Origin of the sequence: Liquorilactobacillus vini DSM 20605, from assembly GCF_000255495.1 — a bacterium.
Classification (GTDB): Bacteria; Bacillota; Bacilli; order Lactobacillales; family Lactobacillaceae; genus Liquorilactobacillus; species Liquorilactobacillus vini.
This window is the reverse complement of the sequence record NZ_AHYZ01000061.1, coordinates 1-41,934: the sequence shown is the minus strand read 5'-3', so window position 1 is coordinate 41,934 and position 41,934 is coordinate 1. Positions and strand designations below refer to the sequence as shown.

The 41,934-nt window shown below is 37.7% G+C and carries 46 protein-coding genes and 1 pseudogene; 40 read left to right on the top strand and 7 right to left on the bottom strand.

The genetic code is table 11. The features are described from left to right. The first annotated feature begins 36 nt into the window (after positions 1–36). From rimM to rplS, 3 genes are all read left to right on the top strand, one after another. A complete protein-coding gene (gene rimM / locus ON15_RS03855) occupies positions 37–549 on the top strand; it encodes a ribosome maturation factor RimM (RefSeq protein ID WP_010580172.1) in 513 nt (170 codons plus the stop codon). Next, complete coding sequence (gene trmD, locus ON15_RS03850; RefSeq protein ID WP_010580171.1) at positions 546–1,280, top strand: tRNA (guanosine(37)-N1)-methyltransferase TrmD; 735 nt, start codon at positions 546–548, stop codon at positions 1,278–1,280. The genes rimM and trmD overlap by 4 nt, the downstream gene beginning before the upstream one ends. A gap of 99 nt (positions 1,281–1,379) precedes the next feature. Beyond that, the gene (gene rplS, locus ON15_RS03845) at positions 1,380–1,730 is read left to right on the top strand and encodes a 50S ribosomal protein L19 (RefSeq protein ID WP_010580170.1); all 351 of its coding nucleotides are present in this window, start codon (positions 1,380–1,382) and stop codon (positions 1,728–1,730) included. Positions 1,731–1,780: 50 nt separating this feature from the next. Here rplS and ON15_RS03840 read toward each other — a convergent pair whose 3' ends face one another. Both ON15_RS03840 and ON15_RS03835 read right to left on the bottom strand, forming a co-directional pair. After that, on the bottom strand, positions 1,781–2,194 hold the full coding sequence (locus ON15_RS03840; protein WP_010580169.1) for a M78 family metallopeptidase domain-containing protein: 414 nt from the start codon (positions 2,192–2,194) through the stop codon (positions 1,781–1,783). Between the two features lie 22 nt (positions 2,195–2,216). Next, positions 2,217–2,525, bottom strand: a complete 309-nt coding sequence (locus ON15_RS03835; RefSeq protein ID WP_010580168.1) for a helix-turn-helix domain-containing protein — start codon at positions 2,523–2,525, stop codon at positions 2,217–2,219. A 208-nt stretch (positions 2,526–2,733) separates the two neighbouring features. On the opposite strand from ON15_RS03835, the gene ON15_RS03830 reads away from it, so the two are divergent. Continuing rightward, a complete protein-coding gene (locus tag ON15_RS03830) occupies positions 2,734–2,943 on the top strand; it encodes a helix-turn-helix domain-containing protein (RefSeq protein ID WP_010580167.1) in 210 nt (69 codons plus the stop codon). A 52-nt stretch (positions 2,944–2,995) separates the two neighbouring features. On the opposite strand, the gene ON15_RS11435 is transcribed toward ON15_RS03830, so the two are convergent. Further along, on the bottom strand, positions 2,996–3,115 hold the full coding sequence (locus tag ON15_RS11435; RefSeq protein ID WP_010580166.1) for a DUF4044 domain-containing protein: 120 nt from the start codon (positions 3,113–3,115) through the stop codon (positions 2,996–2,998). 212 nt (positions 3,116–3,327) lie between these two features. Between ON15_RS11435 and dapG the strand changes: the two genes are divergently transcribed. The 29 genes and pseudogenes from dapG to recD2 all read left to right on the top strand — a co-directional run bounded on the left by dapG (position 3,328) and on the right by recD2 (position 32,215). Continuing rightward, on the top strand, positions 3,328–4,533 hold the full coding sequence (gene dapG, locus ON15_RS03825; RefSeq protein ID WP_010580165.1) for an aspartate kinase: 1,206 nt from the start codon (positions 3,328–3,330) through the stop codon (positions 4,531–4,533). Beyond that, positions 4,527–4,895: a DUF3397 family protein gene (locus tag ON15_RS03820; protein ID WP_010580164.1), complete on the top strand. Its 369-nt coding sequence runs from the start codon at positions 4,527–4,529 to the stop codon at positions 4,893–4,895. Before dapG ends, ON15_RS03820 begins: the two co-directional genes overlap by 7 nt. Before the next feature lie 133 nt (positions 4,896–5,028). Next, entirely contained in the window at positions 5,029–5,460 is a 432-nt protein-coding gene (gene mraZ, locus ON15_RS03815) for a division/cell wall cluster transcriptional repressor MraZ (RefSeq protein ID WP_010580163.1), read from the top strand. Between the two features lie 12 nt (positions 5,461–5,472). Next, complete coding sequence (gene rsmH / locus ON15_RS03810; protein WP_010580162.1) at positions 5,473–6,420, top strand: 16S rRNA (cytosine(1402)-N(4))-methyltransferase RsmH; 948 nt, start codon at positions 5,473–5,475, stop codon at positions 6,418–6,420. Between the two features lie 21 nt (positions 6,421–6,441). After that, positions 6,442–6,813, top strand: coding sequence for a cell division protein FtsL (ftsL, locus tag ON15_RS03805; RefSeq protein ID WP_010580161.1), 372 nt, complete (start codon positions 6,442–6,444; stop codon positions 6,811–6,813). Further along, the gene (locus ON15_RS03800) at positions 6,810–8,951 is read left to right on the top strand and encodes a penicillin-binding transpeptidase domain-containing protein (protein ID WP_010580160.1); all 2,142 of its coding nucleotides are present in this window, start codon (positions 6,810–6,812) and stop codon (positions 8,949–8,951) included. The genes ftsL and ON15_RS03800 overlap by 4 nt, the downstream gene beginning before the upstream one ends. 14 nt (positions 8,952–8,965) lie before the next feature. Beyond that, positions 8,966–10,456 carry a UDP-N-acetylmuramoyl-L-alanyl-D-glutamate--2,6-diaminopimelate ligase gene (locus ON15_RS03795; protein WP_010580159.1) on the top strand — a complete coding sequence of 497 codons (1,491 nt, stop codon included), beginning with the start codon at positions 8,966–8,968 and terminating at the stop codon, positions 10,454–10,456. Next, positions 10,453–11,415: a phospho-N-acetylmuramoyl-pentapeptide-transferase gene (mraY, locus tag ON15_RS03790; protein WP_010580158.1), complete on the top strand. Its 963-nt coding sequence runs from the start codon at positions 10,453–10,455 to the stop codon at positions 11,413–11,415. The genes ON15_RS03795 and mraY overlap by 4 nt, the downstream gene beginning before the upstream one ends. Positions 11,416–11,432: 17 nt before the next feature. After that, positions 11,433–12,815, top strand: coding sequence for a UDP-N-acetylmuramoyl-L-alanine--D-glutamate ligase (gene murD, locus ON15_RS03785; protein WP_412768432.1), 1,383 nt, complete (start codon positions 11,433–11,435; stop codon positions 12,813–12,815). A gap of 1 nt (position 12,816) precedes the next feature. Next, positions 12,817–13,905: an undecaprenyldiphospho-muramoylpentapeptide beta-N-acetylglucosaminyltransferase gene (murG, locus tag ON15_RS03780; RefSeq protein WP_010580156.1), complete on the top strand. Its 1,089-nt coding sequence runs from the start codon at positions 12,817–12,819 to the stop codon at positions 13,903–13,905. A gap of 19 nt (positions 13,906–13,924) precedes the next feature. Continuing rightward, positions 13,925–14,767 (top strand): cell division protein FtsQ/DivIB, encoded by an 843-nt coding sequence (locus tag ON15_RS03775; protein WP_010580155.1) that lies wholly within the window; start codon positions 13,925–13,927, stop codon positions 14,765–14,767. 136 nt (positions 14,768–14,903) lie between these two features. Next, entirely contained in the window at positions 14,904–16,232 is a 1,329-nt protein-coding gene (ftsA, locus tag ON15_RS03770; protein WP_010580154.1) for a cell division protein FtsA, read from the top strand. Between the two features lie 24 nt (positions 16,233–16,256). After that, the gene (gene ftsZ, locus ON15_RS03765) at positions 16,257–17,513 is read left to right on the top strand and encodes a cell division protein FtsZ (protein WP_010580153.1); all 1,257 of its coding nucleotides are present in this window, start codon (positions 16,257–16,259) and stop codon (positions 17,511–17,513) included. A gap of 34 nt (positions 17,514–17,547) precedes the next feature. Continuing rightward, positions 17,548–17,952, top strand: a complete 405-nt coding sequence (locus ON15_RS03760; RefSeq protein ID WP_010580152.1) for a cell division protein SepF — start codon at positions 17,548–17,550, stop codon at positions 17,950–17,952. A gap of 14 nt (positions 17,953–17,966) precedes the next feature. Further along, positions 17,967–18,236 (top strand): YggT family protein, encoded by a 270-nt coding sequence (locus ON15_RS03755; RefSeq protein WP_010580151.1) that lies wholly within the window; start codon positions 17,967–17,969, stop codon positions 18,234–18,236. Between the two features lie 27 nt (positions 18,237–18,263). After that, positions 18,264–19,046 carry a YlmH family RNA-binding protein gene (locus ON15_RS03750; RefSeq protein ID WP_010580150.1) on the top strand — a complete coding sequence of 261 codons (783 nt, stop codon included), beginning with the start codon at positions 18,264–18,266 and terminating at the stop codon, positions 19,044–19,046. Between the two features lie 15 nt (positions 19,047–19,061). Further along, positions 19,062–19,760, top strand: coding sequence for a DivIVA domain-containing protein (locus ON15_RS03745; protein WP_010580149.1), 699 nt, complete (start codon positions 19,062–19,064; stop codon positions 19,758–19,760). 276 nt (positions 19,761–20,036) lie between these two features. After that, positions 20,037–22,832, top strand: a complete 2,796-nt coding sequence (gene ileS / locus ON15_RS03740; protein WP_010580148.1) for an isoleucine--tRNA ligase — start codon at positions 20,037–20,039, stop codon at positions 22,830–22,832. Between the two features lie 175 nt (positions 22,833–23,007). Further along, the gene (gene dapF / locus ON15_RS03735; RefSeq protein ID WP_010580147.1) at positions 23,008–24,000 is read left to right on the top strand and encodes a diaminopimelate epimerase; all 993 of its coding nucleotides are present in this window, start codon (positions 23,008–23,010) and stop codon (positions 23,998–24,000) included. Beyond that, on the top strand, positions 23,990–24,355 hold the full coding sequence (locus ON15_RS03730) for an NUDIX hydrolase (RefSeq protein WP_328285370.1): 366 nt from the start codon (positions 23,990–23,992) through the stop codon (positions 24,353–24,355). Before dapF ends, ON15_RS03730 begins: the two co-directional genes overlap by 11 nt. Next, positions 24,352–24,540 (top strand): NUDIX hydrolase, encoded by a 189-nt coding sequence (locus ON15_RS12185; RefSeq protein ID WP_328285369.1) that lies wholly within the window; start codon positions 24,352–24,354, stop codon positions 24,538–24,540. The genes ON15_RS03730 and ON15_RS12185 overlap by 4 nt, the downstream gene beginning before the upstream one ends. 4 nt (positions 24,541–24,544) lie before the next feature. Beyond that, positions 24,545–24,805, top strand: coding sequence for a hypothetical protein (locus tag ON15_RS03725; protein WP_010580146.1), 261 nt, complete (start codon positions 24,545–24,547; stop codon positions 24,803–24,805). Positions 24,806–24,815: 10 nt separating this feature from the next. Then, a complete protein-coding gene (locus tag ON15_RS03720; protein ID WP_026049469.1) occupies positions 24,816–25,502 on the top strand; it encodes a 5'-methylthioadenosine/adenosylhomocysteine nucleosidase in 687 nt (228 codons plus the stop codon). A gap of 12 nt (positions 25,503–25,514) precedes the next feature. Further along, entirely contained in the window at positions 25,515–26,669 is a 1,155-nt protein-coding gene (locus tag ON15_RS03715; protein WP_010580144.1) for a cysteine desulfurase family protein, read from the top strand. A 4-nt stretch (positions 26,670–26,673) separates the two neighbouring features. Continuing rightward, on the top strand, positions 26,674–27,012 hold the full coding sequence (locus ON15_RS03710) for a cysteine desulfurase (protein WP_010580143.1): 339 nt from the start codon (positions 26,674–26,676) through the stop codon (positions 27,010–27,012). A gap of 156 nt (positions 27,013–27,168) precedes the next feature. Next, positions 27,169–28,296 carry a tRNA 2-thiouridine(34) synthase MnmA gene (gene mnmA / locus ON15_RS03705; RefSeq protein ID WP_010580142.1) on the top strand — a complete coding sequence of 376 codons (1,128 nt, stop codon included), beginning with the start codon at positions 27,169–27,171 and terminating at the stop codon, positions 28,294–28,296. A gap of 123 nt (positions 28,297–28,419) precedes the next feature. Then, positions 28,420–29,067, top strand: a pseudogene (locus ON15_RS03700) (histidine phosphatase family protein); the annotation flags it as partial. A 15-nt stretch (positions 29,068–29,082) separates the two neighbouring features. Next, complete coding sequence (locus ON15_RS03695; protein WP_010580140.1) at positions 29,083–29,787, top strand: tetratricopeptide repeat protein; 705 nt, start codon at positions 29,083–29,085, stop codon at positions 29,785–29,787. Further along, the gene (recD2, locus tag ON15_RS03690) at positions 29,762–32,215 is read left to right on the top strand and encodes an SF1B family DNA helicase RecD2 (protein WP_010580139.1); all 2,454 of its coding nucleotides are present in this window, start codon (positions 29,762–29,764) and stop codon (positions 32,213–32,215) included. The genes ON15_RS03695 and recD2 overlap by 26 nt, the downstream gene beginning before the upstream one ends. 92 nt (positions 32,216–32,307) lie before the next feature. Here the strand turns inward: recD2 and ON15_RS03685 are convergent, their stop codons facing one another. From ON15_RS03685 to ON15_RS03675, 3 genes are all read right to left on the bottom strand, one after another. After that, a complete protein-coding gene (locus ON15_RS03685; RefSeq protein ID WP_010580138.1) occupies positions 32,308–33,231 on the bottom strand; it encodes a hypothetical protein in 924 nt (307 codons plus the stop codon). A 180-nt stretch (positions 33,232–33,411) separates the two neighbouring features. Continuing rightward, positions 33,412–35,088, bottom strand: coding sequence for a ribonuclease J1 (rnjA, locus tag ON15_RS03680; protein ID WP_010580137.1), 1,677 nt, complete (start codon positions 35,086–35,088; stop codon positions 33,412–33,414). Then, the gene (locus ON15_RS03675; RefSeq protein ID WP_010580136.1) at positions 35,085–35,303 is read right to left on the bottom strand and encodes a DNA-directed RNA polymerase subunit epsilon; all 219 of its coding nucleotides are present in this window, start codon (positions 35,301–35,303) and stop codon (positions 35,085–35,087) included. The genes rnjA and ON15_RS03675 overlap by 4 nt, the downstream gene beginning before the upstream one ends. Positions 35,304–35,512: 209 nt before the next feature. Here ON15_RS03675 and ON15_RS03670 point away from each other — a divergent pair, with 209 nt between their 5' ends. Beyond that, on the top strand, positions 35,513–35,986 hold the full coding sequence (locus ON15_RS03670; protein ID WP_010580135.1) for a hypothetical protein: 474 nt from the start codon (positions 35,513–35,515) through the stop codon (positions 35,984–35,986). Here ON15_RS03670 and def read toward each other — a convergent pair. Beyond that, entirely contained in the window at positions 35,983–36,537 is a 555-nt protein-coding gene (gene def / locus ON15_RS03665) for a peptide deformylase (protein ID WP_010580134.1), read from the bottom strand. The genes ON15_RS03670 and def overlap by 4 nt on opposite strands. A gap of 146 nt (positions 36,538–36,683) precedes the next feature. On the opposite strand from def, the gene ON15_RS03660 reads away from it, so the two are divergent. The 6 genes from ON15_RS03660 to ON15_RS03635 form a co-directional block, all read left to right on the top strand. After that, entirely contained in the window at positions 36,684–36,971 is a 288-nt protein-coding gene (locus ON15_RS03660) for a UPF0223 family protein (RefSeq protein WP_010580133.1), read from the top strand. Positions 36,972–36,976: 5 nt separating this feature from the next. Next, positions 36,977–37,762 (top strand): inositol monophosphatase family protein, encoded by a 786-nt coding sequence (locus ON15_RS03655; protein ID WP_010580132.1) that lies wholly within the window; start codon positions 36,977–36,979, stop codon positions 37,760–37,762. Between the two features lie 141 nt (positions 37,763–37,903). Further along, entirely contained in the window at positions 37,904–39,757 is a 1,854-nt protein-coding gene (typA, locus tag ON15_RS03650; protein ID WP_010580131.1) for a translational GTPase TypA, read from the top strand. 369 nt (positions 39,758–40,126) lie between these two features. Next, positions 40,127–40,402, top strand: coding sequence for a DUF1507 family protein (locus ON15_RS03645; protein WP_010580130.1), 276 nt, complete (start codon positions 40,127–40,129; stop codon positions 40,400–40,402). Positions 40,403–40,411: 9 nt separating this feature from the next. Then, the gene (locus ON15_RS03640; RefSeq protein WP_010580129.1) at positions 40,412–41,593 is read left to right on the top strand and encodes an FtsW/RodA/SpoVE family cell cycle protein; all 1,182 of its coding nucleotides are present in this window, start codon (positions 40,412–40,414) and stop codon (positions 41,591–41,593) included. Positions 41,594–41,612: 19 nt separating this feature from the next. Further along, positions 41,613–41,934, top strand: a 322-nt coding sequence (locus ON15_RS03635) for a biotin carboxylase N-terminal domain-containing protein (RefSeq protein ID WP_010580128.1), incomplete at its 3' end; no start/stop codon positions are given.

Genomic DNA, 41,934 nt, shown 5'->3' with positions numbered 1-41,934 from the left:
TGTTTTATTAGAGAGCTTTTTTAAGGGAGAATTAATATGAAATATTTTGCTGTTGGAAAAATCATCAATACCCATGGAATTCAAGGAGAAGTTAAAATCTTAGCAGTAACTGATTTTGCTATGCAAAGGTTTCAACCCAATAATACTTTGTATGTCAAACAAAATAATCAGTTACAGCCACTTAAAATTAGAACAGTAAGGAGATTTAAACAGTTTTATTTGTTGAGCTTTTTTGAATATGCTGATCTGACATCAGTCGAAAAATTAAAAAATTGTCAACTGTTGGTTGATGAAGCTCAGCAAACGGCTTTATCTCAAGGAAACTTTTATTATCATCAAATTATTGGTTTAACAGTGGTCGATCAGCAGGGAAAACAAATTGGTAAAATAAAAGAGATTTTAAGCCCAGGTGCGAATGACGTTTGGGTTGTCGAGCGGACCAATAACAAAGAATTGCTGTTACCAGCCATTAAACAGGTAATTAAAAAAATTGATTTAGATCAGCAACAAGTTGAAGTTGAATTGATGGATGGGTTAGATGAAGAATGAAAATTAATATTTTAAGCTTATTCCCAGAAATGTTTACTGGTCCATTGCATGAATCGATTATTGGCAAAGCGGTTGCAAAACAATTAGTCAGTTTTGAAATTGTTAATTATCGAGATTATACTCAGAGTCGGCAAAAACATGTTGATGATTACCCATATGGTGGGGGTGCTGGAATGCTATTGCAAGCGCAACCGATTTTTTCAGCACTTGATGCCTTGGTTGAGAAGCAAAAAAACTTAGGCCGGATTATTTTGCTTGATCCGGCAGGAAAACGATTTGATCAAAAGGTTGCTCAAGATCTTGCTGATGAAAGCAATTTGACTTTTATTTGTGGGCATTATGAAGGTTATGATGAACGAATCCGGACACGTGTAACCGATGAGTTATCATTAGGGGACTTTGTTTTAACCGGTGGTGAACTGGCGGCAATGACAATGATCGATGCTACTTTACGGTTGATACCGGGAGTTTTGGGTAACACTGCTTCAGCCCCCGATGATTCATTTACAACGGGGTTGCTTGAATATCCACAATATACGCGTCCAGCAGAGTACCAAGGATTGAAAGTTCCAGAGGTTTTGTTGAGTGGCAACCATCAAAGAATTACTGAGTGGCGGCAAAAAGCAGCCTTGAAACGGACCTTTGAGCGGCGTCCAGATCTTTTAGCCGGGCTGGACTTAAATGAACAGCAAAACAAATGGCTGCGCGAATTTTCGACACAAAAAGATTGAATAATTGGTTTTAGTATGTTAACATGATAATCGGCTTATGCCAGATTAACAGCATTCCGCTGCGACTGGACATGAATGCTGGTGAAAGGAAGAAAAAAGATGAATCCATTGATTCAAAAGATTACAGCATCACAATTGAGAAGTGACATCCCAGACTTCCGAGCTGGAGATACAGTTCGAGTTTATGCTCGAATTGTTGAGGGCAGTCGCGAAAGGGTCCAGTTATTTGAAGGCGTTGTGATTAAGCGTCGGGGACAAGGAATTAGCGAAACATATACAGTACGTAAAATCAGTAGTGGTGTAGGCGTAGAAAGAACTTTTCCGCTTCATTCACCACGAGTAGATAAGATTGAAGTTGTTCGTCATGGACGTGTTCGTCGGGCTAAACTTTATTACTTAAGAAGTTTACACGGTAAAGCAGCACGGATTCCAGAAAAACGCCGCAACTAAGATAAAGAAAGTTCCAAAAGCTAGTCAAGCTTTTGGAACTTTTTTTAGAATCATTTTTGTAAATCATGTAAGGTTTCTCGTACTAGGTTAAGATAATGGCTTGGAATGCCAAATTGTTTAATGAAATCCCAGGCGTTCACTTTAGTTTGAATGAGCCCGTCGAGATAAAAGGGCAATAGTAATTTAATAGCACATTTATTAGTTTGCGCTTCAATTTGCAATAAATTGGTTTTGCCAGTACGATATAATTCACTATAATAAGGTTCATTATTTAAAAAATGCGCTAATTCGTGAGCTAGTTGGAAAGTTAATTCTGCTTTTTGCGGCCAGTTCAAATTCATGATGATAACTCTTTGTTTGATTAGTGCCAAGGGCGGTGTATCACTGGCCAGTTGATCTGACCAAATGACGGTGATTTGCTGCTGGCGGGCAATCTTAAGCAAGGAAAGCTGAACTTGATTCAATCTTTATCTCCAAAATAGGTTTTTATTTATTATTTCGCAAAATAGACTTAATCAACGCTAGCTGCTGCTCAGAAATTTTTTTACCTTCATAAGTAAAAACAACATCCTGATTTTCTGTTAGATCAACATTCGGCTTAAGATCATCCGTTCTTCCTAAAAGATAGTCAACGGAAACATCAAAAAAGTCAGCCACTTTTTGAACTCTAAGAATTGAGGGCTGGCGATGATTCCACTGATAAATCGTGTTGTGACCAAGAGATAGTTGATCTTCAACCTGATAAACAGACAAATGTCGCTGTTTAGCTAATTCTTTGATGCGTTCAACGATCATAGATAACTCCTATCTTCTCAATTTAACTAATAAGTTAGAAAATATCTTGATTTCTAACTTATTAGTTAGTATAATTAAGATGTAAAATTTAGTAAACTTATAGAGATAAAGTAATTGCAACTTTTAAAACACACTTTATAATATAATATTACTTTTATTTTCGTCAAATTTATTAGTTAACATATTAGACGATGAGGAGTGAAGCTGAATGTCGTTTGAATTTGCTGATGCAGTAGTTCTTTGCTTGAAAAGAAATAAAAGATTAGGGATTAAGCCATCTTCACAAACTGAGATAGCTGAACATTTTGGACTGTCTAAACCTTATATCAATCAGTTAATCAATGGAAACGTGGCTAATACTGATAATACACGTCATTGGATCAAAGAAATTAAAAAATACGTCGGAGTTGATGAATAAAAAAAGCGAAACGCATTTAAATGCGTTTCGTTTTTTTTAATAACTTACAGTTTTAATAACCAATTACCGAAAAAATTGCTGTGATAAAGACAGTCCCGACGGTAACGATTAGCATGATCCAGATAACGGCACGGGTAATTTTTTCAAACCGACTAAGCTTTTTCTTTTTCATTATTAGCGTTCATCCTTTAAATCAGCATTTATAGTTTAACTATACCTTTTTGGCTTGAGAATTGTCAAATTGGTTTGGAATCTTAATTTTATTCAAGAAAACTTGAAAAAAGTTCATATTTCACGTAAACTATGAACGATTTATTATTTTCGTTTTCTTTTTAAAGATCATTTAAAACTTGAATTTGGCAAGAGATGGGGGATAAGTTACTGATGGAAATTATGGTACAAAAATTCGGTGGTACATCGGTTCAAGATGATCAGGCTAGAAAAAAAGCAATGGCACATGTCAAATATGCTGTTTCGCAAGGATATAAAGTTGCTGTTGTTGTCTCGGCAATTGGGCGTAAAGGAGCTCCTTATGCTACCGATTCATTGTTAAATTTGGTTGGAAGCAATAATTCCTTATTGTCCGCACGAGAACTCGATATGTTAGTTTCGGTCGGTGAGATTATTTCAGCAGCTGTTTTTACCGAGATGTTAAAAGAAAACGGTTTTAGTGCAACAGCTTTGACTGGGCCGGATGCTGGTTTTAGAACAAATAATGAGTACCAAAATGCTAAGGTTTTAGATGTTAAAACTGATGAGATTTTAAAATGTTTTAAATCACAAGATGTTGTCGTAGTAGCTGGTTTTCAAGGACTTTCGCGAGAAGGTCATTATACTACCTTAGGACGTGGCGGTAGCGATACATCAGCAGCTTTACTAGGAGCAGCTCTTTCAGCTAAACGAGTTGATATTTTTACAGATGTTTCAGGAATGATGACTGCTGATCCACGTTTAGTTAAAAAAGCCAAATTTTTAAAGAATGTCAGCTATGAAGAAGTTGCCAATATGGCACATGAAGGGGCTAAGGTTATCCATCCACGCGCAGTAGAGGTAGCGCAACAAGCCCATTTGCCGTTGCGAATCAGATCAACTTGGGATGGAGTCGATGAATTAGGTACCTTAGTTTCTGACCGTGATTTATCGATTCGTCATTATCGGACAGTTACTGGAATTGCCCACCAGGTTGGGTTGACACAGTTCAGTGTTAAAACTGAAAAATACGATCCGCAAACAATTTTTAAATTGTTGGCTGACAATCATTTAAGTATTGACTTCATTAATATTTTGCCAGAAAAATTTGTTTTTAACTTAGATGCAAATGAAAGCCAGAAAGCTAAGAAATTACTCCAAGAAAAACAAGTAGCTGCCGAAATTATTGAAAATTGTGCTAAAGTTTCTATTGTTGGTGCTGGCATTATGGGGACCCCCGGAATAACAGCTCAAATCGTGGCGGCTTTAAATGGTAAAAATATCAAGATTTTGCAGACAACTGACAGTTATACAACTATCTGGGTTTTAGTTAGACAATCAGATTTGCCGGCTGCCGTCAATGCTTTGCATGACGCATTTTTGAGTGATCATCAATGCTGAAAATCTTTATTTGGCCCTATCAGTTAGTAGGAATCATTGTTTGCTGGCTAAGCTTGTTTTTGATCAAGCATTGGCTGCCGCTTAAATGGCAACAAAAATTTCATTACCTTGACTTCCTGTTGATCTATTTAATTTTTGTAATTCAAGTATTGTCATTACAACTTTTAAAGCTTTCACTTTTGCCGTATTTATTATTTGCAGCGGCGATTTTGGGAATTGGATTGACGTTAATCCTGGCAGTAGTTAAAGGAGAAATCATTCAAGCTAAATTTTGGCGTTTTTATTGGCGTTTAATTGAGTTACTAACAGTCAGTACGTATACGGTTTTAATTGTTTTAGTGATTTTGAAAAAATTTAATTAACTGGTGTAAATATCTTGCTTTGGTTAGCAAGATATTTTTTTGGGGGTTTTTAAAAATCTAGTGGTAAAATAGTGGTTGATAGTGGTGGAATGTGGTAGTATCAATTTGTAACCATTATTTGGAGGTGAGCTGCATGCTGATGGGAGAGTATCATCATACGCTTGATGCTAAAGGCCGAGTAATTATTCCAGCAAAGTTTCGCGAACAATTGAGCGATCAATTTGTTTTAACACGAGGGATGGATGGGTGTTTATTTGGCTACTCGAATGATCAGTGGCAACTCCTTGAAAAAAAATTGCAGCAGCTTCCACTAACTAAACGTGATGCACGAGCTTTTGTTCGTTTTTTTTATTCAGCAGCTACTGAATGTGAATTTGATCGCCAGGGACGAATTATAATTCCGAAAGCTTTGAGAGATCATGCTGGATTAGAAAAAAAGTGTGTGGTTGTTGGGGTTTCAAATCGCTTTGAAATTTGGTCCGAAGATCGTTGGAATGATTTTAGTCAAAAAGCTGAAGAAAACTTTGATAATATTGCTGAAAATATGATTGATTTTGATTTATAAAGAGGTGTAAGGGTGACAGAAACTTTTAAACATCAAACAGTAATGCTGCAAGCTGCTGTTAGTGGTTTGCAGATCAGCCCAGCTGGAGTTTATGTTGACTGTACCTTGGGTGGAGGTGGTCATAGTCGATTGATTGCTCAACAGTTGGGGGTAAATGGTCATTTATATGCTTTTGATCAAGATCAAACAGCAATTGATTATAATCGGGATCGTTTTCTTAATTATCCAGTAACACTAATCAAAAGCAATTTTCGGGAATTAGCCCAGCAGCTTAAACAAAGAAATGTTACACAAGTTGATGGGATCCTATATGACTTAGGAGTTTCTTCACCACAATTTGATGATGCTCAGCGTGGTTTTAGTTATCGTTTTGATGCTCCATTAGATATGCGAATGGATCAGATGCAAAACTTAAACGCTAAAGTAGTCGTGAATGACTGGCCATATGAAAAGCTGGTTAGGATTTTTTGGCGATATGGTGAGGAAAAATATGCCAAATCAATTGCTAGACATATTGAAAAAAGACGTACTAAAAAAGTGATTGAAACGACAGGCGAATTAGTCGAAATAATTAAAGAAGCAATTCCGGCACGTGCCCGAAGAACTGGCGGACATCCGGCTAAGAGGATCTTTCAAGCAATTAGAATTGCGGTTAATGATGAATTAGGAGCTCTTGAGGATTCGTTAACGCAAGCTTTGTCCTTGCTGAAAGTACATGGTCGAATTTGCGTCATAACTTTCCAATCCTTAGAGGATCGCTTAGTTAAGACCATGTTCAAAGAAAAAAGCTCGTTACCTGATTTGCCACCGGGTTTACCAGTAATTCCAGCAAAGATGCAGCCGCATTTTAAACTGATCACGCGTAAGCCAATCGAACCAAAGACAGAAGAACTGCGACAGAATCATCGTGCTCATTCAGCTAAGTTAAGAATTATTGAACGAATTAGTCAAGATAAATAATTTTTTAAAGGATGTGATTATATGGCAGGAAGCGCAGCACCAAAAAGAAATCTCGTCACGCCAGTACAGCCGCAGATACATAAAGCACCACTTAAACAACCGGCATCGGTTTCGCGGCGGGTTCCAATTTCTAAGGCCGAGATCTTAAGTTTCTTAATAGGAGGCGTGATTTTAATGGCGATGACAATTGAGGTTATTGCTAGTCAAGTCAATTATACTCAGGCACAATATACTCTTCAAAATATCAATCAAAAAATTACGGCGGTACATAATCAAAATATTAATACTAAACAGGAAATTAGTACTCTCTCAAGCCGGGATCGTTTGTTAGAGTTAGCTAAAAAGTACGGATTATCGATGAATGACAGTAATATAAGGAATGTTTCTAAATGAATAAAGGGAAAAAGCAGCTAAAACACCAAAAAAACCGCAAAATTTATGGGATAATTATTTTTTTCATTGCGGCAATGATTTTCATTGTGTTTATTGGCCGCTTTTTTTATATTGCAATTTTTCATTCAATTGATCACGTTGATCTTAAACAGAAAGTTGCCCAACTGTATGCCAGTAAAACTGAAATCAAAGCTCAAAGAGGAACGATTTATGATAATAATGATCAACCCATTGCGGAAGATACTTCAACTTATAAGATTTACGTGATTCTCTCAAAGTCGGCAGTTGCATTTGGCAAACGTCAGTACCTGGCTGAAAAGGATAAAGCAAAAGCAGCTAAGGTTTTAAGTAAAAATTTAGGTATCAGTTATCAAAGTGTCAGAAAATTACTTGACCCCGTCAATAAAGATGTTTATCAAGTTGAATTAGGAAATGCCGGGAAAAATATTTCACTAGAAACCAAGCAAAAAATTCAGGCTGCTCATATTACGGGAATCTATTTTAAGCCGACGATTGCGCGCCTGTATCCAAATGGAGTTTTTGCCTCACATATTATTGGCCTAGCAGAGAACCAAAATGGGAAATTAGTTGGTGTGATGGGACTTGAACAAGCTTTTAATCAGGAACTAGCCGGGAAAAATGGTGTTCGTCAGGTTGAAAAAGATACGAAAGGAACACCAATTCCTGGCTCAAAAGTTAAAGCCCGTGCAGCTAAAAATGGTGATAACGTTTATACAACGCTTGATACACGCTTGCAAACTTATTTAGAAACATTGATGACCCAAGCACAGGATCGTTATCATCCTCAGGAAATGACGGCCATTTTAATGAAAGCTAAAACTGGTGAAATTTTGGCTGCTAGTCAACGACCAACTTTTAATGCGCAGACTAAAAAGGGATTAACTAAGATTTGGCGAAATATCTTAGTTGAAGACAGTTATGAACCAGGATCAACCATGAAAATTTTTACAGTCGCAGCGGCAATTAATAGTGGTAATTTCAATGCTAATGCGACTTTTAAATCTGGTTCGTTCCAAATTGATGGTAAAAATGTTTATGATTGGGATCGGAGCGGCTGGGGTTATATTACCTATCAAGATGCTTTTATTCGTTCTTCAAACGTTGGAATGGCGCACTTAGAACAGCAAATGGGTGCTAAGACATGGCTGAGTTATATTCACAAATTTGGATTTTTAAAAAAGACGGGTTCTAAAATGCCCAATGAAGTTGCTGGTAGTATTGAATATAAATATCCAATTGAACAAGCTAATACTGCATTTGGTCAAGCGATTAATGTAACTGCTTTGCAAATGATGCAAGGCTTCTCGGCAATTGCTAATCATGGGAAAATGGTTAAACCATATCTGGTAAAAAAAGTTGTTGATCCAAATAACCAAAAGGTCATTTATCAGGCAAAAACGAAGAAAGTCGGTCAACCAATCAGTAGTCAAACTGCTAGTCAGGTTTTGAGTTTGATGCAAGATGTAGTTTATAATGAAGATGGAACTGGTTCAGCTTTCAAAATCAATGGTTATAAGATTGGCGTTAAAACTGGGACAGCTCAAATCAGTAAAACTCAGGGTTCTGGCTATTTAACGGGTGCAACCAACTATATCTTTTCAGTTGCTGGGGTAGCACCAGCTAACAATCCAAAATATATTCTGTATGTTACAATGAAACAGCCAACAACTTTCAGTAATAGTACTTCGGGACAAATGTTGGCAACTGTTTTTAATCCGATGATGCAACGAGCTCTACAGCAATCTGCGGAAAGTACTAGTCAAAGTGGTCAGCAAGTCAAAGTCAAAAATTGGACTGATAAAAGTTTAGCGACAGCCAAGAAAAATTTGGAAGGTGCTGGATTGGAAGTGACAGTGATTGGCAATGGTAGCAGAGTTGTCCAGCAGTCTATAGCAGCTGGCAACACGCTACTTAGTGGTGAAAGGATCATTTTATTAACTACTGGTACTAAAACAATGCCAGACTTGACTGGTTGGTCACGGAATGATGTTTCAGCTTTAGCGGAGCTGCTGAACTTGAAGGTGAAATTCACTGGCTCTGGATACGTTGTCAGCCAAAGCATCACCGCCAATCAAGCTTTAACAGGTCAAAAAGAACTAATAGTTAAATTAAAATAAAATCTGGTGATAAAATGCAAGCAAGCAAGCTAATTAAATGCTTAAAATTTAAAAAAATAATTCCAAGGAATTTTGAGGATTTCACGGTATCTTTATTAACTCAAGATACCCGTGAAGTAGTTGAAAATAGTGTCTTTGTAGCGGTTAAAGGAGCTCAATTTGATGGCCATTTATTTGTGCAACAAGCAATCAAGGCCGGTGCAAAGCTGATTGTTGCACAAGAAAAAACTACTGTTGTTGGGGTTCCGGTTGTTTATGTCAATGACACCAAACGCGCAATGGCCATTTTGAGCAGTCGCTTTTATGGTGGTGCGAGTCAAGCATTACATATTATTGGAGTGACCGGAACAAATGGTAAAACAACGGTTACACATTTAATTGAAGCAATTTTTCGGGCACAACAGCGTAAAACTGGTTTAATTGGAACAATGTATCGCAAAATTGGTGATGAAGTATTACCAACAAAAAATACAACGCCTGATATTATCACCTTACAGCGAACCTTAAGCAAAATGGTTGAACGCGGCGTTTCAGATGTTGCCATGGAAGTTTCATCAATTGCTTTGATCCAAGGGCGTGTTTGGGGAATTGATTTCGATGTTGCAGTGTTTACCAATTTGACGCGTGATCATTTGGATTATCATAAAACTATGGAAAATTATAAACATGCGAAAAGTTTGCTCTTTTCGCAATTAGGAAATCGTTATGCATTTAATGGCGATCCTAAAGTGGCAGTCTTAAATATTGACGATCCAGTTGGAAAGCAATTTGAACAGCTGACAGCAGCGCAAGTGTTAACGTATGGGATTAAGGAATCAGCTATGATCAGCGCACAAAAAATCAAAGTTCATAGTCGCGGTACTGATTTTGAATTACATGTTTTTGATCAAGTTTATCAACTGCATACGCAAATGATCGGTATGTTTAATGTTTATAACGTTCTTGCTGCTTTTGCGGCGGCTTATGCCTCGGGACTACCAGCAGAAGATATTATTATGGCACTGGATGGTTTTAAGGGTGTTCGCGGGCGGATGCAGTTGATTAGTTCACCGACAGGAGTAAGTGCAATCGTTGATTACTCCCATACGCCAGATGGCTTATATCAAGCCCTCAAGACTTTAGATGAAGTTACTAAACAGCACGTTTTTTGTGTTGTTGGCTGCGGTGGTGATCGTGATCATGGTAAACGTCCGAAAATGGGTGAAATTGCAGCAGAACATAGTGATTTTCCAATTTTCACTTCAGATAATCCACGTTCTGAGGATCCACAAAAAATTATCAGTGCAATGTTGAGTGGTGTCCCAACTGGGATCAAAGTTCCAACTTTTGTTGATCGGCGACAGGCAATTAATTATGCCATTCAGCAGGCTCAACCGGGGGATTTAGTCTTAATTGCTGGCAAGGGGCATGAAGATTACCAAATTATCGGTAAGCAAAAGCGGCATTTTGATGATGTTGAAGAAGCAACTAAGGCATTATGGTTAAAGGAGCAAGCTGGTAAATGACAGTTTTAGAAGGTATTATTTCATTAATTGCAAGTTTTGGAGTAACTGTGATTTTATTGCCACAGTTTATCAATTACGCACATCGAAAAAAGCAAGGACAGATGATTCGCGAAGAGGGTCCAAAGTGGCATCAAAAAAAATCAGGGACGCCAACCATGGGTGGATTGATTTTTAATTTGGTTATTTTAATTGTTAGTTTGATTATGGCGGCCATTGGGAAGCAGTTGACACCTCAGCTACTGATTTTGGTATTCATTTTATTTCTATATGGCATGCTCGGCTTCTGGGATGATTCGATCAAATTATGGAAAAAACAAAATGAAGGTTTGAAAGCTTGGCAAAAATTTTTAGGTCAAGTCATTGGAGCATTAATTTTTCTAGCAGTTTACTATCATGAGCATCTGACATTTGGCCTGCATTTGTTTGGCCAAGTTTTCAGTATCGGTGGCTGGTTTATCTTATTTGCCGTTTTTTGGTTAGTCGGATTTTCTAATGCAGTCAATTTAACTGATGGTATTGACGGCTTGGTCGCCGGTCAGGCAACGATTGCTTTTGCAACTTATGCAGCGATTGCGGCTTTTCAGCATCAAGTAGATGTTTTACTGTTCTGTTTAGTTGTCATTGGTTCATTATTAGGCTTCTTTATCTTTAATCATAAACCTGCTAAGATTTTTATGGGTGATATGGGATCATTGGCGTTAGGCGGGGCTTTAGCAGCTGTCTCGATTTTAGTTGGACATGAAGCCTCACTTTTGTGGGTTGGCTTGATTTTTGTCGTTGAAACTGCAAGTGTTATTTTGCAAGTTGCTTCATTTAAGCTCACTGGCAAACGAATTTTTAAGATGAGCCCGATCCACCACCACTTTGAACTGCTTGGTTGGAGTGAATGGCGTATTGATTTAACTTTTTGGTCAATTGGCTTAATAACAAGTGTTACGGCGCTATTGACAATTATTTAAAATTAAAAGAGAGAAGAATCCTAATTATGAAGGCAATTACGACTTACCAAAATAAAAAAGTTCTTGTGCTGGGTTTAGGTCAAAGTGGATTAAATGCAGCACGTTTATTGCATAAACTAGGAGCTAAAGTGACGGTCAATGATTTAAAGGCGCCTAAGGATCCTCAGGTAATTTCTGAACTAACAGCGCTGGGAATCAAAGTTATTACTGGCAGACATCCGTTGGAATTAGCCAAGCAAAATGATTTAATGGTCAAAAATCCGGGGATTCCTTATACCAATCCATTAGTCAAGGCAGCTTTAAAGAATCAGTTGCCGATTATTACAGAACCAGAACTTGCCTATGAAGTATCAGTTGCTCCGATGGTTGCAATTACAGGCACTAATGGAAAAACCACGACAACTACTTTGACAACGCTGATGTTGGCTGAGCAAAGGCTAAAGGGTAAAGCTTACGCGGCAGGTAATATTGGTATTCCGGCTAGTCAAGTAGCTCAAAAAGCAACAAAAGATGACGTAATTGTTACTGAACTTTCTAGTTTTCAATTGCTTGGAATTAGTAAACTACATCCCAAAATTGCGGTAATTACTAATATCTATGAAGCACATTTAGATTACCACGGAGACCGGAAGAATTATGTAAATGCTAAAATGCGAATTACGATGAATCAAACACCGACTGACTACTTAGTAATCAATTGGGATTCAGCAGAATGGCGACAGCTAAGCGAGCGTTCTAAAGCACAAATTGTCCCTTTTTCTCGGAAGCAAGAAGTCAAAACTGGAGCTTATCAAAAAGGAGATTATCTCTACTTTCGTGGTGAACAAATTATTAAGGTCGCTGACATCAAACTGCCTGGGGTTCAAAATATTGAAGATGCTTTAGCAGCAATTGCAGTTGCAAAATTGATGGGTAAAAGCAATTTTGCAATTTGTCAGGTTCTGAGAACGTTTGGCGGTGTGCGGCATCGGATGCAATATGTTGAAACGATTAAACAGCGGCGTTTTTATAATGACACAGAAGCGACTAACATCGAGGCTTGTCAGCGAGCATTAGAGAGTTTTCAACAACCAATCGTTTTGATTGCTGGCGGATTAGATCGCGGTTTTGGTTTTGAAAGTCTGTTACCGTATTTAAAAAAGCTTCGTGGCCTGATTTGTATGGGGCAAACTGCTCAGGCAATCGCTGAAATGGGAGAAAAAGCTGGTGTTAAGCAAATTAAATTTGCTAAGTCAGTTGTCGAGGCAGTTCCTCTGGCTTATCAACAAAGTCAACCTGGAGATGTTGTCTTGCTTTCACCGGCTTGCGCTAGTTGGGACCAATATCCAAGGTGTGAAGTTCGAGGAGATTTATTTATTCAAGCTGTTGAGAATTTGAAGAAAAATCAGGAGGAAAATTGAGATGCGTTTGTTGATATCAGGTGGAGGAACAGGTGGTCATATCTACCCGGCTTTGGCATTGATCGAAGAAGTCAAAAAACAAGAACCTGACTCGGCTGTTTTATATGTTGGAACCCAGCGTGGCTTGGAAAATAAAATTGTTCCGACAGCTGGAATCGATTTTCAAACGATCAGGATCCAAGGCTTTAAACGATCGTTTTCGTTTGAAAATTTGAAAACAGTTTATTTATTTTTGAAAAGTACACAGCGAGCAAAGCAAATCATTCGTGAGTTTAAACCGGATGTGGTCGTTGGAACGGGAGGCTATGTTTGTGGGGCCGTTGTTTATGCAGCAGCTCGGTTGAAAATCCCAACATTTATTCACGAACAAAATAGTATTGCTGGGATTACTAACAAATTTTTGAGCCACTTTGTAGATCAGATCGGAATTTGTTTTCCCGAAGCTGCTCACGAGTTTCCTAAAAATAAAGTCGTTTTTACTGGAAATCCACGAGCTCAACAAGTAGTGGGAATTAAAACGGTTAATCAGATACAGAAAATAGGCCTCAGCTCGACCAAACCGACTGTTTTGATTTTTGGTGGCTCGCGGGGGGCACGGCGGATTAACGAATCAACTTTGGAAGCTTTAAAATTGTTTGCTGGTAAAAATTATCAAGTTTTGTTTGTTACTGGCAGTGTTCATTTTGACAAGGTTAGATCCCTAGTTAAGGAGGTTCCAACTAATGTTGTGATCAAGCCGTATATTGCAAATATGCCGGCAATTTTACCTGAAATCAGTTGCATTGTTGGCAGAGCTGGAGCAACTAGTTTAGCTGAGATCACGGCTTTAGGAATTCCTTCAGTCTTAATTCCCAGTCCATATGTCACCCATGATCATCAAACGCATAATGCTCAAAGTTTGGTCAATGTTCAAGCAGCTGAAATGATCAAAGAAAATGAATTAAATGGTCAATTATTAACTAAAGTAATTGATAAATTGATGGGCGATCCGGCCTTAAGATCTAAAATGGCTAAAAACGCTAAACAAGCTGGGGTTCCAGATGCGGCAACACGAGTTTTCAATTGTTTGCAAAAATTAATTGGAAAATAATATATGAGGAGGGGTGATGATGAGCTCGAAAAAAAGCAAACTGAAAGTCCAAACAGATTTGCCCCTAACTCCGTGGGAAACAGCTCAAAAAAGACGCCAACAGTCAAAGCATTCGCTCGGGGGGTTCTTTAAAAAACAACGAATTGGGGATAAACTTCCAAGTTTAGTGGCACAAAGAAAAAAGAGGCTCAGGAAAGTCTTAATTAAAAACTTGCTTTTTTTTAGTATGTTATTATTAGTTGCCCTGTATTTTATTTTACCGATCAGCAAAGTCAAATCAATCAAAGTTTTGGCATATAATCAACATAGTGCAAAACAAATTGTTAAATTAAGTGGAATCAAGCCGCAACAATTGCAAATTGGAGTTTTTTTAAGGCAAAAGCAGATTCAAGCGAAAATTAAAGACCAAGCTCCTGAAATAAAAAAGGTTAGCTTTGCGTATTCAGCTCAGCAAGTGAAATTGAAAGTAATTGAAAAGCGAAATCTGGGATATGTTTCGAAAGGTAATCTTTTTTATCGAATAGAAACCAATGGCAAGATTTCCAAAATCAACCATCGAAATCCGGTCAGTGACGTTCCAATTTATTTTAATTTTAATAAAAGTTTACTTCGTCGACAGATCACTCAGCAGATTGAAGCACTTTCACCCAAAATTATGCAGGCTATTTCGGAAATTCATGCGTCCCCAACTAAAAGTGATCCGCAAAGAGTTCATTTATATATGAATGATGGGAATCAAGTCCTTGCTACAATCAAGACTTTGGCAGCTAAAATGCAGTATTATCCTCAATTTAAGTCAAATTCAAGTCAAAAAATAATGATTGATCTGCAAGTTGGGGCTTATTCTTACCCGTTGCAATAACTTTTTTGCAAATTGCGAATTTCTTGCGCCCTTAAACGTGTATTAATAGTTAGTGGTGTGGTAAAATTATTCCATGAGCATTAAAAATAAATTTAGCTTGAAAATGATTAAAATTTGAGAGAAGGAGGCTCAATTGATGGAAAAATCTGGAATCTTTGTCGGACTAGATATTGGGACAACTTCGATCAAAGTTATTGTTGCTGAATATCTAAAAAACCAGATTAATATTATTGGCGTTGGCAGTGAGCTGGCAGATGGGCTTAATCGAGGGGTCGTTGTTGATATTGATCGGGCAGTGCAGGCAATCAAAAAGGCTGTTGCGCAAGCTGAGGAAAAGGCAAATTTAGAAATTAAGAAAGTTCAAGTTGGATTACCAGCTAATTTGCTAGAGATCGAACCTTGCAATGGAATGGTAGCTGTTAGCAATCACGATGGATCGGCTAAAGAAATCAATGAAGATGACGTTATCAGAGTTACTAAAGCGGCTTTGACACAGCAATTACCGCCAGAACGTGAAGTTGTTGATGTAATTCCTGATGAATTTATAGTTGATGGTTTTGACGGTATCAAAGATCCGCGTGGAATGGTCGGTATTCGTCTCGAAATGAAAGGGGTTGTCTACACTGGTCCCAAAACAATACTTCATAATACTTTGCGTTGCGTTGAAAGGGCTGGTTTGCAGCCAAGCGGCGTTGTTGTTGCACCGCTTGCTTTGACAAGTGCAGCTTTAAGCGACGGTGAACAGGATTTTGGTTCTATTTTGATCGATCTTGGAGGCGGACAAACGACCGTTGCAGTTATTCATGATCATAAATTGAAGTATACATATGTTGACCAGGAGGGAGGACAGTTTGTTACGAAAGATATTTCGATTGTTTTGAATACTTCGGTAGCTAATGCAGAAAAAATAAAAAGAAATTATGGTTATGCTGATAGTACCCTTGCTCCGCAAGATGAAAAATTTCCTGTTGAAGTTGTTGGCCAGGCTGAGCCAGTTGAGATCAGCAGTGAATATTTAGCTGAAATTATTGAGGCTAGATTGACTCAAATTTTTAATCGGCTTAAGCGAGTTTTAGATGATATTTCTGCATTAAAGCTTCCGGGAGGAGTAATTATTACTGGTGGCCAGGCTGCCTTGCCGGGAGTTAAAGAATTAGCTGCCGAGATCTTTGATACAAATGTCCGCTTATTCATTCCACAGCAGATGGGATTGAGACATCCTTCATTTTCACAAGTGATTGGTCAGGTTGAATATGGGTGTCATTTGAGCGAAATTGAAAAAATTGTTAAGATGGCAGTTTTCCCTGATTTCAAACAGTTTATGCCAATTGCTGAACTGGCTAACATTGAAACTCAAACTAACCAGATTAATAAGCAATCAATTGAAGAGAAAAAAAATAAAAAAGAAAAAAGCGGAAATAGGTTTGAAGGAATCAAGAACTTTTTCAGTACTTTTTTTGATTAACAACTGATGATGGAGGTAAAAAGCATGGAATTTTCACTCGATACAAATGAAAATACTGGTGCAAAAATTAAAGTGATTGGCGTTGGCGGTGCTGGTGGTAATGCAGTCAACCGAATGATTGCTGATGAAGTTAAAGGTGTAGAATTTATCACTGCTAATACTGATGTTCAAGCTTTAAAGGGTTCAAATGCTGAAACTAAAATTCAACTGGGGCCTAAATTAACTCGCGGTTTAGGAGCTGGCTCAAATCCTGAAATTGGCAGCAAGGCAGCTCAAGAAAGTGAAGAAGCAATTGCTGAGGCTTTAAAAGGAGCTGACATGATTTTTGTGACTGCTGGAATGGGCGGTGGAACTGGGACTGGTGCTGCACCGATTATTGCTAAAATTGCTAAGGAACAAGGAGCACTAACAGTTGGAGTTGTGACTCGTCCGTTTAGTTTTGAGGGTCCTAAACGTGCCCGTTATGCAGCCGAAGGGGTTGCTCAGTTAAAGGAACATGTTGATACCTTGGTTATTATTGCCAATAACCGCTTATTAGAAATTGTTGATAAGAAGACGCCAATTATGGATGCTTTTAAAGAAGCTGATAATGTTTTACGTCAAGGCGTTCAAGGAATATCTGATTTGATAACCTCTCCAGGTTATGTCAATTTGGACTTTGCGGATGTTAAAACTGTTATGGAAAATCAGGGTTCTGCTTTGATGGGAATTGGGAGTGCTAATGGTGAAAATCGAGCGGTTGAAGCAACAAAAAAGGCAATTTCTTCACCGCTGCTTGAGGTTTCAATTGATGGAGCTGAACAGGTCTTATTAAATATTAGTGGTGGTCCGGATTTAAGCTTGTTTGAAGCTCAGGATGCTTCAGATGTAGTTGCTCAAGCAGCAACAAGTGATGTTAATATAATTTTTGGAACTTCGATCAATAATGATCTTGAAGACAGTGTGGTTGTAACGGTTATTGCAACTGGAATTGACAAAAAGAAAAAAGAGCGTCAGAGAAAACGGCATTCGGATTATAATTTAGATCATCGTGACAATAGTTCGGCAAGTAAGCAACAACCAGAAACAACTCAAAGTTCTCAAGAGGATCCTTTACGTGATTGGGATTTGCGTCGTGAATTTTCTGAGCGGGGTCAAGGTGAAGGAAGACATGTCGACTTTGATAACGTTGAAAAAAAGAAATTTGATGTTTTCAAAATGAATGCTGATCAAGAAAAGAATGATAATAGTAACGACAATGATTTAAATAAGCCACCATTTTTCCGTCATCGCCGTAAGTAATTTTGGATTTTAATAATGATCTGAGGTGATCAAAATGGCTTTAGGCAGTAAATTAAGTCGCTTTTTTGGAATTGAAGACGACTATGAAGAATCAGTAGACGAAAATCAGGATGGTATTAATTACCAGAAACAAAATGTTGTTCCTTTTAGGGAAAAAAAGGGTGGTTCAAGCGAAAAAAAGATTGCATTATTTGAACCAAGAATTTATTCTGATGTTAAGGCAATTGCGACCAAGTTGCTACATGATCAAGCTGTCGTCATCAATTTCCAACGAATGGATGATGCCCAAGCTCATCGCGTAGTTGATTTCTTAACAGGAACGGTTTTTGCAATTGGTGGTGAAATTCAGCGAATCGGTGATCAAATTTTCTTATGTACGCCACATGGCTATGTGGTTGAGGGAGACTTAGAAGATAAGTTAGATCACGATAACTTTTAGTGAGGAGTGGGCAGGTGTTTATTTTAACGATTATCAATCGCTTATTTGAACTTTACTCGCTGGCAATTGTTGTTTATGTGTTAATGTCTTGGTTTCCTGGAGCGCAACAAAGCAAAGTTGGGGATTTTTTAGCGAAATTATGTGATCCGTATTTGGGCTTTTTTGAGCGCTTTATTCCACCAATCGGAGGAATAAGTTTTTCACCAATTGTTGCTTTGATTGCTTTACAATTTATTCAAAATGGATTGGATTTAGTTTTAACTTTACTTTTTAGATTAGGTTAAATAGAGGTCAAATTAATTGTGCATAATATGTCTATTTATCAGCATTTTAGATCAGATGAAGCTCCATTAATTACTGAACTTAGTGATTTGATTAGTCAAGCTGAATTTGAATATCGGCCAATTTTGACTCATTTTTTGAATCCACGGGAACGAGCTATTATAGCTTCTTTGCTCGGTCAAAAGAAACAAGTTAAATTTTGTGCAAATGGTTTGTTTCAGCAAGCTGAGCGCAGGCGGGGGCTTTTTTATCCTGAATACTTTAATCCTAAACAGGAAGATTTTCAGTTGGCTTTGATGGAAATTAAATATCCAGTTAAATTTGCCCAACTTGAGCATCGGCAAATTTTGGGGACGTTACTTGGCAGTGGCTTAAAACGTTCGGCGATTGGTGACATATTGACAGACGGGATTCATTGGCAAGTGATTATTGAAAAGCCAATGGTGGAATTTTTAAAACAAGAAATCGAGCGGATTGGGAAAATTAAAGTTCAGCTTGAAGAAATTTCATTTTCTCAGTTGCTTCAGTCAAAAATTGAATGGGAAAAAGCTTCTTTTTCAGTTTCTTCATTGCGAATTGATAACTTAGTTGCTAGTGTTTGTCATTTTTCAAGGGCACGCTGTAAACAGTTGTTAGCAGCCAAAAAGGTTCATTTAAATTGGATGTTAATTGAACAACCAGATTTCGATTTGAAACTCCAAGATGTTATTTCAGTAAGAGGATTTGGCAGATTTCAATTAGCGAGCCTCGGTCAGTTGTCTAAAAAGGGTCATTTACGAGTTGAAGTTTTAATTTTAAAAAATAATACATAATGGAGGTGTTGGGGCATGGCATTAACCCCATTGGACATTCACAATAAGGAATTTCGTGTTAAATTGCGTGGTTATGATCAAGATGAAGTTAATGATTTTTTGGATCAAATAATTAAGGATTATGAATTTAACTTAAAGGAAAATAGTCGTTTAAATGAGGAGTTGAAACAAAGTCAAGAAAAATTAAAGTATTTTAACGATTTAAAGGACTCATTAAATCAATCGATCATTGTTGCCCAAGAAGCAGCAGACAAAGTAAAGTCAAGTTCGCAACGTGATGCGGAAATTACTAAACGTGAAGCACAAAAGCAGGCTGCTGATATTATTTCTGAGGCGAATGAGAAATCGCATGAGATAATTGAACAAGCAGCTCAAAAAGCTAAGAAGTTAATTTTTGAAACAGATGATTTGAAAAAACAAGCTCGGATTTTCCGTCAAAAATTACAAGTAATGCTTGAGTCACAGTTGGAAATTGTTAAGAGCAATGAGTGGGATGACATTCTTCGCCAAGGAGATACTACTGATTATGAAGCGATTCAAAAGGTTATTCAACGCGATGCAGACCTTGACAAACAAGCAGCAAAAGAAGTAAAATCAGTGTCAAATAGCGATGAAGTTCCTAAAAAAACGGTGGTTATTCTTCCAGAAGAGGAAGATGATGATCAGGGACAGCATTTTACAGCGCATGAAACAAAGCAGGAAAGTGATAATTGATTAGGTATTAGGTAGCAGAACACGAATAGCTTAAAGTAAGCACAGAGAATCGACTGGTGGTGAGAAGTCGAACTTCAACTTTGAGTTGTTTATCATCTGCGATAAAAGTCAGGCTGAAGTTAGTAAGCTGACCGGCTTATTGTCGTTACTCAATATTTGAGGAGAACAATGCTTAATTGTTCTTAAATTTGGGTGGTACCACGAAGATCTCGTCCCTTTTTGGGTGAGGTCTTTTTTATTTTGTTTTTTAACAAGGAAGAGAAAGGGTGAAGCAAAATGAGAATTAAAGATACTCTAAATTTAGGAAAAACTAAATTTCCAATGCGTGGCAATCTTCCGGTTCGTGAAGTCGAACGGCAAAATGAATGGGAAGAAAATAAGGTTTATGAAAGACGTCAAAAATTAAATGAAGGTAAACCGACCTTTGTCTTACATGATGGACCTCCATATGCAAATGGTAATATCCATATGGGTCATGCATTAAATAAAATTTCCAAAGACTTTATTGTGCGTTCAAAATCAATGATGGGTTTTCGAGCACCTTATGTTCCAGGATGGGATACACATGGCTTGCCAATTGAACAGCAGTTAAAAAAGGCGGGGGTAGACCGCAAGTCTTTATCAATTGCTGATTTCCGGGAAAAGTGTCGTGAATATGCACTTGAACAAGTTGATAAACAGCGTCGGGATTTTAAACGGTTAGGTGTTGCCGGTGAATGGGATAATCCTTATTTAACGCTTGATCCCAAATTTGAGGCTCAAGAAATTCGAGTTTTTGGAAAAATGGCCGAACGTGGTTTGATTTATAAAGGCAAAAAGCCAGTCTTTTGGTCATGGTCTTCAGAGTCAGCTTTAGCGGAAGCGGAGGTTGAATATCATGATGTAACTTCCCCATCTGCTTTTTACGGTGAAAAAGTAGTTGATGGCAAAGGTGTTCTTGATGAGGATACTTATATGGTGGTTTGGACTACCACTCCATGGACGATTCCTGCTTCTGAAGGAATTACTGTTGATAAAGACTTCGACTATTCAGTTGTGCAACCAGCCGGTGATGAGCGAAAATTTGTTTTAGCCTCAGAATTGGTTGAAAAAAATGCAGAGTTATTTGGTTGGAAGGATTATCAAGTTGTCAAGACCCTTAAAGGTCAAGATCTTGAATATATTTTAACTCAGCATCCATTTTATCCTGATAAAACCTTATTGACGATGCTTGGTGATTTCGTAACTTTAGATGCCGGAACTGGATTAGTCCATACTGCTCCAGGTTTTGGTGAAGATGACTTTAATGTTGGCAAGCAGTACGGTTTAGAGATTTATGTTCCAGTTGACGACAAGGGCTATCTGACTCCGGATACTGGCAAAGACTTTGCTGGTGTTTTTTATGACGATGCCAATGAGATTTCTTTAAACAAATTAAAGGAAGCCGGTTTGTTGCTTAAATATTTGCCGATCAAACACAGTTATCCATTTGACTGGCGGACTAAAAAGCCAATTATTTTTCGAGCAACCCCACAGTGGTTTGCTTCGGTTGACAAAATTCGTGATGAAATTCTGGCAGCAATTGATGAGGTTAAGTTTTTCCCGGATTGGGGGCAAAAACGGCTGCATAATATGATTGCTGATCGTGGTGATTGGGTAATTTCTCGGCAACGTGTTTGGGGTGTTCCTTTGCCGATCTTTTACGGTGAAGATGGTGAGGCCATTATCACCAAAGAAACAGTTTCCCATGTTGCTGATTTAATTGAAAAACATGGTTCAAATATTTGGTTCCAAAAAGAAGCTAAAGAACTGTTGCCTGAAGGCTTTACTAGCGAACACTCACCTCATGGAAAATTTACTAAAGAGAATGATATCATGGATGTTTGGTTTGATTCTGGTTCTTCACATCAGGGTGTGTTGGCGACTCGCAATTATTTGACTTATCCATGCGATATGTACTTAGAAGGTTCTGATCAATATCGTGGCTGGTTCAATTCAAGCTTGATCACTAGTGTTGCTTTTTCGGGCCATGCTCCATATAAACAGGTGTTGTCACAAGGATTTACCTTGGATGGTCAAGGCCGTAAAATGAGTAAATCTCTTGGGAATGTAATTGCTCCAGGAAAAGTTATCAAACAGTTTGGAGCAGAAATTATTCGTTTATGGGTATTAAGTGTTGATTCTTCGGCTGATGTTCGCGTTTCAATGGATAGCTTTAGTCAGATTTCTGAAGCTTACCGAAAAATTAGAAATACCATTCGTTTTATGTTGGCAAATACAACTGATTTTGATCCTAAGCAAAATGCGGTTGCTTTTGACCAATTAGAATCACTTGATCAATACATGGAAATCAAAGTTAATCAATTTACTAAAGAAGTCCTTGATTGTTATGCTAAATATGATTTCATGGATATTTATAAGAAATTGCTTAATTTCGTAACGACTGATTTGTCAGCTTTTTATTTAGACATTGCTAAAGATGTTGTTTATATTGAAAGCAAGGATAGTCATAAACGACGTTCGATGCAAACTGTTTTGTATGACATTACTGTCCGGTTGGCTAAGTTGCTGACACCAGTTTTGCCACATACAACCGAAGAGATTTGGCAGTATCTTAAAGAACCAGAAGATTATGCACAACTTGCTGAAATGCCAGCAGTCAACCATTACAACGATGAAGCTAAGAAGTTAGCGGTGTGGAATGTCTTTATGAAGGTCCGCAGTGATGTCTTTAAATCATTAGAAAATGCTCGCAATCAAAAATTGATTGGGAAGTCATTTGAGGCACATGTTACACTGTACTTGAACGATGAAGAGCGTCATCGGCTTGAACAGTTAAAAACAGATCTACGGCAGAACTTAATTGTTTCGGCGTTGACAGTTAAGTCGTTAGCTGGGGCACCAGCTGAGGCTGAGAAGTATCGTGATCGGGCGGTAGTTGTCGAACATGCTGCTGGGGATGTTTGTCCTCGTTGCCGAATGATTCGAACCGATGTTGGTGGCAATCCTAAATTGCCAACTTTATGTGGTCGTTGTGCAGCAATTGTTGAACAAGAATTTTCAGCAGTTGTAACTGAAGGCTTTGATGATTGATTTACCTGAAGACGAGAATAAGGTAAAATTGTTAATTAGTTAAGAACTCAAAAGGAACTAGAAAGTTGATCTTTTGAGTTCTTTTTTTGTCTATTAAGCAAGTGATAGCTTAAATCTGCTAGGTGAGTTATAATAGTAGGAAAAATGTTACTGATTTTTGAATGGAGGAACGATGATGGAATTATTGAAAGTTCATGGTTCCGGAAATGATTTTTTTATTTTAGATGAGAAAAATCTGGAATCTCCGTTAAATGATCAACAATTGAGTAGTTTGGCGCAAAAAGTTTGTGACCGAAAACAAGGCCTCCATGGTGGTGCCGATGGAATTTTGCTGGTTACTAAAAGTGACCTTACTTCACAAGCTGCTGAAAAAATGCGAGTAATTAATTCGGACGGCAGTGAAGCTAGTATGTGTGGTAATGGTATTCGGACTGTGGCAAGATATTTAAGTTCAAAAAATCAGCAAACGGATTTTAAGATTCAGACGATGTATGCTGATTTGGAAGTAAAAAAAGAAAATGAATTCGCGCCGGGCGTTAAAGTTTTTTCGGCTGAAATTTCACCGGTTAGTTTTGCGGCTAAAGATTTAAAAATGCATTTTCCTAAAAAGAATCAGTTGCTTGATCAATCATTGCCAGAACTAGCACCGGGATTTAAATTCTCAGCGGTAGCAGTACCTAATCCGCATTTAATTACTTTTGTTGACCATCAACAACTGATTGGACCTAAGTTGGGCGAAATTGCCAGTTATTTAAATGATGGCAAAAATCCGTATTTTCCGGATGGTGTTAATGTCAGTTTTGTGGAGGTTTTGACCAAAGATAAGATTTTTGTGCGGACTTATGAACGAGGAGTTGGCTTTACCAATGCTTGTGGAACCGCGATGTCAGCTGCTAGTTTGATTTATGTGATGCTGTATCCGCATAATATCAACTTGGAACAACGACTGACAGTTATTAATCCAGGTGGCATGGTTAAAACGATTGTTCATCAGCGAACAGATGGTGCTTATTGGATTTCATTGATCGGTAATGCGACCTTTGTTGCGCGAGTAACAGTTGCACAACCTGCCGCTTTGGCGGGTGATTTTTCCCAAGCAACTTGGCAGGCAACTGGAGAACAAGCAGCATACGAAAAATTTGTTAGGGGGTTGGATAGTGAATTTTGATGAAAAATTATTAGCTACCAAAGCAATTTACCAGGGACGAATCATCAATGTAGTTGAAGAAACGGTCGAATTGCCAAATGGTCAACAAGCTCAACGTGAAATTGTTCGTCATCAAGGAGCAGTGGCCTTAGTTTGCATCAGCGATGAAGATCCACAACGGATAATTCTAGTTGATCAATGGCGCCAACCAATGCGCAAGGCTTCTTTGGAAATTCCAGCTGGCAAGATTGAGGCGGGTGAGCAACCAGAATATACGGCTCGCCGAGAATTAAATGAGGAAGTTCGTTTGCAAGCGACCAGCTTGAAAAAGATTGCTTTTTTTATACTTCTCCAGGTTTTGCTGATGAACAGATGACACTTTATTTAGCTCAAGGACTGAAGCCTGTTGAAAAAAAACTGCCACAGGATGCTGATGAATTTTTACAGGTGGAAAAATTATCGATGGAACAAGCGGATCAAGCAGTTGCTAGCGGAAGAATTTGTGATGGCAAAACTTTAATGGGTTTATGGTACTGGAAGATTTTACAAGCGAAAGGATGATCCTTTGAACTGGAAGCATTTCTTTAAAAAGCAAGCTGGCAAGCATATGGAAAGCGACTTGCCAGCATCTGCTGATTCGGCAAATAATGAAGAAATTCAATCGTCAGAAACCGAGTTCAGTCGGACAGCTTATCAAAAAAGTCAACAAGTTCAAAGTCAACAAACTAAAAGAGACAAGTTAGCGCGCAAACTGAATTGGGTTATTTTTTATTTGGTGTTGGCGATCATTCTAGTCTATGGTTTTATGTTTTTTGTTAATTTTTAAGGAGCAACTAATGAAATACGGAATTTTATGTGCAATGGAAGAAGAAATTAAAGATCTGCGAACAAATTTACATGATCTTCAAAAGACCGTAATTGGCGATGTCAGTTTTTATCAAGGAACTTATGCTCATAAACAAGTTGTATTAACTCGTTCAGGAATTGGTAAAGTTCAAGCAGGGATGACTACTGCTTTGTTGATTACTGAGTTTAAAGTTGATGCAGTGATTAATTCTGGCTCTGCTGGCGGAATCGGAGCAGGCTTGCAAGTTGGTGAGATCGTTATTTCATCACAAACAGCTTATCATGATGTTGATGCTACTGCTTTTGGTTATCAAATTGGACAATTACCACAGCAACCGGCTAGATTTGTTGCTGATCCAATATTGCAAAAAAGCTTACAGCAAGCAGCTGAACAGGCAGGTTTGCAAGCTAAAATTGGTTTGATCGTTTCTGGCGATCAGTTTGTGGCTGGTGAAGCGCAAACGGCTGTAATTAAACAGAATTTTCCCGATGCTTTGAGCTGTGAAATGGAGGGAGCTGCGGTTGCGCAAGTTGCTTACCAATTTAAAAAACCATTTGTAATTGTGCGGGCGATGTCAGATACAGCTGATGATCAGGCCAGCCAATCTTTTGATGATTTTATTATTGATGCCGGTCATCGGTCAGCTAAAATGATCATGAATTTTCTAGCAAATTAAGAAGGGTTTAAAGTGAAACATATTTATTTAGACAATGCGGGAACGACTCCAATGGCTCCTGAGGTTATTAAAACGATGACAATAGCAATGGAGCAGACATTTGGCAATGCGTCAAGTACACATTTTTTTGGTCGGCAGGCTCGCAAAGTTTTAGATGAGAGTCGCCAAATTATTGCAAAGTCGATCAATGCCAAACGGGATGATCAAATTGTCTTTACCAGTGGCGGAACGGAAAGTGATAATACGGCGGTGGTTCAGACTGCTTTAGCACGTCAACATGAAGGGAAACATCTAATTACCACGGCAGTCGAACATGAAGCAATTTTGAAGCCAATGAAATATTTAGAAAGCCTCGGTTTTGAAGTAACCTATTTACCAGTTGATCATGACGGCTTGATTTCGTTAGATGATTTACGACAAGCAATCCGACCAGATACAATTTTAGTATCAATTATGACCGGAAATAATGAAGTTGGTAGCCACTTCCCAATTCATGAAATTGGGCAAATCGTTGCTGAATCGAATGCATGGTTTCATACAGATGCGGTTCAAGCATATGGCTTGCTTGATTTTGATGTTCAAGCCGATCGGATCGATTTGCTATCGACCTCAGCTCATAAATTAAATGGGCCTAAGTTTCTCGGCTTTTTATATCGTTCAGACCGGGTCAAGTTTCCTTCACTGATCAAGGGGGGAGATCAAGAACTTAAGCGGCGCGCAGGAACTGAAAATGTTCCGGCAATTGCTGGTTTTGCTAAAGCTGTTTCGTTACTTGATTCAGCTGCTAAACAGGCAAAACGACAAAAATTCATTGATCTTCAACAAAGATTACTGGAAGGTTTGCAAAAAAATGGAGTCGAGTTTGAAGTTAACGGTGGCCAGCGACCAGATAAATTGCCACATGTTTTAAATCTTTGGTTTAAGGGTTGCCCAGCATTACCCCTACTGACTAATCTTGATTTGAATGGAATTGCTGCTTCGGCTGGATCGGCCTGCACAGCTGGCAGTATTGATCCTTCACATGTTTTATTGGCAATCTATGGTAAAGACAGTCCACGTTTGAATGAGTCACTGCGTTTTAGTTTTGGCTTTGAAAATACGGTTGCTGAGATCAATTATACAGTTCAAGTTTTAGCTAAGACAATTAAAAAGTTAAAGCGAGGTTAGAAAAATGGGATACGCTAAACAGGCAAAGCTTTTGGGTGATCAACGGGTTTTTAGTTTGGCACCAGAAATTAAGAAGTATACTTTGCGTGATATTGGTTTTGTTGAATCTAAAGGTGGAAAATTTGTTTTAGAACGACCGCTTGATCCGCGGGCTGATTTCGCTGCTAGTTTAAAATTGAAAGTTACCATCAGTGCGGATCTGAAAACTTTTAAAATGTTAGCAACTAATGGCAATGGTTTACGGGAGCTTAATCTTTTTAAAAAAAATGATCCGCAAGTTCTTGAACAGCTTGAGTTTTCTTTGCGAGAATTACAAGATCGTCAGGTAATCAGATTGAATTAATTTAACCAGCTAAGACAGCATGCTAAAGCTGTCTTGGCTTTTTTGTCTGCTCATGCTTGTCAAAAGCTTGACTGCTCGGTATAATTGAACATACTGAAATAACACGACCTTCAAATCGTGGATTCAGAATCTAAATGAAGTGATGGTGAATGTGTTATGCAAGACAATCGTCAAACACGAGTCGTTGTTGGCATGAGTGGCGGAGTTGATTCTTCAGTTGTTGCGTATCTCTTAAAGCAGCAAGGCTATGATGTAGTTGGCGTTTTTATGAAGAATTGGGATGATAAAGATGACAGCGGAGTTTGCACAGCAACTCAGGATTATGAAGATGTTGCCAAAGTTGCTAATCAGATTGGCATCCCGTATTACTCGATAAATTTTGAAAAGGAGTATTGGGATCGAGTTTTCTCATACTTTTTGGATGAATATCGGCATGGTCGGACGCCCAATCCTGATGTCATGTGCAATAAAGAGATTAAATTCAAGGCTTTCTTGGACTATGCGCTACAGTTGGATGCTGATTACATTGCAATGGGACATTATGCACAAATTCGTCGCGATGCTGATGGAACGGTACATTTGCTGCGTGGAGCAGATGCCAATAAGGATCAAACTTACTTTTTAAGTCAATTATCACAGCAACAATTGCAAAAAGCAATTTTTCCAATTGGTAATTTGCAAAAACCAGAAGTTAGAAAAATTGCTGAACAAGCTGGCTTAGCAACGGCACATAAGAAGGATTCAACTGGGGTTTGTTTTATTGGTGAGCGAAACTTCCGTCAGTTCTTGGGAGAGTTTCTGCCAGCTAAGCCCGGTTTAATGAAAACGGTGGATGGAGCAGTGATCGGCAAGCATTATGGTTTAATGAACTACACGATTGGTCAGCGACGTGGCTTGGGAATTGGTGGTAACTCAAATAGCAGTCAGCCTTGGTTTGTGATCGGGAAAGATTTGCAAACAAATACTTTATATGTAGGACAAGGCTTTCATAACCCACATTTATACGCGGATACTCTCGATGGCAGTCAAGTAAGTTTTATTGCTCCAATTGAACAACGGGGATTGAAATTTCACTGTACGGCTAAGTTTCGTTATCGGCAAAAAGATTGCGGTGTAACGCTCAAATTAAGTGCCGACCGAAAAAAAGTGAGTGTAATTTTTGATCAGCCAGCGCGGGCAGTGACACCAGGGCAAGAAGTTGTCTTCTATGATGGTGATGAATGTCTTGGCAGTGCAACAATCGATCATGCTTACCAGCAGCAACGAGTTTTACAGTATGTTTAAGAGTTTAAACCAGTTTTTTTATAAAACTGGTTTTTTTACTGCTCAGCTCTTTTAAATTCGCCCTAGTTTGGGCATAATAGAGTTAATGGTGTTTGAGAAAAGAGGGAGCATTGTGACTAAACATTTTTTGTAAGGCATGGCAAGACACAGTGGAATCTAGAGGGCCGTTATCAAGGAGCGCATGGAGATTCACCATTGTTGCCAGCAAGCTATCAGGAGATTTCACAATTGGTCAGTTATTTAAGACAATTTAATTTTGCTGCTATTTATACCAGCCCGATTAAACGAGCCCGAACAACTGCTAAAGAAATTGCCCGTCAGTTGCCGCAAACTTTGCCAGTTCAGCCGCTTGCTGGTCTGCGTGAGTTCGACTTGGGAAAAATGGAAGGAATGAAATTTGCTGATGTTGCGAAACTCTATCCAACTGAACTAACAGCTTTTCGCCATCACGCTGATCAATATCAAGCAAAAAATGTTGAAGGTGAAAGTTTTTCTGAATTGTTTCAACGGATGACACCAACTATTAAACAAATCGTAGCGACTCATCCTAAGACAACAGACAATGTTGTCATTGTCAGTCATGGAGCGGCATTATGTGCAGAGATTCGCCATCTGCTTGGTTATTCGTTAGATCAAATTCGTGCACAAGGTGGTTTGGCAAATACCAGTACCACAATTCTTGAGACCAAGGATGGCCAAACCTATCATTGCGTAGCTTGGAATAAGACAGATTATTTGAAACGTAAATTAACTGAATCAGATATTGTCTAGAGGGAGATGTTTTTGGTGGAAAAGACTGATCGAAAACAGCAACAGGCAGAACTCGCGACCCAAATAAAAAAGTTGATCAAAGCAATTGATTTAAGGCCCAAAGACCCACAACAATATTATGCGTTGGGAATGTTGTTGACAAAGTCGCAACAATATTCGCAAGCTGAGGAGCTATTTAAGCGAGCAATCAATTTTTTTAAACATCAGCACTTAGCAACGGATCTGCTTGAATATGGTTTGGGAAATGTTCTTTATTCTGCTGGCCTGTATCAGGAATCTTTAACTACTTTTCAGCAAGTTAAATCAGCTGATTTAAAAAATGATGCATATTTAATGATTGCTCAAAATTATTATGCCCAGGAAAATTATCAGCAGGCACTAGCCTTTGCTTTGACTGTTAGTGAACAGACCAAAAATCAACAAGTTGATGGTTGGCTTTTGGCGGGAGAGTCGTTCTTGGCCTTAGGAAATTTAAAGCTAGCAGCCAAATATTTTGATCAAGTTTTAGCTAATCGTCCAACCAGTTTTCAAGCAAATTTTGAACGTGGAGTTATTGAAATGGTTTGGCAGCAACAGGGTGATCGTTTTTTCAAACGGGCTGAAAAAGCTGATCCAACAAAATTTGCGCAGCAGCAGGAACGTTTGGCGGATATTGAAAGAGTCTTGATTGCCAAACAACAAGGAGAAATAACAGGTGGTAAACAGTCAGATTCAAACTGAAAATTCACAGCAACAAATTTTGATTGGCAAAATTCAAGCTATTTTTTTTGAAAATAGCGATAATTTTTATAAAGTTCTGCAAGTTAAACTGCTGGAAGCCGATTTTACTTGGCCAGAAGAAGAAATTGTGGTTACTGGCAATTTTGCTAATCTTAGTGAGGGCGAAAAGTATCGCTTTTTTGGGCATTTATTTGAACATCCACGATATGGCAAACAATTTCAAGCTGAGAATTACCAAACTGAATTGCCAACTCAAACAACTGAAATTGTTAATTATTTAGCTGGTGAGAATTTTCCGGGAATTGGTCAGAAAACGGCTGAACGAATCGTCAAAGTTTTTGGAACAGCAACGCTTACCAAGCTTCAGCAAGATCCAGCAAGTTTATCTCAGTTAGGCTTGTCAAAAAAGCAGCGTCAAACATTGATCGATAATTTAACTAATACTGGCGATCAGCAGCAAGCAGTAATTGAACTTAACCGCTTTGGCTTTGGCAGTCAATTAACAGCTAGGATTTACGAGCATTTTCAAAAAGAAACATTAGCGGTCTTACATCACCAACCATATCGCTTAGCATTTGAAATCAATGGAATTGGCTTCAAACGTGCGGATCGAATTGCCGAGCAGCAGCAAATTGCTGCCGATGATCCACAGCGCTTGCAAGCTGCCTTATATCAGAGTGTTTATGATCTTTGCCACAATACTGGTGATACTTATACTTCAGCACCGTCAGTGATGCAACAGGCAATGGACTTGCTATTAAGAAGTCGACGTGTAACTTTAAGTGAAAAGCAAGTTGCTGATCAGCTAGTTACTTTAGCTGCTGATGGAAAAATTGTTGTTGAAAAACGACGCATTTATTTGCGGCATTATTATGAAGCTGAATGGAAAATTGCGGAACAAATTAAAACGTTGCTCCAGCGACCAGTTAAGTTGCCAGAGAAAAAAGTTCAAGCAATTGATAAATTATTAACTGAAATAGCTTTGCAATTAAAAATTACTTATGGTGCTGAGCAGCTGCAGGCAATTAAAACGGCTTTAAAAAATCGATTATTGCTGATAACTGGTGGACCAGGGACTGGCAAAACAACGATCATTAATGGAATTGTTGCTTTATTTGCGGCCGTCCATGATTTATCACTGGATGCTAATGATTATCAAACTGATGAATTTCCAATTGTTTTAGCAGCCCCAACTGGTCGAGCCGCCAAAAAGATGAGTGAAACAACCGGCTTGCCAGCAGTTACGATTCATCGTTTGTTGGGTTTGAATGGTTCTGACGGCCAGGATAATTATCAAGCCAATGAGAATTTGACTTTAGCAAGTCAGCTGTTAATCGTTGATGAGATGTCGATGGTTGATACCAGTTTATTTGAACGACTACTGGCGGCTGTTCCAACTAGTATGCAACTGATCCTCGTTGGCGATCAAGATCAGCTGCCCTCGGTCGGACCAGGGCAAGTTTTTGCCGATTTGTTGGCCTGTGAAAAATTGCCGCAGATTCGGTTAGAAAAAATTTATCGTCAGAAACAATCTTCGACAATTATTTCTTTGGCACATGCAATCAAAAAAGGAATTTTACCAGCTGATTTTACGAAGAATCAGTTTGATCGGTCATTTATTGCCTGTTCAGAACATCAGGTTGAGTCGGCAATTAGTCAGATCATATTGTATGCACAAAAGAAAAAACTTAATTTAAATGATGTTCAAGTTTTGGCCCCCATGTATCGTGGACAAGCAGGAATTGATCATTTAAATGTGATTTTGCAGAATTTAGTTAATCCTAAAGGGACAAAGACTAAAGAGCTTGTAGCTAATCAACAAAGTTTTCGGATTGGTGATAAAGTTTTGCATTTAGTTAATAGTCCGGAAAATAATGTGTTTAATGGGGACATCGGTCAAATCGTCGGTATTAATTTGGCTCAAGATAATCCACAAAAACCAGACCAGGTAATTATTGATTTTGATGGTAACGAAGTGACTTATTTAAGAAAGGATTTAACTAAGATTAAACTGGCTTATTGTGTTTCAATCCATAAAGCTCAGGGCAGTGAGTTCAAATTAGTTATCTTGCCGCTAGTTAACATGTTTCATCGCATGTTAAACCGTAATTTGCTGTATACTGCTATTACGCGGGCTAAAAAAATGTTGATTTTATTGGGTCAAAAAGAAGCTTTTCAAACTGCAGTTGATCATGTCTCAGTTAATCGAAAAACGAGTTTATTAGAGCGGTTAAGTCAAGCATTAAGAGTAAAACAAAGTCAGCAGTCAATAAGTTTATCGCAGTCTAGCATCAATCATGGGCAGACAAGCATTAATGAAGAAACAACTAAATACATTTTGACAAGTCAATTGATTGCTAATGAGGAAATTGATCCTTTAATTGGGATGAATGGACTTAAACCAATTGATTTTAAACACAAAAATTAAAAAACAGCCGTGAAATGATCAGTACTCAATCAATTGACTGAATTTACTGATCATTTCGCGGCTGTTTTAATTTATGATGATTGTTTAAAAAACTACTTACTTTCCTGCCAAGAAAGACTATCTGGGTCAAACCAAAATGGGTACTGAAAACTGCGCGCCAGAAGATCGTAAAACTGGTTTTTTAATTGTTGACCGTCAATTTCGCCAAATTCTAATGAATCAGTCGTTAGTTGAAAAGAATTACCCTTGAAAATATGAACATATGGTAGTTTCTGTTCAAAACCAACTAGTTTGGCCAATTTAAATAGCAACAAGCTAAAGAGATTTAAGTTGGTCAAAATTTCAATTCTGAGAGACAGTTTTTTTAAATCTAATGGCTGATCAGAGACCCTTGCTTGATTGTCAACCTGAACGGCAGAAGTATGATGAAAAAAGTAATATTTGCGATCAAGCCTTAGCGTGACATTAAAAGGTTCTTGATCAACAATGGCGGTAAAATGTCCATACCACTGGGCAATTCGACTAATCGAAAAATTATTTAACTGACTGCTTTGACTAACATTTTCAGCGTAAGCATTAAAACCAAGTGACATATTTTGACTGAAAAGCCAGCATCTTTGATGATTCATTTCCTCAATTTTTGCCAGCTCAACATAAACAGGTTGAATCGCACTTAGAATTTGCTTAGTTGCCGTTAGTGGCTGTAATGACAAGCCAATTGATTTTGCTAAGCTTTTGGTGCTCTTAGTTGGAATAAAGCAGACAGGACATGATTTTGACTGTGATTTTAAATACGAAATAATTTCAATTAAAAGTTGTGAAGATCCAATCGTAATAAGCGGAGTGGTTGCTTTAAAATTTGATAAACTTTTGAAACTTTGTTGATTATTAAGAGAGACCTCGATAACTTTTAAATTAGTTGCTTGTTCTTCAAAAAGGGGATGAATAGCTTGCCAGATAGCTTGAACTTCATTCGTACTGGCTGATATTTCAAGTAAAATCACAAATTCTTTCAACTTTCTTCCTCCTTAATGACCATACTTAATTATTATACTAAATATTACAGTTTAATTACAAGGTGAAAAACATTAAGATTGTTTGAGAATAATTGTTAAATAAAAAACAATCTTTCAAGTTAAAACTGTCAAAATGTTTCAACAAGAAAAATTGTCATCTGGTTCTTATTAACTTGTCAATCAAACAATGACCAGCATTGGTAAAATCATTGGATGACGTTCAGTTTTTTCAAAGAGGAATGATTTAAGATCATTGATTACCGCTTCACGCAATGAGTTTTCATTAGCACCTTTTTTAGCTAAAGCTCTCCTTAAAGTTCGAAAAACGCGCTTTTTCCCGCTATCGATCAATTCTTCTGATTCACGCATATAAATAAATCCTCTAGATAACAAATCAGGTCCAGCTAAGATTTCCTGACGTTTCAGATCAATTGTCGCAACTACAACAACTAATCCTTCTTCTGCCAGAATTTTGCGATCATGAAGAACTACATTTCCAATATCACCGATTCCCGAACCATCTACATAAACATCGCCAGCACTGAAATGCCCAGCTAAACGTGCAGAATTAGCAGTTAATGCAAGAACATCACCATTATTCATAATAAATGAACGGTCTTTAGGAACATCGCATTTTTCAGCCAATTCAGTGTGAATCTTGAGCATTCGATATTCGCCATGAACGGGAACAAAGTACTTGGGCTTAATTAAGCGTAACATTAACTTTTGCTCTTCTTGACCACCATGTCCAGAAGCATGAATGTTATTAACTTTTCCATGAATGACCTGAGCACCGGCTTCTTCTAATTCATTAATTACATGATTGACACTAATCGTGTTACCAGGAATTGGCAAACTAGAAAAAATGACGGTATCACCAGGTTGAATGCTAACTTGGCGATGAGTGCCATTAGCGATTCGGCTCAGTGCAGCCATTGGTTCCCCTTGAGACCCAGTACAGAGAATCATTACCTGATTAGCTGGTAAATTATTAATTTCGTGTGTATCAACTAAGGCATCATCTGGGATATCAAGATAACCTAACTCTCGGCCATTAACAATGGCAGCTTCCATACTGCGCCCAAAAACGGCAATTTTCCGACCTTTAGCAACAGCAACTTCCGCCGCCTGTTGAATCCGGGAGATATTTGAAGCAAAAGTTGCAAAAATTATTCGACCCTCAACTTTCTCAAAAATTCGCCGAATCGAATTTCCTACCCAGCGTTCTGATTTAGTAAAGTTGGGAATTTCTGCATTTGTGCTATCAGAAAGCAAACAGAGGACGCCATCGCTGCCTAATTTTGCCATTCGTTGTAAATTAGGAGGCTGATGAGTGACTGGTGTTAAATCGAATTTATAGTCACCAGTTGCAACAATCGTTCCGCTGGGTGTTTTTACTGCAACACCGAGTGTATCTGGGATTGAATGGGTAGTCCGAAAGAAGGAAACACTAGTTTTACGAAAATGCAAAACTGTATCCTCATTTATTTCATGCAATTCAGTAGTTCGCAACAATCCATGTTCTTCTAGTTTGCTTTTGATCAATGCTAGAGCTAAGGGACCAGCATAAATCGGAACATTGACTTGCTTGAGTAAATAGGGGATGCCTCCAATATGATCTTCATGCCCATGTGTAATTACCAAAGCTTTTAACTTTGACTTATTTGCAACTAAATATTGATAGTCAGGGATTACATAATCAATTCCTAAAAGATCATCTTCAGGGAACTTGATGCCAGCATCAATTAAAATTAATTCATCCTGAAATTGGACCCCATACGTGTTTTTACCAATTTCTCCTAATCCACCAATGGCAAAAACAGCTGTTTCATTGTTTTTGACATTCAGGCGTTTCATTTAGTAAACTCCGTGAGTTTAAAGTTAGGACTTTGCTTCTCATATTCGAGGGCTTTGGGGCTAAGTCCTTCAAGATATTCGATATTATAATCTGTCTGTTCTTCGACGAGCAGTCGAGCTTGAGCTTCAGACTCAGCTTCGAGATATAAGGATAAAGTACTTTCTCGCCGTGGACTGACATCCTTACTAGGTTGATAGAAAACTTTAAAAACCATTAAAAAAACTCCTTCATAAATTTTTAACTGCTACAATGCAGTATATTCCGAACATGGATTGTTTTTCACAATAATTAACATTATTTTAGCATAGTTATTTGGATAAGTATATATATAACCTTTGTGCGCGAAGATGGAAAGACTTAGTAATCTGGAAAAGTCAATGCTATAATCAAAGTGGAAGGGAAGAGTGAGCATATGCAATTTTTATGGATCGTCATATTAGTTTTAATAGTGCTGTTTTTGCTTCATTTTTTCAAACGAAGATCAAAAGAAAAAAATTGAAAAAAAATAAAACAGTTACCGACCTAGCAGTCGTTAACTGTTTACACCAAATGTCACTAATTAAAGTTGAAAATTCCGAGCTTTTTCCACAAAAAGTTTTTTCAATGTCACAGCCAGTTGCCAGTTTTTGGGGCCAAGAGGTCAATGTCTTTTCTTATTGTTTTACTTTAACGGCTAAAAGTGCTGTAACTATTAAAAAAATTCGTGCTGAATTGAACAGCTTGTTAAAGAATTATGAACAACAGCGACAGCTGACAACTAAATATTATCAACAGGCATTGATCGTGTCGGATTGTTGGTTAGAAAATAATCAATTAAATATTGATGTAGCATATGTGACTAATCAAGCAACTGCCAATTATTTGATTGATGTTCGTCGAGCGGAAAAAGATCATTAACCAATTAAGACTAAATTATCGTCTTGATAGAAAGGATCTTTTTGATTTATATGATCAAAGAATAAAACACCATTTAAATGATCGATTTCATGCTGGCAGACAATAGCTGGATAATTTCGTAATTTATCAAGATGCCGTTGACCATCTAAATCGTACCAACGTAAGGTGATTTTTTGATGGCGTGGTACGTAGCCAGGTACATCACGATCGACTGAAAGACAACCCTCACCTTCTGCCAAAGCTGCCATTCTAACTGACTCACTAATAATGGTCGGGTTTATCAAAATATGTTTAAAAATTGGTTGGTTATTTTCATCAGGAACTAAAACAGCAGTCATCCGGATTGACTGATCAACTTGCGGTGCAGCTAGTCCGACGCCAGCTCGTAACTGATATTTTTTGGCTAGTTTGGGATCCTGACTGTTTTCAAGAAATTCCATGAGCTTTTTTCCAAGCTCTCTTTGTTTATCAGTCAAAGGGAAAGCTAGTGTTTTGGCTCTTGCTCGCAAAGTAGGATTGCCTTCACGAATAATATTTTTCATTGTTATCAATAGTATGACCCTCCTAATTAAATTCATCAGCTTTAATTATAGACTAAAATTCAGTTTTTTTTAAATATTTGCAGTGAGTTTTTAATTAACTTAGCGGAAAATTGTGTATAATTAGATTGTTAATCATTTAACAAGTGGTGAAAATAATGAAAAAAGAAGAAACTATTAGTTATCCGTTGATGAATGAATGGACAGTTCCAGAAATTATTGACGTTATAAAATTTTATCAGGCAGTTGATCAGTTGTATGAGAGAAAGATCGAACGCAGTGACTTTTTAAAAAAATATCAACAATTTCTAAAAATTGTACCGCAAAAATCATTGCAAAAACAATTAGATCGACGTTATTTAGCTCAAAGTGGCGAGAGTCTTTATCGGGCCGTTAAATTTGTTCAAGAAAGTCAAGGAAAATATTTGCATTATGTTAAGAGGTGAGTCGGATGGAATTTCAAGCTGACAAAATTGATTCATTAGTACCGCAGTGGTTAATGACTGCCAGAAAAATGATTTTAGAAAGCTTCTCCCAAAAAATCGAAATTGAAACTAAAACTAGCCGGAATGATCTAGTAACAGGATTGGATCGAAAAATTGAACAGTTCTTAGTTAGAAAAATCCAAGAATGTTTTCCGGGTTCGCAAATTGTGAGCGAGGAGACAAGACCAACGATCAATGAAATTGAAGAAGAAGGTTTGTTGTGGATTATCGACCCAATCGATGGGACCATGAATTTTGTGAAACAAAAGAATGATTTTGCAATTATGATTGGAATTTTTCGGGGAGGAAAAGGTCAACGTGGGTTTATTTATGATGTTATGGCTGATCGGCTTTACCATGGTGGTCCTGATCAGGGAGTTTACTGCAATTATCAAAAAATGAAATCTCCACCTGACGTTCCTTTAGTAGATGGGTTACTTGGAGTAGGTGGTGTAATGTTGATCAATAATAAATATAATTTGCAAAAAATTGCGCTTGCAAGTCATGGAATCAGAATTTACGGCAGCGCAGGAATTGAAATTATTCATGTTTTAAATGGACAGTTAATAGGTTATCTGAGTCATTTACATCCTTGGGATCTGGCAGCCGGGAAAATTTTAGCAGAAACTTTAGGATTAGTTGTGAAAACGATTGACGGTCGAGAAGTAAATGTGTTATCATCAATAGATGTGTTAGTAGCGTCAAAAAATGCTCAGAAAGACATAATAATGATGGCACAGTCTCATTGTTAGTTGCGAGCTGTGACAGAAAAGTCACAGTTTTTTTATGCTAAGAAATGAAAACAAAAAGCTGAATTTTCAAAGATTTTTGATAAAATGAAAATAAGTTTTTTTGAGCAGTGAAACCTATTATTTTGAAAGGAAGAAAAAATTTTGAAAACACGTGATGATATCCGGAATGTTGCGATAATTGCTCATGTTGATCATGGAAAGACAACATTGGTTAATGAATTATTAAAACAGTCTGATACACTTGATGAACATACAAATATTGGTGATCGGGCGATGGATTCGAATGCAATTGAAAAGGAACGTGGGATTACGATCCTTTCTAAAAATACAGCTGTTAAATACCATGGAAAGCAGATCAATATTTTGGATACACCAGGTCATGCCGACTTTGGTGGTGAAGTTGAACGAATTATGAAGATGGTTGACGGAGTCCTGCTAGTTGTCGATGCATTTGAGGGGACGATGCCACAAACGCGTTTTGTTTTGAAAAAGGCTTTGGAACAACATTTAACTCCAATTGTTGTCATTAATAAAATTGACCGTGAAGGTGCACGACCGGAAGAAGTTGTTGATGAAGTACTCGATTTATTTATTGAATTAGGCGCTGATGACTCACAACTTGAATTCCCAGTAGTTTACACCTCCGCTGTTAATGGCACATCTTCATATGAGTCTGACCCAACCACTCAAAAGCATACGATGGATCCAATTTTTGATACCATCTTAAAAACGATTCCAGCTCCAATAGATAACTCTGAAGAACCGTTGCAGTTTCAAGTTGCAATGTTAGATTACAATGAATTTGTTGGACGAGTGGGAATTGGTCGAGTATTTCGTGGCCAGATTAAAGTCGGTGATCAGGTGACAGTTATGAAACTCGATGGTTCGCAAAAGAATTTTCGGGTCACTAAATTATTTGGTTTTTTTGGCTTAAAACGTTTAGAGATTCAAAAGGCTAAGGCAGGAGACTTGATTGCTGTTTCCGGAATGGAAGATATTTTTGTCGGTGAAACGGTTTGCCCAGTTGATCATCCAGATGCTTTGCCGTTATTGCGAATCGATCCACCAACTCTGCAGATGACCTTTAAGACTAATGATTCTCCATTTGTCGGCCGCGAAGGCGAATTTGTTACTGCACGTAAATTGGAGGATCGATTAAAAGTTCAATTACACACGGACGTTTCATTAAGAGTTGAAGATACAGATTCGCCAGATGAATGGATCGTTTCTGGTCGTGGCGAATTGCATCTTTCGATTTTAATCGAAATGTTACGTCGTGAAGGTTTTGAACTAGCAGTTTCACGACCACAAGTTATTTATCGAGAAGTTGAAGGTAAACTATGTGAGCCATTTGAAAATGTCATAATTGATACGCCTGATGAGTATTCTGGTTCAGTTATTGATGCTTTGTCGCAACGTAAAGCACAAATGATTAACATGAAGACAGATAAGAATAAGCAGACACAGTTGGAATTTTCAGCTCCAACTCGTGGTTTAATTGGATTTGATTCTGAGTTTATGTCAATGACTAAGGGCTATGGAATCTTTAACCATACCTTTGCTGAATATAAGCCCGTTATTAGAAACTGGGAACCTGGTCGTCGAACTGGTGCATTGGTTTCAATTAATCAAGGTAAGGCAACTACTTACGCAATTATGGGAGTTGAAGATCGTGGTCGTATTTTTGTTGATCCGGGTACAGAAGTTTATGAAGGAATGATCGTTGGTGAAAGTTCGCGAGAACGAGATATCTCCGTTAATGTAACAAAGGGTAAAAACCTGACCAATGTTCGTTCTTCTAATAAGGATCAAACAGCGATGATTCGTAAACCAACACATTTTACACTTGAGGAATCTTTGGAGTTTTTAAATGAAGATGAATTGCTAGAAATTACGCCAGAAAGTATTCGCTTGCGTAAGCAAATTTTGCCAACGAATCTGCGGGAAAAAGCAGCAAAGCAAAAGAAAATTGCTGCGAAAAAAGCTGACAATTAGTTGGAACATCACTAAAGCTAAGCTTGACATTTAAAAAATTAACAATAGATGAGAAAAGTTCTGATGTCTTTGATCGAAAGGTCGGCATGAGAACTTTTTTGATGCTTTTTTAAAGAATATTTAAAAACATTTTTTGCTAAATTGGTCTTTAAAAAAGCTTTATTGGTTATTAAATGACTTTCTAACATCATAATGTTCGTAAAAAAATGTATTATTAGAAAAAATTAATTTTTTTTGTTGAAAAATACGAATTTTAGCATCATAATAATAATTTGAAAAGGAGGGTAAGTTTGAAAGAACGTTTAGTTTGATTTTATCAACTTGGTTTGTATGATATAATTGCTCTAGTTTAGAAAGGGGCTGAAGCAATTGCGAGAATCTGTTACTAAAAGTGAAATGCTGACAATACTTGCAACAGATGCTGATCAAATCAAGTCAATTTTAAGTAAACAGCGCAATTTTCTCTGTATGTCAAAATGCCCAGCTTTTGAAGAAGTCGCTGATACACAAATTTATGGTTTCTCTTGTGAAGTTAGATTAGCCGAAAAATGTGGCTTGATTTCCTCACAAGAGGGAAAACAAATGGTTACGGAACTTGAACAAGTGTTGTCGGATATTTATGTAACTGCTGGAGAGGATGACTAGTGGTTAGTTGTGATTAAAAAAATTAAAATTAAGTTGCGTTATTTTGACTTCTATTTATTCATTCCATATATTATTTTATGTTTAGTGGGAACCGTTATGGTCTACTCTGCTAGCTCAATTAATCTATCATATGCCGGAATGACGACAAACTTTTACTTAGAACGGCAGCTAATCTATGTTTTCTTGGGCTTGATTTGTTTTAGTTTAACCATGCTTTTAAAACTAGCAAATTTTACCTCCAAAAAATTTATTATTGGGGGATTTTGGATTATTGCTGGATTATTAGCCTATGCCAAATTTATGACTAAAGCTGTAAATGGTGCCAATGGTTGGATTAATTTTAAATTATTTAGTTTACAGCCAGCTGAGTTGTGTAAATTATATCTGGTTCTTTTTGTAGCACAAATATTGGCGCGACGAGAATATTTTTCATTGGATAATAAAATTGGTGGTTATCGAAATTGGAAACCGTGGCTGTTAGTGGCGATTTTATTGATAATGATTTTGATTGAGCCGGATCTTGGTGGATTTGCAATTAATTTAACAATTGTCTCCTTAATGATTCTAGCCAACACGGCAGCTTTGAAATCAGTGAAACAAGCTTTCAGCTGGCTTGCTGTTTGGGCAGGGACGATTATTATCTTATTGGTTGTGTTACGCAAATGGAATCCGGTTGCTGGGACGAAATATACTTATATGTATAGCCGCTTAACTGCTTTTTATAATCCTTTCAAAGTTGCTAGTGACAGTGGGCAGCAATTAATCAATTCTTATTATGCAATTAGCAACGGTGGTTTGTTTGGTTTAGGATTAGGAAATAGCATTCAGAAACGCGGATATTTGCCGGAACCATATACAGATTTTATTTTGGCAGTAACCAGTGAAGAACTAGGTGCAATTGGAGTTGCTTGTATTTTAGCGTTAATCTGTTGGCTGACCTTGCGGATGTTTTTAATTGGAATCAGGGCAAAGAATACTTATTCCGCCTTAATTTGTTATGGAATAGGAACTTTTTTTGCGGTAGAAACGTTCTTTAATTTGGGAGCAGTAACTGGCCTTTTGCCAATTACTGGAGTTACCTTTCCGTTTGTTTCATATGGTGGTTCAAGTATGTTGGTCCTTTCTTTAGCTTTAGGGATTGTAATGAACATCTCAATCCATCAGCGACAAGTGAAGTTTAATAAGAAATAAAAATGAAGGTGGGATTTCAGTGAAAAAGGTATTGATCGCTAACCGTGGTGAAATTGCTGTTCGAATAATCAGGGCTTGTCATGAATTAAAACTTAAAACTGTGGCAATTTTTGCTAAGGAAGATGAATTATCTGTTCATCGTTTTAAAGCTGACGAAGCCTATTTAGTTGGTGCAGGTAAACGACCAATTGAGGCTTATCTGGATATGGATGATATTATTCGAATTGCAAAAAAAACCAGTGCGGATGCCATTCATCCTGGATACGGATTTTTAGCGGAAAATGAACAGTTTGCCCAAAAATGTCAAGATGCAGGGATTACATTTATTGGACCTAAAGTTG

Coding starts and splice junctions, on each gene's coding strand:
- rimM (WP_010580172.1), top strand. CDS start 37: ATGAAATATTTTGCTGTTGGAAAAATCATCAATACCCATGGAATTCAA.
- trmD (WP_010580171.1), top strand. CDS start 546: ATGAAAATTAATATTTTAAGCTTATTCCCAGAAATGTTTACTGGTCCA.
- rplS (WP_010580170.1), top strand. CDS start 1,380: ATGAATCCATTGATTCAAAAGATTACAGCATCACAATTGAGAAGTGAC.
- ON15_RS03835 (WP_010580168.1), bottom strand. CDS start 2,525: ATGATCGTTGAACGCATCAAAGAATTAGCTAAACAGCGACATTTGTCT.
- ON15_RS03830 (WP_010580167.1), top strand. CDS start 2,734: ATGTCGTTTGAATTTGCTGATGCAGTAGTTCTTTGCTTGAAAAGAAAT.
- ON15_RS11435 (WP_010580166.1), bottom strand. CDS start 3,115: ATGAAAAAGAAAAAGCTTAGTCGGTTTGAAAAAATTACCCGTGCCGTT.
- dapG (WP_010580165.1), top strand. CDS start 3,328: ATGGAAATTATGGTACAAAAATTCGGTGGTACATCGGTTCAAGATGAT.
- ON15_RS03820 (WP_010580164.1), top strand. CDS start 4,527: ATGCTGAAAATCTTTATTTGGCCCTATCAGTTAGTAGGAATCATTGTT.
- mraZ (WP_010580163.1), top strand. CDS start 5,029: ATGCTGATGGGAGAGTATCATCATACGCTTGATGCTAAAGGCCGAGTA.
- ftsL (WP_010580161.1), top strand. CDS start 6,442: ATGGCAGGAAGCGCAGCACCAAAAAGAAATCTCGTCACGCCAGTACAG.
- ON15_RS03800 (WP_010580160.1), top strand. CDS start 6,810: ATGAATAAAGGGAAAAAGCAGCTAAAACACCAAAAAAACCGCAAAATT.
- ON15_RS03795 (WP_010580159.1), top strand. CDS start 8,966: ATGCAAGCAAGCAAGCTAATTAAATGCTTAAAATTTAAAAAAATAATT.
- mraY (WP_010580158.1), top strand. CDS start 10,453: ATGACAGTTTTAGAAGGTATTATTTCATTAATTGCAAGTTTTGGAGTA.
- murG (WP_010580156.1), top strand. CDS start 12,817: ATGCGTTTGTTGATATCAGGTGGAGGAACAGGTGGTCATATCTACCCG.
- ON15_RS03775 (WP_010580155.1), top strand. CDS start 13,925: ATGAGCTCGAAAAAAAGCAAACTGAAAGTCCAAACAGATTTGCCCCTA.
- ftsA (WP_010580154.1), top strand. CDS start 14,904: ATGGAAAAATCTGGAATCTTTGTCGGACTAGATATTGGGACAACTTCG.
- ftsZ (WP_010580153.1), top strand. CDS start 16,257: ATGGAATTTTCACTCGATACAAATGAAAATACTGGTGCAAAAATTAAA.
- ON15_RS03760 (WP_010580152.1), top strand. CDS start 17,548: ATGGCTTTAGGCAGTAAATTAAGTCGCTTTTTTGGAATTGAAGACGAC.
- ON15_RS03750 (WP_010580150.1), top strand. CDS start 18,264: ATGTCTATTTATCAGCATTTTAGATCAGATGAAGCTCCATTAATTACT.
- ON15_RS03745 (WP_010580149.1), top strand. CDS start 19,062: ATGGCATTAACCCCATTGGACATTCACAATAAGGAATTTCGTGTTAAA.
- ileS (WP_010580148.1), top strand. CDS start 20,037: ATGAGAATTAAAGATACTCTAAATTTAGGAAAAACTAAATTTCCAATG.
- dapF (WP_010580147.1), top strand. CDS start 23,008: ATGGAATTATTGAAAGTTCATGGTTCCGGAAATGATTTTTTTATTTTA.
- ON15_RS12185 (WP_328285369.1), top strand. CDS start 24,352: ATGACACTTTATTTAGCTCAAGGACTGAAGCCTGTTGAAAAAAAACTG.
- ON15_RS03720 (WP_026049469.1), top strand. CDS start 24,816: ATGAAATACGGAATTTTATGTGCAATGGAAGAAGAAATTAAAGATCTG.
- ON15_RS03710 (WP_010580143.1), top strand. CDS start 26,674: ATGGGATACGCTAAACAGGCAAAGCTTTTGGGTGATCAACGGGTTTTT.
- mnmA (WP_010580142.1), top strand. CDS start 27,169: ATGCAAGACAATCGTCAAACACGAGTCGTTGTTGGCATGAGTGGCGGA.
- rnjA (WP_010580137.1), bottom strand. CDS start 35,088: ATGAAACGCCTGAATGTCAAAAACAATGAAACAGCTGTTTTTGCCATT.
- ON15_RS03675 (WP_010580136.1), bottom strand. CDS start 35,303: ATGGTTTTTAAAGTTTTCTATCAACCTAGTAAGGATGTCAGTCCACGG.
- ON15_RS03670 (WP_010580135.1), top strand. CDS start 35,513: ATGGATCGTCATATTAGTTTTAATAGTGCTGTTTTTGCTTCATTTTTT.
- ON15_RS03660 (WP_010580133.1), top strand. CDS start 36,684: ATGAAAAAAGAAGAAACTATTAGTTATCCGTTGATGAATGAATGGACA.
- ON15_RS03655 (WP_010580132.1), top strand. CDS start 36,977: ATGGAATTTCAAGCTGACAAAATTGATTCATTAGTACCGCAGTGGTTA.